Genomic DNA, 55,830 nt, shown 5'->3' with positions numbered 1-55,830 from the left:
CCCTCGAGCGGGCCGCGCGGCGGCGCGTCCGCGCCGGGTCGCGAATCCGTTGTCATTACTTGCCTCCTCGAAACGGCAGGGGGTGGGAGCTGTCGTAGCGAACGAGGCGTCGGGTCGGACGGGGAGATCCCACCAGGAGGCCGGGTTCGTGCGGTACGACGCGTCTGTGCCGGTCAGGGCGCTCGGTCGAGATGGAGTGCGCCGACGCACATCTGATCGAGGGTCGCGAGCAGTGCCTCCTCGTCGGCGTCCTCGCCCTGGATCAGCCACAGGTACAGGGTGTGGTCCACCATGGCGGACATGGCGCGGGCGGCCAGCTCGGGGTCGAGGCCGGTGGGGACCAGGCCTTCGGACTGCCAGCGGGAGATCGCGCGGGCCGTGCGATCGATCAGCTGGCGGCGGTGCTCGTGCCGGAGCAGCCGGAACTCCTCGTTGAAGGTCGCGACCTGTTCGATGATCGCCATCAGGGGCGCGTTACGCCGGTAGGCCTGGTAGTAGGACCGGTTCGAGGCGATCAGCCGCTCGGCGGGGGAGAGATCGGCCGCCGCGGGCTCGCGCCGGTGCATATCCTCGAAGAGCCGGTTGCTCAGTTCCCCGAAGACATCGTCCTTCGATTCGAAGTACCGGTAGAAGGTGCCGTAGGAGACCCCGGCCTCCTGGGCGATCAGTTCCACCCGCGCATCCAGGAATCCCACCGTCTCGAAGACGCGGCGGGCCGCGTCCAGCAGAGCGTCACGCGTCTTGCGTCCCCGCGGGGTCAGGGTGTCGACCGAGGCGGGGGAACTGTTGACAGATGACTTCGCCACGGGACAGACTATTCCCGAAGCTGACATGACTGTCAAGTCATGTTTTGCTCCTGCGGCGACCGCCGGAACGGCCGCTCACGCGACATTGTCGCCCATAGGAAGGATTGCGATGAACGCCCCCAACCCGAGGTACGAGCTACGCGGGATCAACCATCTGGCGCTGGTCTGCTCCGATATGCGCCGGACCATCGATTTCTATACGGGTGTACTCGGTATGCCACTGATCAAAACCATCGAACTGCCCGGAGATCTGGGGCAGCACTTCTTCTTCGACTGCGGTAACGGCAATACGCTCGCCTTCTTCTGGCTCGCCGACGCACCCGACGCGGCGCCGGGCGTGGCGGCACCCAAGGGTCTGCCCGACGCCGGCGAACTCGTGAGCGCGGTGGGTTCGATGAACCACGTCGCCTTCGCCGTACCACCGGAGAAGTTCGACGAGTACTACGAGCGGTTGCGGGCCGAGGGGATCGAGGTCAGTCGCGTGCTCAATCACGACGACAGCCGCGCCGGAGTCTCCCGGGAGGTGCACCCGGGCACCTTCGTGCGCTCGTTCTACTTCCAGGACCCCGACGGCGTACTGCTCGAATTCGCCTGCTGGACCAGGACCTTCACCGAAGCCGATATCTCGCACGAACCGAAGACCGCCGCCGACCGCCGCGTCCCCGCGGCGCACTGAGCCGAAAGGAGCGCCACCGTGCCCAGGTTGCGTGAAGTACCCCGTGCCGAAGTCACCGACGAGCGAATCCTGTTCTATTACGACCGGCTCTTCGGCCCGGACAAAGATCCGGCCGTCGACCACGGCACCGTCCATGCCACCCCCGGCGACTGGTGGACGGTCTTCGCCCAGTCACCCGAGGTGTTCCGGCACGCGGTACGGGGTTTCGCCGTCTACCGCAACGCAACCCTGGACCCGGCCCTGCGCGAACTCGGTCAGAGCCGGGCCGGTTTCGCCCGCGGCAGTCAGTTCGTCTTCTCCCAGCACTGCAAGCAGATGCGTTCGCTGGGGGTGCCCGAGGCGAAGATCACGGCCATCCCGCACTGGCAGGTCAGCGATGTCTTCTCCCCGCTCGAGCGGGCTGTGCTGGCCTACACCGACGGGCTCGTCTACGACGGCGGCCGAGTCCCCGACGAGGTTTTCGAGGTGCTGCGCGGTGCGCTGAGCGATCAGGAGATCCTCGAACTCACCTACATCACCACGCTGTACGACATGCACGCGACGATCTGCCGGGCCCTGCGGCTCGAGTACGACGATCGGCCGGAGCCGATCGAGGAGGTTCAACTGCCGGAGGGTGTCGAGGCCAGGGATCTGTCGGCGGATCTTTCCGGGGCCTGAACGACGGTACCGGGGCGCGGCGGGGTTTCGGCCCGAGCTGCGGCCAACCGGGGGACCGCGGCCGCCGCGGCGGGGGACGATGGCAGCATTCCCGGTGGTCGGTCTGATGGTGGGCCGGCCGGCACCCCGTCCGTGCGGCCGGATCGAACAGTGCGGTGATCGCCGGGCGTTCTGTCCGCGTGTCGGAGGTCGATCACGGTGGCCGGTGCGAGGATCGACGCGGAACTCGTGCGCGCCGCCGCCCCGGTGCCGCACCCCGCTGTCGTCCCAGGAGGTCCTCGTGCCCACGTCGTCCGATCGCATCGCCCTGGTCACCGGCGGTTCCGGTGGTATCGGACGGGCGGTGGCCGAGCGTCTCGCCGCAGACGGGACGACGGTGGTGGTCCACTACGCCGGAAACGCCGGCCGGGCCCGGGAGGTCGTCTCCGCCATCACCGGTGGCGGCGGGACCGCCGTCGCGATGGGCGGGGATGTGGCCGACCCCGCCCGGATGCAGCAGCTGTTCACCGAGATCACCGACCGCTTCGGCGGGATCGACGTGGTGGTCAACACCGCGGGCATCATGCTGCTCGGACCGGTGGCCGAATTCGATCTCGACGCATTCGACCGGATGCACCGCACCAATGTCCGTGGCACCTTCGTCGTCTCGCAACTGGCCGCCCGCACACTGAACCCCGGCGGCGCGCTGATCAATTTCTCCAGTTCGGTGATCCGGCTCCAGCAGCCCGGCTACGCCGCCTACGCGGCCAGCAAGGGGGCGGTGGAGGCGATGACCCTGGTCCTGGCGCGGGAATTGCGCGGTCGCGATGTGACGGTCAATGTGGTCGCCCCGGGCCCCACCGCGACTCCGCTGTTCCTCGACGGCAAGGACGATGCCGCCATCGAACGACTCGCGCAGATGTCACCCCTGGAACGCCTCGGTGAACCGGCCGATATCGCCGAGACGGTGGCCTTCCTGGCGGGTCCGGCCCGCTGGGTCGACGGACAGGTTCTCTACGTCAACGGCGGCGTGGCCTGAGCCACTGCCGTGCTGCCCGCGAGTGGTCGGCCACCTCGAGCGGAGATTTCGATCAGGGTGAGCCGACCCGTCGCACCCGGGGCGGCGTGGGTGATCAACTGTCCGGATGAGCTACGGCCCCTACGACCTGACCTATACCGCCGCCGAGCAGCGTTACGAGAAAGTTCCCTACCGGCGCAGCGGCAACTCCGGCCTCGACCTGCCCGCGTTCTCGTTCGGACTGTGGCAGAAGTTCGGTACCGACTACCCGTTCGCGACCCAGCGTGAGATCATCCTGCACGCCTTCGACCTGGGTATCACCCATTTCGACAATGCCGATCGCTACGGACCGCCGCATCGGTCCGCGCAGCAGAACTTCGGCCGAGTGCTCGCCAAGGATCTCGCGCCCTACCGGGACGAACTCATCCTGTCGACCAAGGCCGGGAATCCGATCGGGCCGAGCCCCTATCTGCAGGGTGGCTCCCGCAAATCGCTGCTCACCTCGCTCGACCACAGTCTGCGTGATCTCGGCACCGACTACGTCGATATCTTCTACCACCACAGCCCCGACCCCGGGACCCCGCTGGAAGAAACGGTGGGTGCACTGGTCAGCGCGGTACAGCAGGGCAAGGCGCTCTATATCGGCATCTCCAACTATCTGCCCGACCGCGCCCACGAGGCCGCCGAACTGCTCCGGGCCGCGGGCGTGCCGTTGCTCATTCATCAGGCCCGGTACTCCATCTACGACCGCCGTCCCGAACAGAACGGTCTGCTGGATACCGCGCGGCGCGACGGGTTCGGTGCCATCGTCTATTCCCCGCTGGCACAGGGGTTGCTGACCGACAAGTACCTCGAGCGCATCCCCGAGGGTGCCCGGGCGGCCGACAGCACCTTCCTGTCACCGGAGGCCATCGACGAAACCTATCGGCGGCGCACCGCCGAACTGAACAAGATCGCCGCGTCCCGGGGCCAGTCGTTGGCCCAGCTCGCGCTCCAGTGGGTGCTGCGGCGGCCCGAGGTCACCTCGGCGCTGATCGGGGCGAGCAGCACGGCGCAGCTCGACCACAACCTCGCCGCGCTCGAGTTCCCGGAACTCACGGATGCCGAGCTCGCCCTCATCGACGAGCACGGCATCCACGGAACCGGGCTGAATCCCTGATTCCGGTGTGCCCGGCTCAGTCGCGCAGCAGCGGCAGGAGCTGGGCGCCCTGGCGCCGGATCTCGGGCAGGTAGGGAGTATCGGAGAGCACGAAATGGGTGATGCCGAGATCCTGGTAGCGGCGCAGTGATTTCGCGACGTCCTCGGCGGAGCCGACCAGCCAGGTGGTGCCCGCGCCTCCGCCACCGACGGTGCCCGGGGTGGTGTAGAGATTGTCGTCGAGCACTTCGCCGCGCGCCGCCAGGTCGAGCAGACGCTGCTGTCCGACCGCCGCACGCCGGGGTGCGCTCCGATCGTGCGTTTTCGCCATCTCGGCAACTTTGGCCTCGGCATCGGCCCACGCCTGTTCGGTGGTATCGCGCACGAAGGTGGTGATCCGCAGCCCGAACTGCAGCGGCGGCAGGGCACGGCCGAGCTCGTCACCGAGCGTGCGCAATCGTTCGATGCGTTCCCGGACGCCGGCCAGCGGCTCACCCCAGAAGAGCTGGACATCGGCTTCGGTCGCGGCGACTCGTTCGGCCGCCGCCGACGCGCCACCGAAGTAGAGCAGCGGGTGCGGGCGGCCCTCGCACCGTGATTCGCGGCGTGACGGTGGAATCGGTCACCCGGTAGTGCTCACCCCGGTAGGTGACGTTCTCCTCGGTCCACAGCCGCCGGACCAGCCGGAGGAACTCCCGGGTGCGGGCGTACCGATCGGCTTGGTCCTCCTCGGCCTCGCCGTAGGCCGCGAGATCGTCCTTGCCGGAGACGATGTTGATTCGCAGCCGACCGCCGGTGAGATGATCCAGACTCGCGGCGGCGGAGGCGAAATGGGCCGGCCGCCAATAACCGGGCCGGACCGCGACGAGCGGCTCGAAGGTCGTGGTCCGGGCCGCGAGCGCGGTGGCGACGGTGAACGTATCCGGGCGCCCCCAGCCGGTGCCGATCAGCGCCCCCTGCCACCCGTATTCTTCGAGTGCGCGCGCCTGCGCGGTCAGCGTCTCGAGGCTGTTGTGGTCGGCGGTGACGGCGTCACCGCGATGCCCGGGAATCACCTGGTTGGGGATGTACCAGAGGTATTCGGCCGTCGGGGCGGCGACTCCTGTTCGGTCTGGCATCGCGAATCTCCGTTCGGGGCCGGGTGGATCGGGACAGGCGCGCACCGGATGGGTCGGGGGTGATCACCCGGACAAACACAGTGCGCCGCTATCCGTTTCCGGGCTACGGACCGGATCATGGTGATTCGAAATGACCGACGCGAGTAGTCTTCGATTCGAGACCAGCGACTCCGCGGACCGCGACGGACAGGTGGTTTCCGAGGACGCGCGCCGAACCGGCGGGCGTGGACCCGGATGGGTCGAGTTGACAAGCCGGTGGCCGTCTGCCAACCTCACACCAGGTCATGAGTGCCAGCGTGAAGCCCCGGCTTGCTGGCCGGCAACCCTCCTCCGCGGTGGGGTGCCCCGGGTGACGACCTGGCCGCTGCTCGACCGAGCGTGGCAAGCGCGGACTCCGCCGAATCGGAACCCGGAGTCCCTCGATCGACGGGATTGCGTGATGACCGCTGTACTCGACCCCACCCGTGCCCCGGCCCGCGTCTCCGGCGACGACCTGCGGGTTCCGCTGGTGCAGGGCGGTACCTGTACCTACGCCAACTTCGACTACGCGGCCAGCGCACCGGCCCTCGCGCAGGTCACCGCACGGGTGGCCGATCTGCTGCCCTACTACGCGAGCGTGCACCGCGGCGCCGGGTATGCCTCGCGGATCTCCACCCGGTGCTACGAGGTGGCCCGCGAAACGGTCCGCGAGTTCCTGGGCTGCGCCGCCGACCAGGAGGTCGTGTTCACCCGGAACACCACCGACGCGCTCAACCTGCTCGCCACCTGCGTTCCCGGCGATACCGTGGTTCTCGATATCGAACACCACGCCAACTTCCTGCCCTGGGCCGGACGCGGACGCCGGGTGGTGCCCGCCGCCGGCACGCTCACCGGGACCGTCGACCGTCTGGCCGCCGAACTCGCCGCGAAACCCGCTGCCCTGCTTGCGATCACCGGCGCGTCCAATGTCACCGGGGAGGTCCTGCCGCTGACCGAGCTGGCCGCGCTCGCCCATCGCCACGGTGCGCGGATCCTGGTGGACGCGGCCCAACTGGCTCCCCATCGGCGTATCGACCTGTGCGCCACCGATATCGACTATGTGGTCTGCTCCGGGCACAAGCTGTACGCACCGTACGGCGCCGGGGTGCTGGCCGGTCGCCGCGACTGGCTCGACGCCGCACCGCCGTACCTGGCCGGTGGGGGCGCGGTCACCGAGGTGACCTCGGACACCGCGGCCTGGGCGGCCGCCCCGCATCGGCACGAGGCCGGTTCACCCAATGTGCTGGGCGCCGCGGCGCTGGCGGCCGCCTGCGAGGCGCTCACCGAACTCGCCGCTCCCGCCGAGGTGCACGAACGGGCGCTCACCGACCGGCTGCGCACCGGGCTGGCGGACATCGCCGGTGTCCGATGCCTCCGGATCTTCGGCGACAGCACCGACTGCGTGGGAATCGTCGCCTTCACCGTGGACGGTTTCGAACCGGGCCGGGTCGCGGCCTATCTGTCCGCCGAACATGCGATCGGCGTGCGTGACGGCCGCTTCTGCGCCCACCCGCTGCTGGCCCGGTTCGGGCTCGACGCCGCCCTGCGCGCCAGTATCGGCCTCGGCACCACCGCCGATGACGTGGATCGGCTACTCGACGCCGTGCGTATTCTGGTCGCGGCCGGACCGCAGTGGGATTACGCCTGTTCAAACGGCCGCTGGGACCCGGTTCCGGAGACCCGTCCCGGCCTGACCACGGGGCCGGACACCGGCTCCGCGCCGTGCTCGGTGTGACGTACCGCGCGTCATGTGAGAGAAACTAACGGTATCCCGTGGCGCCCTGCGGCTTCGCCGGATTCCCGCACCGATCCCGAACCTCCGGAGTGAGCCGAGATGACCGTCGACATCGATATAGTGACCGACGCGGCAGATGCGCGTGCCGCGCAACAGGTATTCCGTACCGCGATGGTCGGGGGTCCACCGATCTCGGCCGAGGCCGCGGACGGATTGAACGAACCCGGCCGCACCCTCGGCGCCCGGGTCGGCGGTGAACTGGTCGGGACGGTGAATTCCTACACCAGCTGGCTGATCGCGCCGGGTGGCGCGCGTCTGCCGCACGCCGCGGTGACGCACGTCGGTGTCCTGCCCACCCACGCGCGGCAGGGGATCGCGGCCGCGCTGCTGCACCGGCAGCTCACCGAGATCGCCGCACGCGGGGAGGTCGTCGCCTCGCTGCGCGCGACCCAGGGCGGAATCTATGAGCGTTTCGGGTACGGCGTCGCCGGTTCGTCGGCGCGCTGTGAAATCGATGTGCACCGGGCCCGCTTCCGCGAAACCGTACCGGCCGCCGGCCCGGTCCGGTTGCTCGCGCCCGCGGACGGTTGGGAGATACCGGCCAAGATCTACGCGACAGCGGATGTGACGTGGACCGCGGCGATCGATCGCCCCTCGTACTGGTGGCGGTTACAGGGGCTGTTGCGGCCCCAGGGCCATGTCGCCGTGCACGGGGAGCCCGGCTCGGAGGACGGGTTCGTGCGCTATCGTGCCGCCGAATCCGTGGAATGGGTGCGCGGCCCGCGCCGGACCGTGGTCGTCGACGATCTCGTCGCCACGACTCCCGCCGCCTTCGTCGGTCTCATCCGTCATCTGCTCAGCGCCGATATCGTCGACGTGGTCGTGCTGTCCGCGATCTCGCCCGACTCCCCGCTGCGGCATCTGCTGACCGACGAGCGGGCGGTCCGGGTCACCGATATCCACGACGAGACCTGGTTGCGGCTGGTCGATGTCCCGGCCGCGCTGGCCCGCCGCGCCTATCGTCCCGGCCGGCCGCTGGTCCTCGCCGTCACCGATCCGATGCTGTCCGCCAACACCGGCAATTACCGGATCGAGGACGGCGGGGTCACCCGGGTGGACGAGCCCGCGGACCTAGGCGCCGACGTGGCGGCCCTGGCGGCCGCCTACCTCGGCGGTACCCGCTGGCGTCACCTGGCGCTCGCGGGCCGCGTCACCGAGCACCGGCCCGGCGCCGCGGCGACCGCGGACGCGCTGTTCGAGGTGGACGAGCATCCGTTCAGCGGGACGTACTTCTGACCGCCGCCCCGGTCCGGGTGGCCGCGTAGTGCGCCGCGATCTCGTCGCTGGTGGTGACCCATACGCCGGGATGCTCGACGATAGAGGCCAGTGCCTCGTCGAGGTACCGGGCCCGGAACGCCTGCCCGGTGACGAAGGGGTGCAGGGCCAGGGCGAGGACGCGTCCGCTCGTTTCGGAGTCCGCCCACAGCCGGTCGAGCTGGTCCCGCACGATCCGGACGAAATCGGGGCCGGTGAGCCCGGTGCCGAGGAACAGGGTGTTGTCGTTCAACTCCACCGAGTACGGCACGCTGAACAGCCCGGGGACGCGCAACGGGTAGGGCTGGTCGTCGTTGGTCCAGTCCAGGACGTAGTCGACGCCCAGTTCGCGCAACAACTCCGGAGTGCGGAAACTCTCGGAGAGGGCGGGGCCCATCCAGCCGCGCGGTCGCTTCCCGGTGCCGCGTTCGATGGTGCCGAGCACGTCCGCGAGGTAGGCGCGCTCGTCCGCGGCGGCGATCTCGGCCTGCAGGACGGAGTTGTTCCGGCCGTGTGCCAGCCAGGCCCAGTCGCGTTCCCGGCCGGCTTCGATGAGGCGTGGGTAATGCTCGACCACCTCGGAGTTGAGCAGTGCGCTGGCCCGGATGCCGTGCCGGTCCAGCGATTCCAGGATCCGCCAGAACCCCACCCGGGGGCCGTAATCGCGCCAGCCGTAGTTGAGCGGGTCCGGCACCTGCCCGGCGGTACCGGCGAAGATACTGGTGGAGGGGCGATCCACCTGGTAGTGCTCGATATTGAGTCCCACGTAGAACGCCACGCGTGCCCCGCCCGGCCACCGGATCGGCTCGCGGTCGACGATGGCGCTGTAGTCGAACAGTTCGTTGTCCATTCGGCTATGGTCGAAGCTTCACACAGATGTGAAGGTCAAATCGTTCGGACGAGGTCGATGGAATGCGGATCGGGGAACTGTCACGGCGCACCGGCACCTCACGCCGGTTGCTGCGCTACTACGAGGAACAAGGCCTGATCGCCGCCCAGCGGTGCGCAAACGGCTACCGCAGCTACGACGAGCGGTTCGTCGATCGCGTACTGCAGATCCGGGGACTCCTCGATGCCGGGCTGCCGACCCGGATCATCAAACAGATTCTCCCGTGCCTGGACAAACCGCGTTCCATCTACTTCCCGGACGCGACGCCCGAGATGCTCGCGACCCTCGAAGGTGAACGGGACCGGATGACCGAACGGATCCGCTGTCTGGAACGGAACCGGGACGCCATCACCGAATACCTCGGCGCGGTACGCGAATACGGCGAGCAGGGGGTGTAAGCGGCCGCGCAGCGTAACCGACCGTGCCGGGATCGTAGCTCTGGTGTATCGCGGAACAGCCGCGCGTACGGGTACGCTCCGATGCCCGTGAGGACGTCACGGATACTGCTCGTCGCCGGTGTCGCCGTACTGGCCTGGGGAGAGTGGGTGAACTGGCGGTCGTCGCGGCGGCTCGTCGGGTCCGCGACCGGCGCGAGCGAAGCGGTCGTCGTACTCGGGTTCCGCAACGCGGCGGCGACGGCCAACGCGCTGAACAGATGGCGGGTGCGCGCCGCACTGCGCTCCTGCGATCCCCGGCTCGATACCCGGATGGTCTTCTGTGGCGGCGCGGTCGGGGGCGCGCGGTCGGAAGCCGAACTGATGGCCGCCTATGCGCGGGAACGCGGCTGGTCCGGTCCGGTCGCGCTGGATACCGCCTCGCGGAGCACCTGGGAGAACATCGAGAACGCCCTAGCGCTGATCGAAGCGGCCGACCGGATCAAAATCGTCTCGAATCCGCTGCACGCGGAGCAGGCCCGGCGCTACCTGGCGGTTATGCGCCCCGATCTCGCGAACCGGCTGGTGCGCGGCGCGGAATACCGCTTCGGCGAGTGGACCTTTCTCAAACCGCTGTTCGCCGTCCTCGGCTACGCGAAGCGGGGCCGGGTATCGGCGCCGCTCACCCGGTAGACCCGGAGTCGCTGGCGGGATCACTCGGCGAGGCGGCGTTCGACCGACTCGACCTCGGTGTGCAGCGTATCCGTCCGGCCGGGCCGGATATCGGCCTTGATGACGATGCTGCACCGATCGGATTCGGCCAGTACCGCATCGGTCGCGGTCTTGATGACACCCATGACCTGGTCCCATTCGCCCTCGATCTCGGTGAAACTCGCGGTGGTCCGATGCGCGAGTCCGCTGTCCCGGATGACCCGGACCGCGGTGGCGACCTGATCCCCGACGCTCTCGCCGGCGCCGATGGGGGTGATCGAGAAGGCGGCAAGCATAGGGCACTCTCCTTGGTCGTCGTGGAGGATGACTGCGCTGATCTCTTCACCGTACGCAGGACTGTGCGAACCACCCCGCTACCGCGCGGCGGGTCGGCGCGTGAGCGCCACCGGGACGGTCCGCTTACCGCCTTTCGGCCGTCATACCGGATCCCGCGTCGAGGTCGCGGTCGGGTCGTGCGGCCGGACCACGGCGTGCACGCGGTCGCCACCGGGTGATCGCGACTCCCACCAGGCACAGAGCTCCGCCGGCCGATGCCACCGTGCCGGGCACCTCGCCGAGGAGGAGCCAGGACATCACGACAACGAGCGCCGGTACCGCGTAGGTGGTGGCGCCCACCTGCCCCGCGCTCATCCGGGCCAGGGCGTATGCCCAGGTGGTGAAGGCGACGGCGGTCGGGAAGACGCCGAGATAGACCAGGCCGAGGGTGGCGGACAGCGGTGCGGTGGCCACCTCTCCGATCAGCTGCCCCGTGAACGGCAGGCACGCGACCGTGCCCACTACACATCCGCCGGTGGTCACCTGCAGGGCCGAGGCGTGCGCCAGCGCGGGTTTCTGGACGAGCACCGCCACCGCCCAGGCGGCGGCCGCCACCACACACAGCACGACGCCGAGCGCGGTTGCCGCGCCCTCGGAACTGGACAACCCCACCACGGCCGCTCCGGCGAACGCCACCGCGATACCGGTCATGAGCCGTTTCGGAAAACCCTCGCCGAGAAACAGTCCGCCGAGCAGAGCGATCATGACCGGCCCGGTATTGATCACCAGCGCGGCGGTGCCGGCGTCGACGTATTGTTCGGCCCAGTTCAGGGCCACCATATAGATCCCGAACCACAGCACTCCGGATACGATGATCCCGCGCAGTGCCGAACGCGGGGGCAGGCCGGTGCCGGTCAGTAGCAGCAGCGTCACCAAAACCACCGAACCCGAGGCCAATCGGCCCAGCGCCAGCGCTCCCGGCGAGAAGTCCGCTCCGGCGGTGCGGATGACGACGAACGCCGAGGCCCACAGTACGACGGTGACGGCCGCGGCGAGCAGTGCGCGCCCCCGTCCGGGCGACAACTCGGTCATATGTCGAACGTAGTTCGCCCGCCGCCGCTCGATCCAGACAATTTCTCGTATGCGAGCGCAAGTTTGAGAAAACATCGATAGCCGGTCCGGGGTCCGGGCGTAGGCTGCCAACCGTGCTGCCGTGCTGGGCATCTCATATGCAGGTGCGGCACCGTTTCGGATCCGGACGACCCGGGTATCCGATCAGGTCTTGCGTTCAGTCGGCGGCGAACGCCTGGTATGTGTAGTGTCTCCAGAGATCTGAAACACGCATGAACGGGCAGGGGCGCATGAGCGGAATCGATGGATGTCTGGAACGGATCATGGACATCCCCGGTGCGCGCAGTGTGACATTGGTGGACGGGGCGAGTGGGCTGGCGGTGGCCGCGGCCGGCCGGCACGATGTGGTCGATCAGCACGAGGACGCGGCGACCACCACCGATGTGGTGCGCGCGGTGCTCGACTGTCCGGCGCTGACCACGGGCCCGACCGGGGACGACGTCGACGAGATCATCGTCTGCGGGACCGGGGGATACCACCTGCTCAATCTGGTGGACGGGGATTTCGGCGGCCGCCTCTTCGTCCATGTCCTGTTCGACGAGGAGTCCGGCAATCTGGCGATGGCCCGGTTCCGGCTACGCGGCATTCTCGCCGAACTGGCCGAGGACGGTCATGCGCGTTGAGCTCGCGGACGAGTTGCAGCGATTGGAAGACGAAGGCCGGACCGGTGTCCTGCGCGTAGGCGACGGGGAGTTCCATCTCGCCGACGGCGCCATCGCCTCCGCCACCTGCTCGCGCACCACCGGGCTGGACCGGTTGGTGGTCGAGGCCGGGGTGGCCAGTGCCGAGGACTGGGAGCGGGCGGGTACCGGCGATCCGGGCCCGCTGCTGGGCCGGCCGCTGCTGGAAACCCTGGCGCTGCTCGCCGTTTTCGACGCGGCCTACTTTCTGCTGCCCACGCCGGTGGTGCCGGAGTTCCGGCCGGCCCCGGCGCACTGGCTGTCGGCCGTCTGCACCATCCGGCCGCGGGCGCTGGTCCGCGAATGTGCGCGCCGCGGTGACCCGGACTCGGGGCCGTGGCCGGCGCAACTGGTCGACCGTGCCGCGGTGGTCCCGGTGCGCCGGATCCGGCGGCGCCGGGTACTGCTCACCGGCAGCCAGGCCGAGGTACTGGCCGCCGCCGACAACCGCCGCAGTGTCACCGGAATCGCCCGGGACCTGGGCCGCACCGCCTACGGCTGTCTGGAGGCGGTACGGGATCTGACCGTGGCCGGGTTGATCGAACCCCCGGTGGGCGCACCGGCTTCCGACGCCGGCCCGCCTGCCGCCGATCCGGCCGCCGCAGCGGAGCCGCCGCTGCGGCGCCGGGTCCGAAACGCCACCCCGGTTCCCGACGGCGACGAGTGGGAACCGGTGGATCACGAACTGCTCACCCGGCTTCGAGCGGCTCTGGAGGACCTCGCGTGACGGCGCGCAAAAATCTGCTCGGTGAACTGATGGGAAGGCTTACCAAGGTGCCGATGACCGTTTCCGATCCCCACGCCGCGGTGACGGCGGAACTCCGGGCGCTGCGCGAACGCGTCCCCCGGCTGACCGGGGCGCTCGTGGCGTCCAGCGACGGCCTGCTGGTGACCCATGATCTGCCCGCGCATATCGAACCGACCGGGATGGCCGCGCTGGCGGCGGCTCAGCTGTCGCTGTCGGATCGGCTCGCCCAGACGGCGCAGGGCGGTGGGTTCCAGGAGGTCGTGGTGGACGGCACCGGGGGGCACGTGGTGATCTACGCGGCCGGCTGGGCGTCGTTGACCGTGCTCGCCGCCCCCGAGGTGAACATCGGCCGGTTGCACCTGGAGTCCCGGCCGGTGGCACGCCGGATCGCCGAACATCTCTCCGCCGTGGCGAAGGACGCCGGCGGTAACGGAAGAACGCAGTAAACGAAAATTATCGAGAGGAACGACCTGTGTCCGATATGGATTTGGCACTCAAGGACATGATGTCGATCGACGGCGCCCTCGGCGCGGCCGTCGTGGACTACAACAGCGGTATGGCGCTGGGCATGCTCGGGAGCTCGAAGGCGCTGGACCTGAACGTGGCCGCGGCCGGCAACACCGAGGTGGTGCGTGCGAAGCTGCGCACGATCGAACAGCTGGGCCTGCAGGAGGATATCGAGGACATCCTCATCTCGCTCAGCAGCCAGTACCACCTCATCCGGCCCATGACCGGCCGTAAGTCGAGGGGTCTGTTCCTGTATCTGGCCCTCGACCGCGGCCGGGCCAACCTCGCGCTGGCCCGGCACCGGCTGCGCGGGATCGAGGAGGAGCTCGAGGTCTGAGCCGGGCCGGGCGCCGGCGTCAGGTCGTCGAGGCGGACTGCGGTCCGTCGGCGGGTTCGCGGATATCGCCGGCCGGCGGCTCCCGGTAGAGATCGGCGATCCGCGCCGCGTACTTCTCCGCGACGACCTTGCGCTTGAGTTTCATGGTGAGCGTGACCTCGTCGCCGCCCGCCTCCCAGAAGACCGGCAGTACGAGGAAGCGTTTCACCTGTTCCACCCGGGACAGGTGCGCGTTGCCGGCGGCCACGCCGGCCCGGATCGCTTCGATGACCGACGGGTCGGCGGCCAGGGCGGCGGCCGAATCGTCGGCCAGCCCGTGCTGTTTCGCGTACGGGCCGGCGGTTTCGGCGTCGAGCACGATGAGCGCGGTGTTGTACGGGCGGCCGTCCCCGATCACCGACATGGCACCGATGAGCGGGGTCGCCGCCTTGATGGTGTTCTCGATATGCGTCGGCGACATGTTCTTGCCGGAGGCATTGATGATGATCTCTTTCTTGCGGTCGACGACCCTGAGGTATCCGTCCTCGTCGACCGTCACGATATCGCCGGTGTGCAGCCAGCCCTCGGCGTCGATCGCCTCGCCGGTCTTGTCCGGCTGTCCCCGGTAACTTTTCATCACCAGCGGACCCCGGACGAGAAACTCCCCGTCGGGCGCGGTGCGGTACTCCATTCCCGGCAGCAACTTCCCGACGGTGCCCAGTCGCACCTCGGCCGGCGGGCTGACGCTGCAGATGCACGACAGTTCCGACATACCCCAGATCTCGGTGATCGGGACACCGAGTCCGGCGAAGAACCCCAGGGTCGCGGGAGGTATGGGCGCGGCGCCCGAGAGCGCCCAGCGCATCCGGTCGAACCCCAGCGCCGCGCGCAGACCGCGCAGCACCAGTTCGTCGGCGCGCCGCCACTCGGCGGCGAGGGCGTCGGGCAGCGGAGTACCGGCCAGTGTGTGCTCGCCCCGGGCGGTGGCGACCGACAGCGCCCACCGCAGCGCCGCCCGCCGCTCGGCATCGGGTTCCGCGGCGGCCTTGTACTCGATGGCGGCACGGAGTTTCTCCCAGACCCGGGGAACCGCGCCCCACAGGGTCGGGCGCAGATCCGCCAGCGCCGGCGCGATGAGCTTGGGGTCGGCGACACAGGTGACCTGGATGCCGAGTACCTCCTGCACGTACAGGGCGGTCAGCCGGTCGGCGATATGGGCGCTGGGCATGAACGAGGTGATGGTGTCGCCGAATTCGATCCCGAGCACCTCGGCGATCCCGTAGACCTGGAACAGCAGGTTGGCGTGGGTCGTCTCCACACCTTTGGGGCTGCCGGTGGTGCCGGAGGTGTAGATGAGCGTGGCCACATCGTCGCCGCGCACCCCACGCCAGGCAGCGTCGAAGTCGAAATCGGCACGTGCCGCGGCGATCACGCCGGATACCGAAAGAGTTCCCGAGGGGGCCTCGTCCAGACAGATGATGTGGTCGAGTTCCACCCCGCAGGACCGTAACCGCGTGACGTACTGCGGTTCGCAGATCACCACCCGTGCCCCGGCATTATCGAGCACATGGTTCAGCTGATCGGTGGGCAGGGTGTTGTAGACCGAGAAGGACGTCGCGCCGAGATGCTGTGCGGCCACCTCGAGCGGGTAGAACTCGATCCGGTTGCCCATCATCAGGGCGACGGTGTCGCCTCGGCGCACACCGAGCCCGTCGAGGCCTGCGGCGAACTCGCGGACCTGGGTGGCGTACTCGGACCAGGTCAGGGTCTGCGCGTCACCCGGGGTCCGCAGCGCGACCGCGGCGGGGTCCACAGTGGCGATGTGCTGGAACGCGGCAGGGAGGGTGGGGAAGCGAGCTGTGCTCACAGCTGGGCCTTTCCGGATCAGACCGCGGCGGCGGTGGTGTCGAGGACCGAGGAGACGAAGCGGGCCGCCTCCCGGTAGGCGAGGCGTGATTCGGGCACGAGGGCGGGCAGCACCTGGAAGGCGTGCATCTGGTCGCGCCACACCCGCAATTCGCAGCCGGCGCCGGCGCCGGTCCAGCGTTCGGCGAGGGTGACGCCGTCGCCGCCGAAGAATTCGGTATCGCTGGTGTGGATCAGGGCCGGGGGCAGCGGCATTCCGCGCACGGGGCGCAGATCGTAGGGAGCCGGGGTGAAATGCGCGACCGCACGTCGCGACAGCCCCGGCGACAGCAGTCCCTCGTCCGCCGCCCCCGGGAATCCGGCGGCGAGCGCGAGACTCAGATCCGTCATCGGCGAGAAGAGAACGAGGCCCGCGGGCGGGGCGGACCCGTCGCGCGCGTGGGAGATGGCGAAATCGGCGGCGAGGAAGCCGCCCGCCGAATCGCCCGCGATCACGATCCGGCCGGGGCGGTGCCCTCGTGACATCAGCCACGCGAAGGCGGCGGCGACATCCTGGGGCGCCGCCGGATACGGATGTTCTGGTGCGAGCCGGTAGTCGAGCGTGAACACCGGCAACCGCGTCGCGGTGGACAGCCGCGCGGCCACCCCGCGGTACCCGGCGGCGGATCCGGCGACGAATCCGCCGCCGTGGAGGTAGAGGATCACGGCATCGGTCCGGGTCGCCCGCGGTCCACGAACCCATTCACCCGTGATCGTGCCGTGACGCACCCGATCGGCCGTTGTGCCGCGCAGCGTGGGTGCGGCCGCGCGCAGGGCCTGGTCGATCAGGGCCCGGGAAGCGGGCAAGGTGTAGGTGTTGACCGGCGTGAACTGCGCCAGACGGCGCGCGGTGAGCGCGGACAGTCGCCGGACGTACCGGGCCCGCAGTGATCCGCGCGCCGGTTCGCTCATCGGCGCCGCTCGATCGCGCGGACCAGTTCGTGCACTGTCGAATCGGCGGCGAGCCGCCGGTCCAGCACGGTATTGATCGCCCCGCGCAGCAGGGCGTAGGGCTGCCAGCCACTGGGGGCGATGGTCCGCGCGGCGCGGCGCGCGATCCCGTCGGCGATGGTCCGGGCGGCCTCTGCGGCGGTGATGCGTACGTTGAGCGGCCACGGCAGCAGATCGTTGATGCGGCGGCCCAGATCGTCGGCGTCGAGCATGTCATGGGTCATCGCGGTCTCCACGACCCCGAAGTAGGCGATCCCGGCGGTGGCGCCGGAGGCGCCGAGCTCCACCCGCAGTGCCCGTCCCAGCTGCTCCACCGCGGCCTTGCTGACCATATAGGGTGAGCCGCCCATACCCGGTGCGAAAGCGGCGCAGGAGGAGACGACGACCACGTGGCCCCGGGACCGCACGATATGGTCGAGCGCCGGATGCACGGTGTTGAACACCCCGGTGAGGTTGATGCTCATGACCCGGTCGAAATCGGCCGGATCCATGCTCCGGATGGTCGCGGGTATTGGGGTGACCCCGGCATTGGCGACCACCACATCGAGACCACCGAACTGCTCGGCGACCTCGGCGATCACCTCTTCCATCCGGCCGCGGTCGGCGACATCCCCGGCCAGACCGACCGCGCGCGAACCCAGGTCGCGCGCCGTGCGCCGGGCGGCCGCCTCGTCGATATCGACCACGACCACCACCGCGCCGCGCCGGTGCAGGAGGGTGACGAGTTCGCGTCCGATGCCCTGGCCCGCGCCGGTGACCAGCACCGTCTTACCCTTCACGTCGAAGGTCGCGGAAGGCGAGAGCCAGCCCAGCGGGTCGGGGAGCGTGGGTCTCATCGGGTCACCTCGTAGGATTCGGCGTCGAACTGCTTGGTGCGCCGCCGGTATTCGAAACTCCAGTTCGGGTAGAGACCCGCATTGCCGCCGTCGGGAGTGGTGTAGTAGCTCTGGCAGCCGCCGGTCAGCCAGACCGTGTCCGCGCTGCGCCGGGCCATCTCCTCGACGAACGCATCCTGGGTCTCCTGCCGCACCTCCACCCGGCGGGCGCCGCGGGCGCGCAGGGTCTGTAGCGCGTCGACGATGTAGGCGATCTGCGATTCGAGCATGAAGATGGCGGATTGGTTGCCGGCGGCGCCGAAGGGGCCGAGCGTGCAGAAGAAGTTCGGGAAACCGGCCATCGCCGCACCCAGATAGGTCTGCGGCCGCCTGTGGTACAGGTCGGCGATCGAGATATCGTCGCGGCCGACGATCCGCTCGAAAGCGGTCGGAATGGAAGTGAACCCGGTGCCGTAGATGATGGTGTCGACCGGGATCTCCACACCGGCGCGGGTGAGGACGGAGTGCGGGCGCACCTCGGCGATACCGTCGGTGACCACCTCGACGTTCTCCCGGTCCAGCGCCGGCAGGTAGGCGTCGGAGAAGATCGCGCGTTTACAGCCGATGATGTAATCGGGGGTGGCCTTGCGGCGCAGCTCCGGATCGCGGATCTGGCGCAGCAATTGGAGCCGGCCGAGCATCTCGTACGGGTGACGGAAGCGATTGTCGACGAACCCGACCAGGCCGAACCCTTCGATCAGGGTGTACCAGGTACCGCGGATCGCCTTCTGCGCGAGCGGGAGACGGCGCAGCAGGGAGCGCTCGACACCCAGTGTCGGGCGGTCCATCCGCGGCACGATCCACGGCGCGGACCGCTGGAACACCGTCAGCGCGGCCACCCGTGGCGCGATCTCGGGAACGAACTGGACCGCGGAGGCGCCGGTCCCGATCACCGCCACCCGCTCATCGGTGAGGTCGTGGTCGTGGTCCCAGTGCAGCGAATGGAACGCGGTGCCCTCGAAGGTGTCGATACCGGGGAGTTCGGGGTATTTGGCCTCGGCGAAGACACCGGCGGCGGAGATGAAGAAGTCGGCCGTGAGCGGACCGCGCGAGGTCTGGATCCGCCACAGGTGGGCCGCCTCGTCCCAGCGGGCCTCGGTCAGTTCGGTGCCCAGCCGGATATGGCGCACCACATCGTGGTCGGTGGCGACCCGGCGTAGGTACTCCAGGATCTCGCGCTGTTGGCCGTAGGTGCGGGACCAATCCGGGTTGGGCGCGAACGAGTAGCTGTAGAGCTGGGACGGGACATCGCAGGCGCAGCCGGGATAGGTGTTGGCCTGCCAGGTGCCGCCGAGATCGTCGGCGCGTTCGAGCAGCACCAGGTCGTCGAAACCGGCCTCGCGTAATTTGATCGCCAGCCCGATTCCGCCGAATCCGGCGCCGAGTACGACGATGCTGTGGTGTTCCGGTGCGCGGTCGTTCATCATGCCCCCACCGTCTCGGTGCGGACCCGGCGGCCGGTGCCGGCGGCGATGGTCTTGGTGACGAAACGGTTCACCGGGCTCGCCGCGGCCAGCAGCGGACGCAGTACCGCGCTGCCCTCGAGGGCGAAGGTCCAGATGATCCGGGTCCCCGTGGCCAGCGGGAGCAGGGTGATGTCCTCGGCGAACCGGTGCAGCCCGGGCACCGAGGCGGCGTCCACGGTGAAGGTCATCCGGGAACCCTCGTCCCACCGGTAGAAACGTTCCGCCAGCCGGATCAGGCCACCGAGGGTGACATCCCGGGTGGTGCCGACACCGAAAGGCCGCGGTGAGGTCCACTTCGCCGCCGTGACGACTGCCGACCACGACACCAGCGCGTCGTCGGCGATCAGCGTGTCCCACACCTGCGGCGGTGGGGCCGGGATATCGACGATATGGGTGTAGCGGTGGGCGGCGGTGTCCAGGAAGGCGTCGTCGGAGGGGGACAGGGCGAATCGAGCGCTCATAGGGCTGAGGGCCTTTCGGATCAGAGATCGAGTACCAGCGGTCCGCCGGCCGACCGGGAGACACAGGTGAGCATGTGGCCGGCGCGTTCGCTGTCGCTCAGCAGACGGTCGCGGTGGTCGACCGAACCGGCCGCGACGCCGATCTTGCAGGTGCCGCAGAAACCCTGGCGGCAGGAGTAGACGACATCGGGCTCGACTCGGCGGATGGCGTCGAGTGTCGTCTCGGTGGCGCCGACCCGGACCTGGCGCCCGGATCTGGCGAGGGTGAGGTCGAATTCGTGGCCGTCGCGCACCGGTGGCGCCGAGAACCGTTCGGTATGCAGCGATCCGGCCGGGTTCAGTGCGAACAGGGAACGCTGGGCGGCCTCGAGGACCGGTGGCGGTCCGCAGACGTACACCGCGGCGCCGGGCCGGGTGGTCGCCAGGAGCGCCGGGATATCGGGTGCACCGGCCTCGTCGTCGGGACGGATATCGCTGCCGGCCGGCAGTTCGCCGAGAAACGGCATGGTTTCCCGGGAGCGGCCGAGATAGATCAGTCGCCCGCGATCCCCGGCCGCATGCGCCATCGGCAGGATGGGGGTGATGCCGATGCCGGCGGCGACGAAGAGGTAGGACGGCGCGGAATCGACGAAGGTGAACGCGTTGCGCGGGCCGCGGATCCGCAATGCGTCACCGGGGCGCAGGTCGTGGACCTCGAGCGAGCCCCCGCCGCCGTCCGGTATCCGGCGGACCGCGATCCGGTAGCGGTGGCGGTCGGCGGGGTCGCCGCACAGCGAGTACTGGCGTTGCCGCCCCGACGGCAGGAAGACGTCGATATGGGAGCCGGGCCGCCACGCCGGCAGCTGCTCGCCGTCTGCCCGGAGCAGGGTCAGCGAGACCACGTCGCGGGCCTCCTCCCGTACCGCGCCCACGACGACGTCGAGGTCGAAGCCGCTGCGGCGCACCGGGTTCGGGGGCGAGAGCGCGGGATTGGTGAACACCTTCTTGTACACATCCACCGCCAGGGCGAGCATCCGCAGGCTCGGGGGCGCGGGGTGCGTGGTGGTCATGAGCGCGCGGCGGGGGAGTGCGCCAGATAGCGCAGGGCGTTGTCCATGGAGCCGAGCTGGGAGGGATGGAAGCTCGGCCGCAGGTAGCGCGGCATCTCGGTGAAGAACGTGGTGAAGCTGGGGATCACACCGCGCATCGTGGCGCTGACGAACTGCTGACCCCAGAACCGGCCCTTGGCCGGGCTCGGATCCTTGCGGTACAGGTAGGCGGTGGAGATCACGAACAGCGGCAGCAGCAGCCCGCTGGCGAGCAGACCCGTGCGTACGCGCCGGGCGTACCCGCCGTCGACGTGCATATAGGCGTCGAAGACCACGCTGCGGTGCTCGACCTCTTCCGCGCCGTGCCATCGCACCAGATCGAGCATCGTCGGATGCATGCCGAGTTCCTCGAGCATCTCCGATTCGAGCAGCCACTCGCCGATCACCGCGGTGAAGTGTTCCATTCCCGCGAACAGCCCCAGGCGTTCCTTGAGCCATTCCTCCTTGGCGCGGCCGCTCAGTCCGTGCTCGCCCAGTACCCGGTCGACCAGCCAGGCGATCTTCTCGACGTAGGAGTCGACGTCGAGCCCGATGGACTGCAGGTGTTTGCGGGCGCCCTCGTGGCTGCTCGCGTGCATCGACTCCTGGCCGATGAACCCCGTCACCTCTTCGCGCAGGCGTTCGTCGTCGATCGCGGGGAGCGCTTCGGCCAGGCACGCGGCCATCGCCCGCTCGCCTTCCGGCAGTACCAGGTGCATCACATTGGTCACGTGGGTCGCCAGCACTTCTCCGGGGATGTAGTGCATGGGAACCGTCGAGAAGTCGAAGCTCACATCGCGGGCGTGGATCGCGTGGGCTTCTTCCCGGTAGGTGCTCGTGGTGGCACTGTCGTCAGCCATACGTCGACCGTACAATGCAACAGATTGCCTTGCAATGTTGTCGCAACAAATTCTTTCTGATTGTTGCAGAAATGCTGATCGCTGCTAGCGTGGTCCCGTGTCCGCCCCCACCCCTACCTCGCAAGACCGGTCCTCCGCCGACGGCATCGAAACCCGCATCCTCGATGCCGCGCTCGTGCAGTTCGAGACGTTCGGGGTGAAGAAGACGACCATCGGCGATATCGCCCGGCAGGCGGCGGTCGACCGCGGCACCATCTATCGGCGGATCGGTTCGCGCGACGATCTCGTCCGCGCGGTGAGCGCGCGCGAGGTGGGCACCCTGCTCGCCGAACTCGAGGACATTCCCGCGCGACACGCCGGTCCGGAGGCCATCGTCGCCGACGTGTTCGTCACGGTGATCACGCGCTGGCGAACCCACGGCATGATCAAGCGGGTGTTGGCGCTCGAACCCGGCCGGTTACTGCCCCAGGTGACCACCGAGGGTGGGCCCTTCTTCACCATGGCCGTCGGTGTGGCCACCACTCTCCTCGCCGAGGCGATACGCCGGCGGGGGCTCCCCGAGATCCCCGATCTCACGACCCGGGTCGAGATCGCGAGCCGGGTGGTCCACTCGCTGATCCTGCAACCCGTCAGCGCGCTGAACCTCGAAACCGAGGACCAGCTCGCGGAATTCGCGCGGACCTATATCGCGCCGTTGATCGTCGGCTGAATATCCGCCCGCTGTCGGGGACTTCGCACAGGAGGCGGGTACGCCGATCACGGCGACAGGCCACGGTCATCGGACCTGTGCACCGCCGGGCCGAGCCCGTACACCGCGAGTTTGACCCGATTGTCGGCGCCGGTCTTGGACAGCAAGTTGGCGATATGAGTTTTCACCGTGGTGACGCCGATGTGCAGGCGCTGGGCGATCTCGGTATTCGACAGTCCGTCGGCCACCAATCGCAGCACTTCGGCCTCCCGTCCGGTCAGCGTCACCTCCGGTGCGGCGGACCGCGACGGTTGCGCGCGGGCGGCGACGGCGGTGTCCACCAACCGGCGCAGCACCTCCGGTGAGAACGGCCGGTCCCCGGCCGCGGCACGCCGGATACCGTCGAGCAGGTCGCCGGGCGACGCGTCCTTGACCAGGAAACCGCACATACCGGCTGCCAGTGCGGGATACAGGTGATCGTCGTCGTCGAACGTGGTGAGTGCGAGGACCCGGGCCCCGGGCCGGGCGGCCAGGATCGCGGTGGTGGCGCGGATACCGTCCATCCCCGGCATCCGCAGATCCATCAGGATCACATCCGGTGCGGTCCGTTCGGCCAGGCGCACCGCCTCCGCACCACCCGGCGCCTCGGCGACCACCTCGAGGTCGGCCGCGGTCTCGCACAGCATGCGCAGTCCGGCCCGCACGAGGTGCTGATCGTCCACGAGCATCACCCTGATGGTCACGCGGCACCGTCCGGCTCGCCCGGGAGGCTTGCGGCGAGCAGCCAGCCCGATCCCGCCGGCGCCGCGACGAGGGTACCGCCGAGCAGTCCGACCCGCTCGCGTAGCCCGATCAGGCCCACACCCGGCCCGGATGTGACGGATGGCGCCGTGCCCGCCGCCGGGCCGCTGTCGGACAGCCGGAATTCCACCGGACCCGGTCCGGCGGTGATCGAGAGCCGGGCAGTGGTCTCCGGACCGGCGTGCTTCACCACATTGGCGGTACCTTCCTGCGCCAGGCGCAACAGAGTGAGCCCCGTCAACGCGTCCACCGCCGAGATATCAGGGTCCAACTCCAGATCGATTCGCGGCACCACGAGCCGCGTCCGCTCCACGACCGCGGTGATGGCGACCGGGAGTCCGGCCGGATCGACGAACGACACCGCGCCGGCGCCCGGATCCCGCAGCACTGTCACCAGAGTGCGCAGATCGTGGAGAGTTTCCTTGCCGCTGCGATGGATATCGTCGAGAACTTCCAGGACGTCCGGCGGCGCGGAGGTCAGCGCGTGCCGGGCCACGCCGACCCGCAGCACCGTCGAGGAGATGTGACGTCGCGCTACTGCGCTACACACCATCGAAGGAGAACCGGTGACCGAGCTCGACCACCACCACTGGATGAACCGCGCGATCACGCTCGCCGGCCTGTGCCCCGTCGTCGAGGGCGCGTTCTCGGTCGGAGCGGTGATCGTCGCCGACGGTGAAGAGATCGCCACCGGCTACTCCCGCGAAACAGACCCCAAGATCCACGCCGAGGAAGCCGCCCTCGACAAACTCGACCCCGCCGATCCCCGGCTGTCCCGCGCCACGATCTACAGCACCCTGGAGCCGTGCTCGGAACGCGCGACCAAGTCCCGGCTGCCGTGCACCGATCGAATCCTGGCCGCGCGCATCCCTGAGGTCGTCATCGCCTGGCGCGAGCCCTCCACCTTCGTCGAGGACTGTGTCGGCGTCGAAAAACTACAACAGCAAGGGGTCAAGGTCGTCGAGCTGCCGGAACTCGCTGAGGCCGCCATGGCCATGAACCAGCATCTGGACCTGTCCTAGCTGCCACGTGGCACTGTGGCCTGCCGACTTGCTCCGCTCGATACTTCCGACACGGTGATGGGTGAGGCGTTGCGGTAGCTGAGTACCGGGGCCAGGAACGGGTGTTGTGTCCAGCGATGCAGCGCGCCGAGGGCGTCCGTGTCGGTGCGCGGCGCCCGGCCGCACGATATGCCCCTCATTGGCATGGGCGTCGCGCACCCTCTGCGCGACCCGCGCGGCCGGCTCCGTCGGTGTTCGCGCACCGATTGCCTCCCGGCATTTGTTCGCCGGGGATACCAGGGCCCATGGACGTTGCGTCGGCGCTGGAGCTGCGCCCGTGGGACGCCTGTGATTCCGAGGTCCATCGGGTGGTTTTCGGGTGGGGTGAGCACCCGGCGGTGCCAGCGCATGCGTCGCGGGCAATGGTGGCCGCGATGGTTTTCCGCTGCCCAGGCCCGACCACGGCGGGTGGTCGCCGCCTCCTGTCGGTCCACAACTGGATCGCCTACCGGGCTGATGAGCCGGTGGCGTACCTCGGTGCCGATGTCATTGCTGCATGGGCCGAGCCCGAGGATTTCCGTCCGGCCACACCGCAGGTAGAGGTCCCGAGCCCGGTGATGTCGATATCGACGCTCGTCGATCCTGCCCGGTGGGGCCAGGGCATATCGGTGGCGACCAAGACCGCAGTAACAAGGCATCCCGAGGCCGCGGCCGTCGAGAGCTTTCACACGAGCATCCGCGCCGACAACGCCCGCAGCGTGAAGGCGATTCTGAAGGTCCCGGGGATCCAGTATGTCGGGACAGGAGCCGAGGATGGGCATCTGTGGCGGCACTACCGCTGGCCACGCTGATGCACTCGCGTCCACCGGGCCCGGGTAAATCCCGTGCTGGCGCCGGGCTCACGGCTCAACAGGCGCCGCATCGACGACAATGCCGCACACGATTCGCGCCGCGTGCTCGAGGTAGGCATCGACTGCCGAGGCGGCCACGGTGTCCAGGTCCAGATCGGCGGGAAGCGCGTCGATGATGCTCTGGATCACCTCGATGACATCGTCGACGGTGGGTGTGTGGCCGGGTTCGCGGCAGAGCTCTTCCAGCCAGTCCAGCCCGGCCTCGAATTCGGCGTCGATAGCGGCCAACAGTTGGGGGTCTTCGACTGCCTGGACGAGATCGCGCAGTACCAGGTCGTCGTCGAGCCTCAGCAGCGTGAGCGTATACCCGACGTCCGTACCCCAGTGTGCCGCCAGATAGGGAACAGCGGCCACATCGGGTTCAGGTGGGTATAGGGCGGCGCTCTTCGGCAGTATCGGTGCCACCACGAACATCTCGGGGTGGCCGTGGTTGGCTACTGCTCGGGAAACAGGGAAAGGGTGCGGCGCAGGACTTCGTCGACTACCGCAGGATCGGTGCCGGAAACGGCGAGTGTTGGGCTGACCGGGCCCAGCACACTGCTGGGGTCGGAATTCGCCATCGGAGGGCCGAGTTCGGCGAAGTAGACCACTTCGTCGCCGACACGGTCGTGAAAAACGGGATGCGTTCCTATGCTGTCGATTTGCTGTTCCGGTCTCGCGCCTTTGGCCTGGTGCCTGTAGCTGAGGTTTATCGTGACGTCGCGATACACGAACTCGCAGGCCCAGAGGTACTGGTCGCCGGCGGGTGTGGTGACCCCGAGCAACGGCAGGACCGCGCAGGGGTCGGCGCCGGTCACCACCGTCAGTTCGGTATCAGGTGAGCTGCCCTGCGCCGGTTCACGGTTCCACTCCGACATCGTCGCCCACAGGAGATCCTTGCCGCGGGCACAGGGATCGGTACCGGCGGGCGTGGTGGTGTGCAAGCTGAAAATCAGCTTCGAGGGCAGAACGGCGTGCATCCAGCAGCGACGGACCGTGAAATGTTGTTCCTGACCGCCAGTGACGTCCACATCGCGCTGGGTCATGAGTGTGATGCCGTCGACTTCGGCCACGGTGGCATTGGGGCCATAGACGGGATCGGAGTCCCCGCCGACGAGAGCAGCGATTCGATACGTGCTCTGTGCGCCGGATCCCGCAGTGCCCACGGTGGCGTTGCATCCGGTGGCGCCGGGATTGTGGATGCTCAGAACCGTCCCGAGTTCAGACAGAACCTCGTGCGGTACCACGGCACAGGGATCGATGTTCCGCACCCGTCGTAGCAGTGCCAGCCGGTCGGCGTCGGCGGCGGGTTCGGTGAGCCAGTAGTCGTCGATCGGAGAGTTCTGGCCTTTGATCAGCGATGCCCCGGCCTCGCACGCGGTGAGGCATCCCAACAGCAGACAGACAACGACGAGACGTCGGAGCACTTTCCCCCCTGGTGATTCCCGGGCCGGCACCCTGCCGCGGCCGCCTGGGCCAGATTAATCATGCCTCCGCTCGTTGGACCAATTCACAAACGCCGGGCCGCTGGTGAATGGTTGACGGGAGGCCACACCGTCCGGTGGCGAGACCGGGGCATCGACCGGTGTAATCGGTGGTCATGCGATCCAGTGGCGGCCGGCGCGGCTGAAGCAGTGCGGTACCGTCACTCCGTTCGGATAGTGACAGAAGGAGCAGCAATGCTGGGGGCGGGCACGACCTTCGCCGGATACCGGATCGAAGGAGTACTGGGCCAGGGCGGAATGGGCACGGTATACCTCGCCCGACATCCCCGCTTACCCCGCACCGTCGCGTTGAAGTTGCTGAACCGGGAAGTAACCACCGACCCCGAACTCGTCCGCCGATTCGAACGAGAGGCCGACGTCGTCGCGCAACTCGAGCACCCGGGGATCGTCGGTGTCCTGGACCGTGGCGCGAACGATGGTCATCTGTGGATCGCGATGCAATACATTCGCGGCACCGATGCCGCGTCCTGGGATGCTGCCAGGCAGCCACCCGCGACCGTGACGCGTCTGCTCAGCGAGACTGCGTTGGCGCTGGATTACGCGCACAGCCGCGGCATCCTGCACCGTGACGTCAAGCCGGCCAATATCGTGATCGCCCACGGGGACGGCTTTCGCGACTCGCACGCGGTCCTCACCGATTTCGGCATCGCCGGGCTCATCGACTCCACCGACACCAAGATCACCGCCACCGGCACTTTCACCGCCACCCTGGCCTACGCCTCGCCCGAGCAACTGTCCGGCGAGGTGGTCGATCCCCGCTCCGACCAATACTCCCTGGCCTGCACACTCTTTGCACTACTGGCAGGGCGACCGCCGTATGCGGCGACAAATCCGGGACAGGTCGTGATGGGCCACATCTCCAAGCCCGTTCCCCGGCTCACCACCCTCCGCCCGGACCTCCCCGCAGCGCTCGACACAGTGCTGGAACGGGCGATGGCCAAACACCGTGACGACCGATTCCCCACCTGCATCGCGTTCATCACCGCGGCCCACGACGCGCTCGAAAGCCAGCCCGTCGCCGACACGGTCAATATCGCCCGCATGGCACCGACCGTGCACAATTCCTCACCGATCGGAACCGGTCAGACCGCCGAACCGACACACCAGTTGAGCCCCGCCCATCCTCGCCCGGGCTGGGCGCCGACCCTTTCCCTGCCCGACCCGATACCTCATGCCCCGACGGCACCGTACCCGGCTCAGGACGACCCGATCGGGCACCACGGCCCGGGCCCGCGACGCAGATTCCCGGTTGTTCCAGTAGTGGTTGCAGGGCTCGTCGTGGTGCTGGTCGGCGTCGGCATGGCAGCCCTGTCCCTGTCCGGCTCGGAGGGCGGGGAGAGCCCCAGCACGCCGGCTTGGGGCGCTCATCAGTACATCAGGGATGACTTTCCCGGCCTTGTTCCCGAGCGAGACATGCTGCGGGGATGGAAGCAGGCGTCCTGTTACACCGGCAAGAACGCCCGGGGGTACGAGATCAAATGCAACCATTTCGACAACTCGGGTATCAGCTTCACCATCGAGGATCATTCGACTCTCAGCGCTGTTGAGGAGCGACTGGATTCCTACGAGTTCGTCTATTCGGAACCCGTTCAGGGCCCGGACATCGTGCACTCGGCCGAGACGAAGTCGGCGCCCCACTCCAGGCTGGGCACGCCAGCGCAGGTGACTGTGCCACCGCCGAACTCGGCGGCTTCGGTCTTCGCCGCCGCCTATTTTTCTTTCCCGGCCGACCCGGTCCGCGGACGCTACCTCATCACAGTCAAATGGCCGGGCCATACCGCCGACGACATCCTCCGAGACTGGTGGGCCCAAGCTCCCCTCAGCCACTGAACTCACCGAGCTAACTGACGATCGCGACGCCGGCAGTCGTCATGCCGACGTCCAACCCGGCACCCCTACGGCGCCGGAGTTAGCGAAAATGCCCGACGGACGACATCTTCAACCGTCGCGGGGTCCTTGCCCATCACTGTGATCGTGGGCAAGGCAGGACCCATGTAGCTCACCTTGTCGGCGTTCTCGATCGGTGGGCCGATTCGTCCCCAGTAGTGCACGAAGTCGTCGCCGGGCTCGTCGACGCGGTAGGCCTCGTGTGCGCCTACCGTGAATGTCGGTGGCCCGGCGGTCTGCTTCTCCGCGAGGTACCCATAGTCCAGCGAAATCTGATCGCCGCGGTAGTCGAATTCGCACGACCACATCGACTGCCGGTCCGCCGGCACCGCCACTCCGAGGGCAGCGGCCGGGGCACAAGGATCGACCCCGTCGATCACCGTGCGCGCGGTGTCGGGCGAGGAGCCCAGAGGCGGCTCGTCCTTCCACGCCTCGAGCGCGGCAGCCATCATCTGTTCACCGGCCGGGCAGGGCTCGGTGCCGACGGGATTCGAATTCTGGATCTGGAGCAACAGCTGTGATCCGAATCCGGCGGTGACAGCGCAGCTTCGCTCGAGTAGCTGGTCTTCGTAGTCTTCGCCGAGCTGGTCCAGTTCGCGGACAGTCGTCACCTCCACCCCGTCGACCATCCGGGTCGGCACGCCGGGCTCATGAGAGGGGACACCGGGGTCCCGCACGAGGAAGGAGACGCGGAACTGGGTGCGTTCACTCAGCTCGTCGGAGTTGAGGGTGGCGGTGCACGAACTGGGTGCGTTGTTGAATACGCGCAGCACCGTGCCGTAATCGGCGAGCTTGTCCCGCGGAAGCAGCGCGCACGGGTCGATCTGGCGGGCTCGTCGCAGCAACTCCAGCCGGTCGGCGTCGGTGGCCGATTCGGCGAGCCAGAAGTCATCGATGTTTCGGTCGTCGCCGGTTCCGGTGCCGCATGCGGTCAGGCATCCGAGAAGCAGACACGATGCGACGAGACGTCTGAGCATATTTCCCCCTGGCTTCCGGCTGGCCCACGATCGAGACCCGGTTCAGGCTAACCGGTGTCGGTCAAGGTTGCTGTACGTGCCTCTGCGTTGGTCGATGAACTCCAGTGCCACTGGTGCGCCGATCGTCTCGAAATAACCGACGCTGACAGTCCGCGGACAGCACCGGCGGTGATCGCGAGGGTCGAGCCCGGAGCGCCAACCGCGAGGTGATGATGTTGGTGCTCGGGGTGATCACTCGTCGAACGACATGGGTTCGTGTGGGGTGCGGTCGTGGTTGTTGAGCAAGGCATGTCGGTTGAGCTGCTTCGTCAGCCAGGTCGCGAAGTACGGATCGATGCGCTTGGTGACTTGTCGCCGGTCGGCCGGCGTGGGACCGGTGCCCGCTGGTTCATTCTCGCGGGTGATGGCACGAGAAGTCGCGGTCGGGGCGAGCAGCACCTGCCCCGCTTCACCGATCGCTGTCCGGCGGCGGTTGAAGGTCACCACGGGCATGCGCAGCCCTGCGGCGGCGGCGATCACCGGCGCGGCGGAGCTCGGTCCACAACGAGCGTGTTCTTCCAGGATCGTGGCGCAGTCCCCCGTGCAGGCAGCCGCCAGGTCGGCGGGGACCACGGTGTGGGCGGCCACCGTCTCCGACAACACGATCTGCAGGTCTGTGCTGGCGATGACGCGTTCAGCCTGGCGGCGATACTGCGGGAACTGCGTGTCGACCTGGGTAACGGCTAACCGTTCGCCCAGATCCGGTGCCGATCGCAGACACCGGTCGAGGACGACCGGTGACCCGGTCCCGATCCATCGGATCGGCCGCCACGCCGGCGCGGACGCGCAGAACGTGGCGACCGTCTCCCCGATCCCGTCAAGTAGCGAATCCCTGGACGCCTGGCCCCCGTCGTGGTCTCGATCGTAGCCGGTGACCACAGTGGTATCCCGGCAGCCGATCATGTCGAGAACACGGCGGGCATAGTCGCCGTCACCACCGGGCCTGGTGATGACCATGGCGAGATCCTGGGACGCGGCGAGACACAGCAGCGCCACCACATGCGCAGGGCTATCCCCCAGCGGCAGTTCGGCGATGATCGGCGCCCCGGCCAGACTCGGCCGCGGCGGCCCACCGGCCCGGATCTTGGCAGCTACCAGCGGTAGCCGGCGCTCGGCCCATTCCAACCGGGCTGTATATCCGGCCAGCTCCTCACGGTATCGAGCCTCGGCGCTTTGCTCGACTTCGTCGTGACCCACGAGTGTCCCCTTCCTTGATGCATTCCTGCGTGGTCTCAGGATGACCGATTACACCGGTGAAAGATGGTGGCAATCTGGGTGGGTTGGTAGTGCTGTCGAGCGCGAAGCCGGTTCCTCGCGAATCTCTTCGGGCTCGGCACCGCCGCGGTCTACCGACCCGCCAGATGCCCCTGCCGGGTCTGAACGTGGAACTGCGCACTTCGAGCGCTCCACCATTCACCTGGCCGCACCGGACTACGGAATGGCTTCCCACCCGCCCCAGGGCCGCGGCCCGCGGCGGCGACGCAGGGAGTCCACGCGCAGACGCGCCTGGTCCAGGCGGGCCGGTTCGCTCGCGGCTGCATGCTGACCGAACATATCGGCGCCAAGATATTGGTCAGCGTCGCCGCCCTACGTTCTGCGCTGTATCGCGCGGCCCGGCGTCGAGCCGGCCCGAGGTTTCGCTGGGTATTCAGGCATTTCCCGTCTTGGTAGCTGTCCGAGATCCAACCTTTGACGGAAGCGGGATTTCAGCACTCGCTTCCTGCCGAGTTGCCCCACCATGCGCCGGAACGGGGTCGAGCCGAAGTTCACGGCGTACCGAGATGATGAAGTTCGCGAATGCCTTTCAGTTCAGCCGTGGCCGGGCGTGCCCAGTTCGGCAGGTCAGTGTGTGGGGTTGGGGATGTGGGCGACTTCCCAGCGGATGCCGTCGGGGTCCTCGAGGAAGGTCGCGTAGTAGCCCGGCGCGTAGTCGGGGTATTCGCGCGGCTCGTGCAGGGGGTCCGGGAACATCTACGAGAAAAGTCACGCTAAGGAGTTACCGCAGATAGGGGCGCACTATGTGCGGCAATTCTGCCTCCACGCTGACGCAACTGCCCGAGCCCCACGGTCGACCCCCGAAACTATGTGCGGTAGCGCCCCAGTTCGGCCCGGTTCCCGGCCTCTCGGAGGGCCTATAGGGGGGCTCGATCATGAATGCACCCACCAGCCCGGCGTCCACGGCCGGATGACCGAACTCGCCCCGATCCATGAAGTGAAGAACGTGGTCACCGGCGATCATTTCGTCGTCTACGGACCCGCCGAGGGCGACCGCCGGGCCCTGTTCACCACGGTCCAGGTTGTCCGGCACCCGCCCCGGTGCGGTCATCGCCACCCTCGACATCCACGTAGTGTCTTTGGGCGATCTCGCCGCCCACGCCGCTGTCGCAGTGAACGGTATGCGTGAAAAGTACGCCGGGCACGCTGCCCGTGTATGCGCCGATCGCGCTACCGGAGTCCTGCGCACACAACTGCCCACATGACCGACAGCGACCACTGGACGAAAGCCCAGCGCATGACGACCACACCCCGACCACACTCCGCGTAGGTGACCGGGTCCGCATCACCGGCCTGCTCCCCGGCGACCCTGACCCCCTCGACCTCGGCACCGCCGTAACCGTCATGATCGGCGGCCGGGCAGGACGAACACAAGGTGATGAGCGAGGATGGCACACGAACTCCTGGTACTCGGTGACTTCAGCACTCACTTCGGTACCAGGAGTTCACCCCAAATCTCGAGCGCGACGAAAACCGGTCGGCCCCAGAGTTCCCAGACGCGCATTGAAGCTTTTACGCGCTGCCGTGCGGGTCACGTCGGTCGCAACGCCGTGGCCACTTTGCATGTCGATGACTCGCAGGCGCAGGTTGTACCATCACGTCTGCTCTACCCACTATCGACTGTCCGCGACTGGTCCGGGCTTGCCGCAAACAGTGGCTCGCCAGCGCACTCGGAGAACGGAAGACATCGATGAAGAGTTGGGGTTACAGATCAACGGCCGCGGCGGCGACTGCGGTGGCGGCCCTCGTCATTTTCAGCGGGCCAGGGGTCGCGCAGAGTGGAGGCAGTTCCACACCCTCGTTCATTCCCCCGGGATTCCCGTGTGTGCACACAAATGTCACGCCTCTTTTCACCTGGGGTTGGTTCCCCCTCGGCGGCGACGCACCGCGCTTCGCGGAAGGCGGCGGGGCGTCGGGCGCGGGCTGGCTCGACATGACCGCCCCTCCGGGCGGGCGGATCACCTACTTCCATCCCGGCATCAATACGGCGTTGCGCGACCTGGCTGCCTCCCCGGCGAGCCTGTCTTTCCGGCATCGGGGCCGATTTACGAGTTTCCAGCTCCGGTTGCGCGGTGCCGACCGGCCCGGCGAATCCAGCGGATTCACCACTTTGGTCTGGTGGCCACCTGCGAACGGCAACGTCGGCGAGAATGACTGGGCAACGACAGCTCTCACGGAAGGGCAGTGGTGGTCGACGAATCCGATCGGTGGGCTTGCCGGCGGACAGGGTTCCACCGCTACGCTCAGGCAGATCGCCGATGCGAACCCTCGCGCGTTCGTGACCGAGTACGGCGTCCTCAATGACAGTGGAGCCGGTGCCGCCGACGACATCACGTACGGATGCGCGAGCTGGGACTTCGAACCGATGCCCAGCGGAAGCTGACTCGATCCCGGTGTACCTCCGTCCGGCTCGGACGTTCACACCGCAGGTCGCCCCGGCCGAACCACTGAACGATCAGCATCGCAGCGTCAGTGGGCGGCCTGTCTCGAGGCCTCCGTGGACCGAGGGGCAAGCAGGCATCAGCCGCTGCTCGACCAACCGTTACCCGGTAAGTAGGCGTATTCGTCGGCGGCTAACCGTGACCACCTGCGCCGACGCGGGATCAAGGCGACGATCCCCATAAAGAAGGACCAAGCCGCCCACCGAAAGAAGAAGGGTTCCGCCGGTGGTCGTCCGCACGCGTTCGCCGCCGAGGACTACAAGCTGCGCCATGCCGTGGAGTGCGGGATCGCCCAACTCAAGGAGAACCGGTCCGTGGCAACACCATTCGACAAACTCGCGGTCCGTTACCTGGCCACTGTCCGCGTCGGCGCCATCAACCAGTGGCTACGACACGGGTCAGGCAGGCACTGCCGGCCTCACTCACTTTTGAAACACGGCGTAGTGGGGTGCTACCGGAACATTTCGCGCGGATGCTCCTCGACCCCCGTGCACGACGGTCCAGCCGCCGTCGAGGACCGCGGTGTGCACGGCGTCAACGGTGGCGCGGTCGTCGACGGAGAAAGCGCCGTGCTGCCAGCCGGGACGGCCGTGGGTGTGCGGGGCGGCGTCGTCGCCCTCGACGATGTAGAGCAGCAGTTCCGGGCCCGGCCCGCCCCAGGTGCACAGCCGGTCGGAGGTGTAGCCGCGCGAGTACCCCAGTATCCCGAACACGGCATCGTAGAACGGGGCGGCTTTTGCCTGATCGGCGGTGGTGAGGGCGAGGTGGTGCAGGGTGAGCACAGGTGTCCTTTCATTGGGCGACAACAACTTCGTGTCGTCGCGGGTCTGGGTGGTGAAGTCGAACGGCTCGACGAGCGACCGTAGCCGGGCCAGCGCGGTGGGCCTGTCGGGCGCGCCGATCCCGACCGAGATACCGGCGTCGGGCCGGTACAACCTGTCGTCGGTTTCGGCGGCGTTGAGGTGCCAGCCGAGAACGTCGTCGGATCCGTAGAGCTGGTCGGCGAGTTCGCTGTGGCGCAGCAGCGTGATGTCAGTGCGCCGCTGCGGGGCGACGTAGCAGCAGGCGATGCAGGTCGCGGCGTGGCGGCCGCGCGCGGCGGTGACCGCAGCCGGGTGCAGGGGCCGGCCGATGCTGGCGGCCAGGTGCACCATGCGCGGGTCGACCCCGGTATGGGCCGCCGCGGCGTGGGCGACCAGGCCGGAGCCGGGGCGTACACCGATGTCGAGGATGTGCCAGCGGCGCATGTGCAGGCGCAGCTCGATGTGCAGGGCCGCATCCGTCAGCCCGATCGCCGCGACGATCCCCGACAGGATGTGCGGGAGCTGCGGCAGCTCGGCGCCGATACGCGGGTCGGTCGGTGGGCAGGTCATCAGGCCCCCTCCAGGACGGACTCCTCGGGCTCATGAGGATCCACGCCGTTCGATCGATCTCACCGTGCGGGGCCGTCGACCGCGTGGTCCTCGCGTGACCGCTGCGTGAACCAGCTCCGCAAGTAGCGACCACCGCCCAGGCCCTCGCCGCCGTGACCGTGCCGGTCGGGATCCGATGAGCGCGCGGGCCCATTGCTCGGGGTCGAACAACTGGGCCTCGGTCAGGCCGGTGGCGTGGTGCAGGGCTCGCGGGTATACCCGGTCGTAGGCCCGGTTCAGCGCGGCGGCCTTCTCGGGGCTCATCAGCATCCACTCCGCGCACATCCCTGTCGGTGTCCACGAGGCCATGCCGGGCCCTGGGTGCTCGGAGACTTCGAGCAGGCCGCGCTTCTGTAGGCCGCGCCAGAGCGAGGCCCACTGTCCGAACGGTGCGCCCTCGAAGTGGGGGCGGTCGATTGCCCTGAGTGGTCGGGGCAGGTTGCTGGTGCGGACCACTGCCAGCAGCGGAAGGCCGAAGATGCGGGCGAAGTGGGCACGGTGGGTGCCGTCGCCCCGGCCGTCCTTAGTGGACAGAACCTCCAATCTTGTCGCTCTTGCGCAGGTAGAACAGTCGTGAACTTGTTCGCGACATAACGCAGAGCACGGACCTGGGCGATTCCGTCGGGATCTGGTGAGAGAATTTTGCTATGCCCGATCCATCGGAGGACGCGCTCAAGGAGATCGCCGAGACCGAGGCGTCCATCGACCGCCTGGTCTTCACCGATGAGCCGGTGCCCGACGAGCTGGTGCGGCCGCAGATTACTCGGGAGAACGCCGAGGATCTGCGACGACAGGTTGGAGAATGGCGCCGCGTTCAAGCCGAGAAGCAAGACGACAGCGACGGGTAACGGTTGCCGATGCGGCGGCGACCTTAGTGTCGTGACCATAGTGGTTGTCGACACCAACATCCTCGCCGACTCACCGAAGCTCAAGAGCGAGGAGTGGCGGTCCCTGATCCAGAACCGGGACCGCTGGGAGCTTCAGTTCGTAGTGCCCGAGGTCGTCCTGATGGAGACGATAGATGTCGTCAGGCGAGGCTGGCGCAAGCGCCGTCAAGAAGTATCAGTGCTGAAGGTCGGTGAGTTCGGCCTCAACGATATGCAGGAGTCGATGCTCGCCGAGATCGACAAGTGCTCAGCAGAATACGAGCAGTGGCTTCGTGACTATCTGGAGTCCATCGACGCAGCTATCGTGCCTCCGCCACCCACCGATCTGATGGTCCTGGCGAGGCGGGCATCTGAAACGCGTCCTCCGTATAGTCCTCGGGGAAAGGACGGCAAGGTCGTCAAAGACGGTCTCCGTGACACCCTGATCTGGCTGACCGTGATGGCGATCGCGGAGGACAACGCCGATGAGGAAGTGTGGTTCATCAGCGACAATCACCTCGACTTCGGCCCGAAGGCGGATAGCTGGACCGGCGATGGAACCGGTGAACGCGATGATTGCCCGATCCTGTTTCATCGAGCCTTGATCGCTGAGCTGGAGAGTCGTGGGCTGGCCGGCAGGGTGCGCTATGTGCTCAGCGCGAGACGGCTGGAGCAGTACTTCGCAGCCATGTTTTCGCCGATATCAGATGCCGACCTGACGCAGCTGGTCGATCACCTCGACAAGAGCGTGCTCGCGGAACGGCTCGTGGAGGCGGCCCGCTGGCTCATCTTGGATCCCGAGCAGACGGCGCTTCCTTTGCCGACCCGGGCCGCTCATCTCGTCGGAGCGCGAGAACCACTGGAGGGATGGGAGTTCAGCGAGGGCGCTGGCCGCGGCGAAGCTGGATGGACCGCGCGGTTTGCCGTCGACACGGAAGTAGATGTCGATCTCCTGCGGGAGGACCAGGATGCCCTGGTCGGGGGCGAGGAAACCAAGGTTCTGCGGCTATTCGGCGACATCACCGTCTCGAAGGAAGGAGACATCCGAGATATCGAGGTGACGTCCGCCGAGGCACTGCCTGATGACCCCATGCGGGCGCGGTGGACCCGACGGGCCAGCCGTGCGCAAGTGGAAGCGGACACGATGTCGTTCCTGGCCGACTATCAGTTCCCCAACGTCGCGGAGACCATGGCCAAGCAGGTCCAGATGCCCAATATCGCAGAGTTGGTCACCCGTCAGTTCCCGCCGCCGGCGGGGATCGCGGAGCTCGCCGCGCGGCAGTTCCAGCTTCCTGCGGGAATCGCCGATCTCGCTGCGCAGCAGCTTCGCATTCCCGAGATCGCGAAGATCGTTGACGAAGCCAATAAGGCGCATTACTCCGTCGTCGCGGAAGCCCTGGAGCAGGCGCGGAAGGTCCAGGCCTCCGGAATAGCGGATATCGTCGCCCAAGCGCAGAGGGCCCAATCCAGGGGGGCGCAACGGGGGAAGGCAAGCGAGGAAACCGACCCCTCTGACCGAGGCGACGAAGACGAAGCCCCCGGCAAGGCGGAAGCTGACGAGTAGCTCTGCCAAGAGCTATTTCTGGCCGAAGATCTGGGTGACATTGCGTTCGCGTTCGCGTTTGACGTTGGCGCGGGCGCCGTCGAGGGATCGGCGGAGGGTGCGGTTCTCGGTGGTGGCTTTGATGAGGTTCTGGTTCAGGGTCCCGAGAAGGGTTCTGAGCTTTGTGTTTTCGTCGATGAGGTGGTTGCCTTCGGGATCGTAGAGCTGTCCTGTGAGGTCGGTTATGCGGGCGTCGCGGTCCTTGATCGCAGCGCGCAGCGACGCGACGAGCGCTTCTGCGTTGAGAGCGCGTTCGCGCCAAGAGGTGGTGTCGGCGTCGAATGCCTGGGCGGCGCGTTCGGTGCTGGTGGCTTGGGATGAGTCTCGGGCGGTCAGGACAGCTCGGGTGAGGTCCGGGTGGCGCTTGTCGTAGATGAATGTCCTTCCGACACCTGCGAGGTCACAGACGTTGTCGATGGTGAACGGTGCGCCGGTCTTGGCCAGTTTGGTCAAGGCTCTGCGGACGCGTCTTTCGCAGTCAGCACTGGTGCGGGACCGTTGGTCGATCGCCTCGACAGGTCGGCGACGCGTATTGGGTGCCAAGAAGCTGGATCTCCTGTTTGCTGGTGGGTGGTCAGGTCTTGCTGTCGGGTGAATCCAGATGTCCCAGGCGGAATCCGGTGGAGAACAGCGGGTCGAAGTAGTCGTGGACCGGGGTGCGTAGGTCGAGTTTTTCGGCGGTTTCTAGCAGGCCGAGTTCGTCCAAGGCTTCGCGTAACCGGGTGAGCACGAGTTCCCAGGGTTCCCATTGGCTCAGGATGTAGTCGCGGGCTTCGTCGGTGGGTGCGCCTTCGGCGAAGTGGACCGCGGCGTCGCGTTTGCGTTCCCAGTAGGCCAGATCGGCGCCGGTGAGCACGAAATGCTCGCATGTGCCCTTCGGGCCGTCGCTGCAGTTCTTCTCCCAGGGGCATTGCGCGCCGCCAACCACTGGGCCGTAGCGGCAGAGGCCGTGCTCGACCGGCACGACGGCCAGGTCGATCCGGGCCGCCGCTGCGGCCGGGTTTTCGGTCTTCAGATCGGCGGGGCGCAGCAGGATGGTGCCTGGCTTGTCCATGCCGGGGCTGGCGGCCCAAACCTGCTGCAGGTGTCGGGCCATGATGTCGTTGCTGTAATTGGCGTAGAACGCGAGCGCTTCTTCGGAAAAATGCCCGAGCAACTGTCGGACCAGCGCTGGTGGTGCGCCGTTGTTCAACAGTGAGGTGGCGAGCGTTGCTCGTGTTTGGTGTGTGGTGATCCCGACCAGTCCCAGGCTTTCGAACCAACCGCTCCAGACCTCCCGGAACCAGCTCGACGAAACCGCGATAGACAGGTCAGGATTGGCCATCAGTCCGGGGAACAGTGGCATTTCCCGGTCCCACTGCGCTTCGAATCTGGCCCGCTCGCGGTCATCGAGACCGGCGAGATCGACGAAGTGTCGTTTGCGCAGGCGTGAGAGGGTGATCTCCCGGCGCCGGAGCAGTCGTTCATAGACGGGCAGGTAGCACGGCATCCCGTAGTCGCCGATGCCGACCTTGGTGATGTCGCGCCAGAGGTAGGGTTGCGCCGCGCCGATCAGTCCGATGCAGCCAAGCCGGAGGTTGATCGTTTCGCCGATCCGCCCGCCTTGGAATGCCTGGGTCAGCCAGATGTCGGCGAAGCCGATGTCGTCGTTGTCGAGCCCCTCAAGAGCGTGGATGTTGTTCGCGTCGACGAGCCGCTGGAAGTCGTCATAGCGCAACGGTCGAGGACGAGGAGCCGAACGCGCAGGTGGGTATTCCGGCATGCTAAGGATGAAACTATCCAGTTGCGCAGGCGTTCTGTGCCTCTCCCGACTCCGCAGCAGAACGGTCCGCATACTGAACATGTAGAGGTAGCGCGTGTATTCCTTGAGCGCTGCCGGCCGAACGGACGGCGAGACGACCCTGGCCGGAAGAGGGATCTGTTCCCGAAACCATAGGTCCCAGGTATCTTTCAAAGCCTGCGCATCAGCAACACCCAGCAGTTCGGGGAACTCTCCGTGGTCCGAGCGATTCTGGTGCAAAATGCGCGAGAGCAGAACAGTTCCGCCGATTCGCTGGCTGATCGTCGCCCCGGATACCTTCCTTCCCTCTGGAGCAAGAGCCTCGTCACTGAGGTAGTTCCAGAGCAAGTCACGAAGCCAACGTTGCGACACCTCGCCAAGATCCCAAACCTTGCGCCGATGCAGGCCGTTCTGGCTGTCGCGAAACGGACTGGCGCCCACAACCGCTGGATCGAACCACCCGGCTTCCATGGCCATATCGCGAGTCAGGATAAGACTGCGGGCCGCGATCGGGAGATCGGCAAGGATCCGTCTTTCGCCCGAGTTGGGCCCCTGGGACTTGACGAGATCGGCCAAGATCGCATCGTTGAGCGACAGCACCGCAGCGGCCGCGAGGATGTCGATAGCCTTCTGAAGAGCAGAGGGCCGCCACTGAGTGCGCCGCGGGGTATTGGCGTGTCGGTGAAGCGCGAAGCGGATCTCGCACTGCAGTTTCGGCGGCAGATGCTTCAGCGTGAGCGTTCCGCGACCGATCGTTGTCGATGTCACTGACTCGTCGGCGACGCTGCCGAGGAAATCGGTCCATGCCTCTCGATCCGGTTCTCGTCCAGTGGATTTTCTCCACCACCGCCACTGGTTGTAGTGGCTAAGGCAGGCGCGGAACTTCTCGGATTCAACACGAGCGTAGAGGCCACCATCGTGCACGCACCGTTCAACTACGCAGCCTTCGACTGGTGGGAGGGGCTTCTGGGCCCGCCGCCAATCGGCCTCGCTGAGGCCGCGCCGCAGAGCGATCCAGCGCGAATGGGAGTGACGACGGCAGAAGCCGTGGGCATAGCTTTCCCTCGCCGGGCCGCAGATCTGGCAGTCGGGCTTGCGAGACAGGCCCCAGCCCAGACGTAGTGCCGACGAGGGCGCCGCCGTGCGGACGAAGTCGCTGAGATCGACGGTATCCCTCAGGGGAATGTATTCCTTGGCATGCACCGCGCAGAGCAGTCGAGTATCGGCGGACGGCAGGCCACCTTCGCAGCCGGCGACACGACACATCCACCCGTAGGTGTCGTGGTGTGGCGGAAACTCGATCGGCTCGGCCAACAGCCAGGCCGGAAACTGTTGACTGACGATCTCGTAGCGCTGTTCTGGGGTCAGCCCCGAGAATGTCGGCGCTGCGGTAGGAACAGGCGCCGCAAACGCGTCCGGGGCCGTCATCCGTCGGCCCCGGGCATCCGCCCCGGCGCCAGGTAGGGCTCGGCCGGTGGGCGCGCGGTGGCGTCCCATGCCTGCTGCAGGAACTTCATCGCATGCCGATTGGCGGACTTGCCGTAGACCTCGGTGACCATAGTCGGGCCGGACCAGCCGAACTCCTGTGCGACCAGCTCGGCGTTGAAGTCCGACTCGGCATAGAGCGCTGCCGCCGACTTGTGCCGGAACGCGTGAGGCAGGACCCGAACGTCCAGGCCCGCCCGTGTGCAGGCGCGGCCCAGCATCTTGCGGACCCCGCCAGTATGCAGGGCCGTGCCGGCGGTAGCACCGCCGACATGTATCAGGATCTGTTCGTGGTCGACCAAGTGTTGGACTGGGGCGAACTCGTCCAATAGATAAGCGTAGAAAGTGCTGATCATGTCGTCGCTCACCGCGCGGATCACCCCATCCACGGTGTAGCCATCCCGGCTCGGGGGCGCCGGAACATATGCCTTGGCCCGTGCATTATTGGGATTGTCGTCGCGACCGACGACATGAACGTGCGGGTCAGCTCGCTGCCCGCAGGGATGATGCTTGACCAAGTGCAGGTCACAGAATCGCAGCCCGCACAAACCTCCAACGCGCAGGCCACCGTCATGCAGCCAGGTGACGATCATGACATCCCGTGCCGTGGTCAGCGCACCGGGCGCGAACAAGGCTTCCACGACCTCGTCAGGCAAGAACCGCGGCCGCCGCGCACCCTTGCGCGGAGCAAGCGGGTTCGACTCGACCGTTCGCTTCGACCGGCCATACCGCCAGACACCGCGTCCCGACGTCAATGCCTCGATCAGATCCGGCCGGATCTCGCTGGTCGCCCGCAGCGACAGATAGTAGGCCTTTACCACCGTCGCGACGTTCCCCGCCGCCGAGGCGCCGAGCGGCTTCTGGTCCGGACGCCGCCAGGCCAGCCCGTAGATACCGTCGGCCCGGCCGGTGAGGCCGTTCATATATCGGCGCAGGTCATCGAAGGTGATGGCGCTGGGGCTGCGGTTGTTCACGCGCAGCCAATTCAGGTGGTCCACCAGGCTATAGGCGTAGGTCTCCTGGGTCGAGGTTCCGTACCGGGTCAACACCGCCAACGACGGGCGATGCACCTGACCGGACGGTGTGAAAATCCAGTGCGACAACCGGCCGTCGCGATGGCGAACCTTCCGCACGACAAACCGATCAACATCCACAGCCGACCGCCATCGATCTGCCCCCCGCATGTAGCGAATGTAGTCATCGATTCTTGTTCGCCACAGACGGATTCAGGGATGGGTACGGATGTAACGAACACTCGATTCGTGGGCAGTAAGCACGGCATACAGCGGCCCGGCCGGGCCTTCGACCCGTTCCAGTGGCACCGGCAGCCGCATATCACCCATCACCAGCCGATCGATCCACGCCTCCAACTCCTCCGGGGTCGTAGCCGCGTGCAGTGTCACGCAGAACCCGGCGAGTGACCGCCGAGCCGGCTCGGAGCGATCGAACTCGCCCCACTGCTCGGGATCCGGAGTGCTCACGATCCGGATCGGATCCACCCACTCCAGGTCATATGCTCGCGCGGCAGGCCCCTCACGCTCCTGCGGCACCGCCCCGGACCCGAAGACCGCGAGCTGTCTCACCTGCGGTGCCACCGCGTTCACCCGAGCCACCCGCTCACCCAGCCATGCCAACAGTTCAGCGCCCGGATCGGGATCGCGAACCCAGAACATTTCGGAGGCGCGAGGGCCCGGCGCCGGCATATCGTCTTGCAGCGCCACCAGGGCTTCGCGCAACACTGCACGCTCCGGCCGGTCGGCCGCCGCACGCAGCCGCGGCATCCATTCGTCGTAGGGGTGGTCGAGCCGGGCATCTCGGATCCGATCGGCATCCTCATCGGCAACCGCCGGCGACACCGCAGGACCGGAGGCACCGGCACCGTCGAAACCGAGACGACCCAGGATCGCCTCCATCTCATCCACGGTCGCCGACCAGCCGCGCAGATCACGCTCGCCGAACCGTGCAGTGAACACGCCCGAATCTGCTCGCTGGATCACTGGAACACCCACCCCTGCATCGCCATTCGCCCGAACAATGTCGAGTATTGCCTACGCCGGTGACAACTACAGGCGAAGCAGAGCAGCACGGCCGTCAGCGGGCGCGTATCCCATCCAGTGGCGCGGTCACCAGCCCTCACCGCGGCGCCGCCTCGGGCGGCACACCTCGGGCAACGACTGCCCGACTCCGAAGCACATGAGGAGCCGGGCGAACGCTGATCGGCGGCCCCGACAGTACACTCAGTGGAAGAAACCCACGAGGTCAGAGTTGATTTTCGCGCAGTACTGAATCCAACCTTGCATTTCTGCGATGGATTCCCTGATCTGGCGGTCCGCAACCGCAGACAGGTCGGCGGCCCCCAGCACCTGCGCGAGCGGCTTCACCTCGACATTCGTGAGGTGGCCGATACCAGGGAAGTCCACGATGTCCGGCAGCAGCACGGGAGAGCGCGAGTAGACGAGGTCACTGGGATCGAACTGCACACCGACCTCGCCCAGGGCCCGGCGCACCGTGTCGAGCCAGGACAGGCCGACCGGGTACCAGTGTGCATTCTTCAGAGGCGAGCCGAACCGTTCACACAGCCATTCCAGCGCATAGCCGTACACCGAGCCCTCGTCGCCGGTGAACGGCCGGGAGAAGAACAGCTCTGCCAGTGCCTCGTCGAAACCCTCCGGCGTATCGGTGGGCCTGCGCAGGTTCATCATCCGGGCGAAGTAATCCTGCGGATCGGCCAAGTACTTCGACGGGGCCCGCACCATTTCGATCTCCACCGCATACACCATGACCCCGTAGCCCATAGCTACTCCCCGTGCTCGTCGCTGTCCGGTCGACCGGCATCGGGCGTGCGCGATCTGCCGACACCGTACGCGGGTGCGGTGACCGAAATCGTTGACACTGTGGCCGATATGGTCCGCGGCCGGGGTCTGGACCGGAGGAGACGCCTGCCGGTGCGAGCGTGTCGGTGCGGGTCGATATGCTGGGCGCGGTCCTACGCCAGCCGGTCCGAACTCGCCCGCCCGCGCCGGGTTGAGTGCTCGACGGACGAAGATGTCTCAGACTCAGGCTCCCAATCACTGTGTCGTGGTGTGTATCCGGCTGTGGTGGGATCGGCGTGGGCGTATTCCACCGGGAAGCGAGCACAACCATGCCACGCGATTCCAGGGCACTGACCCGCGCCGCCCGCCGGCGCGCGGACGCCCACGAGGACCTGCCATATCAGAAGGCTCGCGAGCAGGTGATCGTCATCCGCCAGCTCGCGACCGAGGAAGAGATCACCTTCGAACAGGCGCAGGCCATCTACGACGACCCGCTCAACCAGCTGCTGTGCGAGACGTGCCAGTGGACGGTCGGGATGATATGCCCGGAATGCCCGGGGTGCGGCTGCTACAACGGCAGGTGCAGCGGGTGGCGGCACAGGGAGTACATGCACGACGACGAGCGAGACGATCTGTATGCCTGCGACGAGTGCGGCGGCGACACCCGCACCGGCTATGACTGCCAGTGCTGAGGTGACCGATATGCCGACAACGAAGCGGCCCGACCCGATCGAGGCGCTGTCGCGCGGGCTGGCGGTGTTCCCGCTCCCGCCCGGTGAAAAGGCCGCGCCGAAGGGCTGGCAGCACACCATCGCCACCGGCGACATCCAGGAGATCCGCGCCCGCTGGCGGATCGGGGCGAATATCGGCATCGCGTGCCGTGCGTCCGGGATCGTAGGGGTCGACCTGGACCGGCACACCACCGGCGGCGCCAACGCCGGCGCCGACGGCGTGCGGCAGTTCAGCGAGGTGTGCCGGCGGTGGGGCCAGGAGCGGCCGGTCACGCTTGAGGTCGCCACCCCGCACGACGGCCGGCATCTGCTGTTCCGGGTACCCGCCGGTCTGACCGTTCCGTCGGTGTCCGGTGGCACCTCACGACTGGGGCCGGGGATCGATATCCGCGGGCCCGGCCGCACGCTCGGCGCCTACCTCGCGGGCCCCGGCTCGGTGGTGGACGGCCGCGAGTACACGATCGAGGTCGACGCGCCCATCGCGATACTGCCCGGCTGGCTCGCAGCGCTGATCGGGCGGAGAGCGCGGTGAAGATCCGATTGACCGGCACCCCGACCGAACTACGCGCGGCCACGGCCCTGCTTGGCGAGGTATTCGAGCTGCGGGAGGTGTCGGCGCCCTACCCGAATCGCGGCACCAGCACACTCCACCGGCTCTACATCGACGTCGGCATCCCCACCGCGCCGAAGGAAAGCGCCGGACCGGGCAACTGAGGCGAGAATCGTCAACAACTCATGCGCGCGAGGTCATCCGGCACGCTGGAAAGGACTGCCGCGGCTGTGCCGGGTCTTGATACGCGCGCGTCCGGATGCTTCGGAGCGGGGTCGGACCGAAACCGACCATCGTTGCCCCTTCACCTCGCATTTCCCATTCAGGGAGCGCATTTCGGTTCCCATTTCCCATTTCGTTCCCAACTGAGTCCCATTTGCCGGTGGTCATCGACCTGCTTGCGCTGATCTCCGCTGGCAAGATGGAGACGCCGGGTGGGGTTGGGAGTCCGGGAACATCGACGAGAAAGTCACGGTCTCGATCGTGAGGTCGTCGCGATTATAGGCAGCCATGGCACTGCGTCGGCTTTGAAGGACTGGTGCTCGGGGGTCAGGGTGGTGTGGTCGTCGAGTGACATGATGGTCACGCCAACCTCGCCGGGCACATCGCCTTTGGAGGCCAGCGTGGAACCGCAAGTGGGACAGAACCCGCGTCCGATGTCGGGGAAGGTGTAGAACCAGGTCGGTTCGCCGCCTTCGCCGGTCCAGGAGAACGCGTCGGCAGGGAACCCGACCCAGGCCATGACGGGTCCGCCGCTCAGGCGCTGGCAGTCCTGGCATGAGCACAGATGCGGCCAGATCCCGGCTGCTTCCGCTCGGTAGCGGATCTTGCCGCACCGGCAGCCGCCTTCGTACATGGCCCGTGTCCTTTCCACCCATGTTGCGGTCTCAGATAACTCGTCGGCGCTCGCTGACTAGCCTGGCCGGGTGCCGCCGATGCCGGCCAGGCTACAGCCGCACGCTCTGCGAGGCCGAGCATCGCGAACAGTTTCGCGATACCGCCCACGCCGGGTTTGACGAGGTGAAGCGGGTGCGGGAGGACGCCGATATTGCCTGGGTCGCCTCGCGCGGAGATCACTGGGCGCTGGCTGGCCCGACGGGGCAGCCAGCGCCCGGTGCGCCGTCATTGATTGACAGTTAGGTGGTCAGGGCGGTGTAGGTGGTGTGAATGCCGTCGGCCACGGTGGTTGTTGCGTGCCAGTTGAGTTCGGTGGCGGCCAGGGTCGAGTCGATGGCGCCGTACCGCCATTCACCGTCTCGCGGTGAGTCGAATCGGGGAGCGATAGAAGTCCCGGCCGCGGTGTTGACTGCGTCGAGCAGTTCGAGGACCGAGGTGCCGAAACCGGTCCCGATATTGAACACTGCCACCGATCCGGTGTAGGTGCTTGCGGCGAGAAAAGCGTCGATGATGTCGCTGATGTAGACGTAGTCGCGGGTTTGTTTGCCGTCGCCGAAGATCGTGGGCGTGGTGTTCGCGGCGATGTGGCCGCAGAATATGGCGACTACTCCGGCCTCGCCGTGGGGGTCTTGGCGCGGGCCGAAGACGTTGCCCAGCCGCAGTGCGATGTGGTGTGCGCCGTGGAGCCGGTTGTGCAGGGTCAGGTACTGCTCGGCGCAGTACTTCGAGATCCCGTAGGGCGCTTGGGTTTGCGGCAGCACTGTTTCCGGGGTCGGCATCGGGACGCCGTCGCCATACATCGCGCCGCCGGTCGATGCCATGATCACTCGAGCGCCGACGGTCGTGGCGGCGGTCAGGACGTTAAGGGTGCCGATCACGTTGACCTGGGCGTCGCGCTGGGGGTCGGTGACCGAGTGTCGCACGCTGATTTGCGCGGCGAGGTGATAGATCAGTTCGGGCTGGGATTGTTCGATGATGCTGGTGACAGTTGCGGCGTCGGCGACGTCGGCTTCGTGGAAGGCGACGGTGTCGGGGATGCGGGTGCGGTCACCGCTGGACAGGTCGTCGATGACGGTGACGGTGTGGCCGTCGGCGAGCAGCCGGTCGAGCAGGTGGGACCCGATGAACCCGGCGCCGCCGGTGATGAGTGCACGCATGGCAGCAGACCTTATCTGGTGGTGGGGCAGTGGGATGTGGCGGATTGGGGTAGATCGCGGGCGCAGCGAAACCCGAGGTCGGGGGCGGAGTAGCTGGGGGTGCAGGCGATGCGTTCGCTGGTGCGGGCCTGCCATCGAAACGATTTCCAACTGCCGCCGCGCACCGCGATGTGCCCGTGGTCGGCGGCGGCGTGGTATCCGGGGTCGTAGCGGCGGTCGGGGGCGTAGAGCAGATACGGGGAGGCGGTCCACTCGGTGACGTTTCCGGCCATGTCGAGGACCCCGAATGGTGAGGTGCCGTCGGTGAGGGTGCCGACGACGGTGGTGGCGGGGGTGATGTTGTGGTGGGTGTAGTGCTCGCGCCACCAGGTTTTCCATGTGTCGAGGTCGTGGATCGGGTGTCCCGCCCAGTATTCGGCGGTGTTGGCGCGGTGGCGGTCCCACTCGTTTCCCCACGGCCATGGGATCCATTGATGGCCGTGGGCCGCGTATTCCCATTCGGCCTCGGTAGGCAGGCGTTTGCCGGCCCACACGGCGTAGGCGGTGGCGTCGGTGTGGTCGACGTGCACCACGGGGTGATCCGAGCGATCTCCGACTGCGTCCAGGTCCGGGTGCGGGTGGCGCCAGTTGACACCGGGCACGGTTGTCCAGTAACCGCGTCCGTAGGCCAGGCCGTATCCGCGTCGCTCGGCGGCAGTGACGTGCCCGGTCGCGTCGGTGAATGCGGCGTAGGCGGCGTTGGTCACCGGCACGGAGTCGATGGAGAATGCGTCGATAGTGGCCGTGTGTTGCGGGGTTTCGTCCTCGAACCACGCCCGGGGATAGTGCTGGGAGGCCGCGACTGTGTCCAGGTGTTGTTCTGGGGACCCGATGGTGGCCGTGGAGGCGGGGATCGTGATCATCTCCTGCACGCTCAGCCTCCCATCAGGGCAGGAATGATCTGGAGTTCATGGTCTCCGGGGGGTATGGAAGTGGACGGATCGAGGATGTGGTGGTGGTCGAGGCACACGATCGTCCACGGAGCCAGGTCGTGTTCTGTATAGATTCGTTCGGCGAACACGGGATGCTGTTCGATCAGCCACTTCAGACCTTCGTCCACCGTGGTGGCCTCACACGACAAGCCCGACAGGTCGGCCTCGGCGATGCGGGACCAGCTAGGCGGTAGGACGAATCGAATGGTCATGACTGTGTCACCTGCCGCATCCACGCGAGGGTGTCGGTAACGCCGGCGCGCAGCGGTGTAGTTGCGGCCCAGTCGAGGAGTTTGCGGGCTCGGCTGGTGTCGGGTCGGCGCACCGTGACCACCTCGTCGCGGCCGGGTGTGAGTTCGACTGCTCCGGTGCCGGCCACATCGATGACGAGCCGGGCCAGGTCGGCGATGGTGATCTCGTCGTCGGAACCGAGGTTGATCGGCCCGAACTCGTCGCTGTCGAGCATCGCGACCATCCCGTCCACGAAATCGGTGATGTAGATCAGGGACCGGGTTTGGGTTCCGCCGTTGTGGAGCTGCAAAGTCTTGCCGGCAAGGGCATCCGCGCAGAACGAGGACACCACCCTGCCGTCCTCGGGCCACATGTTCGGGCCGTAGACGTTGAAGGGGCGCACGACGCCGACGTTGGTGCCCATCCGGTGATGCGCCGCTGCTGCGGCTTCGGTGAGGCGTTTGCCTTCGGTGTAGGCACTGTAGGGTCCGACCGGATTGGAGTTGCCGCGGTAGTCCTCGGGCTGCGGATGGATCTGGGGATCACCGTAGATCTCCGATGATGAGGCGATCACCGCGCGAGCGCTGTTGCGTTGGGCGAGTTCCAGCGTGTTCAGGGTGCCCAGGGACGCGGCACGGATGGTCTCCAGCGGCATCGCGGAGTTGGCTTTCGGTGAGGCGGGGCAGGCGAGGTGGACCACGTGGGTGACCTCGGCAAGTCCGGCGAACACCGACACGGTGGTGACATCTCCGACGATGAGGCCGAACTGTGGGTGCGGCAGGAGATCGGTCAGGTTCTCCCGATGTCCGGTACTGAGGTTGTCGATCGCGGTGACGCGATCGCCGCGCTCGACCAGTGCCCGGCACAGGTGAGAGCCGATGAAGCCTGCGCCGCCGGTGACGACGACATGGTTGGTTGTGGACACAGCATGTCCTTTCGAATCGAGTGATGGGTGTGGAGATTCAGAGGCGTTCGATGTTGGGTGCCGCCGGGAGCACGCCGCAGGCGTCGAATACGTACTTGCTGCCGGCGATGAGTGCGTAGTCGAGGTCGCGGTGGGCGACCAGTAGCGCGACCACCGCCGCGTCCGCGACATGCTCGACAGTCAGTTCCGATGCCACGGCGAGATCTGGGTCTGCGTGGACGAGGGGATCGACGACGACCACGTGCATGCCGAGTCCGCGCAGGGCTTCGACGACCTTGAGTGCGGCCGATTCGCGAAGGTCAGGGATATCGGCCTTGTAGGTGGCGCCTACGACGACAGCTCGTGCGCCTGCGAGGAAGGGCTGCCGTCGCCGGATCCCGGCGACTATCCGGTTCGCGACGTAGGCGGGCATGTCGTCGTTGATCCGGGCTGCGGTCTCGATCAGCGGGGCTGCCGCGCCGGCGGTTTCGCGGATCCGCCATACCAGGTAGCGGGTATCGGAGGGCAGACAATGCCCACCCGCCCCGGCGCTGGGGTGAAACGGCATGTACCCGAATGGTTTCGTCGCCGCCAGCGCGAGCGCCTGCCAGATGTCGACACCCAATGCGTGTGCGTTGCGGGTGAGCTCGTTGACCAGCGAGATATTGGTCAGACGGAAGGTGTTTTCGACGAGCTTGGCCAACTCCGCGGTGCCGATGTCGGGAGCGAGCACGACCTCGTCCACAAGACCTGACCAGAACCCGGCGACCGCGGCACGGGATTCGTCGTCTATTCCGGCAACGATCTTGGGCACCGATCGCAGCTCTGCGATCGACGTTCCGGGATTGATCCGCTCGGGGGCGTACCCCACCCGGAACTCTCGCCCGGCCTGAAGACCGCTGGTCTCCAGGATCGGCACCACGATGTGCTCGGTGGTGCCCGGATAGGTGGTGGATTCCAGGATGACGGTCGCGCCCAGGCTGAGATGGGTCGCGGCGGTCTTGCTGGCGGCCTCGATATAGCTGAGGTCCGGGTGATCGTCTGTCGTCGGTGTAGGCACGGCGATCAGCGCGACATCGAAACCGGCGAGCGCGTCCGGGTTGCCGGTCGGGATCAGCCGCCCGGTCGCCAACGCTCGGTCCAGATCGTGGTCCGATACATCGGGGAGGTAGGAGTGGCCGTGGTGGAGCTGTTCGATGCGGTCGGGGTCGGTGTCGAACGCGATCACGGTGTGGCCGGCACCGACAGCCAGCACAGCGGCGGGCAGACCGATGAAACCGCAGCCGATCACCGCGACCCGCATCGAAACGGTCGGCGCCTTCATGCCCGCCACCGCAAGCAATGGAACGCCTCGGCATACCGCGTCCCGCTCTGTGCGCCACGAACCGCCGCCAGACCCCGCAACGCTGCCTCCGACCGCGTGTGCGGGTGGTCCCGCCATTGGCTTTCGTGCAGCCGCAGCGCCGCGATCTTGCGATCCACGTCGGAGGCAGACAATTCGACGAAGAAGTTCCGAGGATGCGGCGCCGTCGACGCTCCACTCCAAAAGTCCGCAACCTGCTCATAGGCCAGTACCAGCCGCGGCTGATGCCGCCACCGATCCGGGCCGGGACGCAGCGCGGTCAACACCGCCTGTCCGACCGCTCGATGGTCCTGGTTGTAGCTTGTGACCTCGGGCGCCACCACCACTGTCGGCCGCAGCACCGGCAACGCCGCCCCATGTTCGGGGCGGCCCTCAAGCAAATCGACGAGCTCGCAACGAGGCAGCGCATCCAGACGCGGGGTGCGCCGCTCACCGATGCAGGCCGCGTGCCAACTGTCCAGGGAAAGAAACTCCGCCACGCGCTCGATCTCGGCCATCCGCTGCTCGGCGGTCGAGCCGCCCGCAGGTGAGTATTCGATCAGGTCATCGACAGCCATATAAAGCACGTGCACCTGCCCGCCCTCCCGTTTGACTCGGCTGAGCAGTCCACCGCAGCCGATTACTTCGTCGTCAGGATGGGCAGCGATCACCAGCACCCGCTGTTGTCTCCAGTCGATCTGCACGCTGCTCACCCCCGACTCCGGTAGCCCGGCAGCGGATACCTCGGACCGAATCTGGCTACCTGCGCGACCGGTTCGACCCAGGTGCGGTACGGCGCGATATGGGCAAAGCCGGAAGGCCGAGTCATCGCGGCTGATTCACCCACGGGCACTCCTGTTCCACGAGTGAGGTTCGGATGCAGTTCGACGAGGATCTGCATCGGCAACCGGAATCCCATAGCGCCCTCCACATGTTCGAGACGATCGGATCGACTGTCCGGCAACCAGTTCGACGGCCGCCGGGTTCCCATCAGAACACCGCACAGGTGGTGGGCGGCGGTAGTGGTGCGCTCGGTGCGTTTGGTGCATTTGGTGCGGTTAGTGCGCTTCCGGTGCGCTTAGTGCACTTGGTGCGTTTGGTGAAATCCGGTGCAAAGCGCACCGCGGCCGGTTATCCTCGCCGGATCGGCACCGACAATCGGTTCAGGGGCGAGGTGGGTGAACGCGCAGCTGGCAACAGTGTTGACCGAGCTGGGATGGCGGCCGGAAACTTTTGCCCACCGGCTGAGCGAGCACGCCGCATCGCAGGGGCTCAGCGACCATGTCCACGCCAAAACCCCGTACAGATGGCTCGCCGGCTCCCGCCCCCGCGCCCCCTGGCCGGTCCTGGCCGCGGCGTTGTTCAGTGCCGAACTCAACCGCCCGCTCACACCCGCCGACCTCGGATGGGCCAAGACCTCGACCGAGGCGCTGCTTCCCGCCGATTCGGAGCTGGAAGGACCGTGGACGGCAGCAGGGGCCTTGCGCGCCATCGCGGCGGTCACCGAGGCTGATTCCATGCAGCGACGGCGTTTCCTCACCCTGGCGGGTACCGCGATCACCGCCCCCGCTCACCAATGGCTGCTCGCCGCCAAAGTCGGCAGCCTCGCCCACACCTCCGGCACCCGGATCCGGCCGACCACCGTCGACGAAATCGACAGCATGACCGCCAGCCTGCGGCGCATGGACGACCAGCTCGGTGGCGGCACCCTCCTGACCATGGTGCGCGCCCACCTCAGCCACGTCCTGCGCTTGCTCCGTGACGGCAGCTACGACGACAGCACCGGCCGCCGCCTACACGCCTCGGCCGCCGAACTGCTCCGGCTCGCCGGCTGGCTCTGTTTCGACACCAGCCAACATGCCCACGCCCAACGCTACTGGGTCGCCGCCCTGCGGACCGCCCACGCCGCCGGAGACCGAGCCCTCGCCGCGAACGTCCTGGGTTTCATGTCCTGCCAGGCCAAAGACCTCGGGCAGGCGCGCGAAGCCACGCTGCTGGCCGACACCGCGATAGCAGGGTATCCCGGTGCCAGTCCCCGGGTTTCGGCGATCCTGCACCTACGCGCCGCCGAAGCACACGCCGTGACGGGCTCGACGACCGATACCCGCCGCGCGATCGACGCCGCCTTCACCCACCTCGACAGCCCGACCAGCGCGGCGCCGGACTGGAGCTATTGGCTGGACCTCACACACGCCCACGGCCAGGCCGGATACTGCTACCTGCGCCTCGGCGAACACGCCGACGCCCGCCGCCACCTCCGGGCCGCCCTGCACAGCGGCGACCAGAACGGCTCCCGGGAAGGCGCACTACGCTACACCCTCCTCGCCACCACCTACGCCCGCCAACCCGAACCCGACCTCGATCAAGCCCTGCACCTCGCCGGGCACGCGGTCGACCTGCTCACCGACCAGGTCACCTCCACCCGGGTCACAGGGCATCTCACCACCCTGCTCGGCGATCTCACCCCCTACCGCCGCCGGCCCGCGGTCCGCGAACTCGGCGACCGCGTGCGCTCCCTCGAGGCGACCACCAGCAGCAGAAGCAGCTGATTTGTGGTGATGTCGGCTCGAGTACGCAGGCTGACTGGCGGGAGACGCCGGGGATTCGTTGGAGGACACTGGCTGGAGGCGTGCATCCTCGGGCCGGCAGGCATGGTGGGCTGCGACCTGCTGGCCAGCAGGTCCCGCCCGAGAACCGCCCGGGCGCAGCCGAGACGTACTGCGGGCCTGCGTGCCCACGTCGGCACCGGGTATTCCGGACCCCCATGACACCGGACTGCCGCCGCCGATAGGGCCGTGGGCACGACGGAGGATCGGAGCGGACACGATGAGTAACGATCAGCTGGTGATGGCGTTGCAGGCCGAAGTATTGGCCTACGAGACCCACCGCAGCGCCGAGCGGATGCAGGCGCTTCAGAAGGCCGCTGCCGCGTGCCGAGCCGCCAAGATCGACGTCGGGTCGATACTCACGTTCACCGTTGTCGACATCCACGACCCCGACGAAATGGCGCGTCGTATCCGTGCAGCCATCGCCGGCTTGCCGCTTACGCCGGCGCCGGGACTCACCACGCGCATGCCGCGCTGGACGCGGCAGCGCCATAACCTGCCGTAGGAGTTCACTGTCCCTCCCGGCGAGCAGTTCGTCCGGCAAGCCCGGGCCGGCCGACAGGTCCGGGATCCTGGGGGTCGGGCATCGGCGCCCGTCCGGGCCGGGAGACGACACCTGCTGAGCACGAATACCGTTGAGGTTCCCTCCCCCGGGCCAACACCCCATTTGAACTGCGACGTGCCCGGTGATCGCGAACCGGGACCGATCCGTCGGCGTCTTTCGGTATCGTTGAGCAGCAACGCATTTCGCCGGTTCACGCAGGGGGTCTCGTGTCGGAATCCAGAGTGGGGCGGTGGCTCGACTGCCGAGAACGCAGTACGAGAGCGCGGTCACCGGAAGCAGGGCAGCAGCAATGACCGGCCCCGACGTGGTGATGGGGCAGTTCGCCGCCCGGAACCGATACGCGACCGAATGCGGGCACTGCTCGGTACTGGTGCGCCCCGACCACGGGATCGTGTGCGAGGACCGCACCGTCGGACCGCTCGTGCTCTGCGTAACTTGTGTGACCCTACGGGACAACCCCCACGCTGTAATCGGGCAGGAGACTGCCGGGGCCGGCCGCTGGGTGACGATCCAGCTGCTGGGCTTCGCGCGCGACTGCTGGCAATGCGGCACCCAGGTGGCGTGTATCGCGGGGATGTATCCGCACCGGCCGGGCCGGGCCGCGCACCGGATCATCCTGGCCCACGACGATGCCGGATACGGGATGGGCATCGCCGAGGCCTTGTTGAAGCGGATCGGGCGCCGCGATATCGCCTCCACCATTCAATGGAGACACAGCCAGACCCGCGACGCCGAGACGTTGGCAGTCGTGTGCGGGGACTGCGGGGAGATCCAGGGGAATTTCTTCGTCTGCCAGGAGACCCAGCAGCGATATCTGTCCCACGGCCTGCCCGGATTCGATGTACTCGGGCTCGTGCCGTGCCGAAGCGCGGAATGGCAGAAGATCGTGCACGACCCGGACCTGTCGTGGATGCTACTCGGGGGGTGAACCCTCGGCCTGACCTGTCGGGGTGCGCAGCCAGCACGCTGTAGGTCGGCATGATTGTTCCGCGCCTCCGGTGACGTCGGGACACTACGAGGGCCGGGGCAGGAGTGCCTTCCATCGGTCCCACAGGTCGGTGGTGACCGGGTTGTCCTCGCGTCCGATCCCGTCCACCGCACGCTCCAGCGCTGGCGGTGTAGGACCACGGAAGGTCAACGCCTCCAGGAGACGGCGACCGGCGCCGGGAGCCTTGGCCAAGGTGGGCAGGATGGCTTCGAGGTCGTGTGCGCACACCGTCGCGTTCTCTACGGTGTGCGGTGCGCGGACGTAAGGTCCGGTGTGGTTGATCAGGGTGAAGCGCGGTGCAGACCTTCCAGCCGCATCCTGCGGTCATGTTTTGACCATATCGACCAGCCGGGCAAGGTGCAGTTGGTGCGCGACGGTGGTGGTGAAGGCGGGCCCGTATCTGCTCTTGGCGACGGTCAGGTCCACCTCACCGCCTCGGTCGCTGTCGTGTTCGTACATGTCGGGTCGATCGAGGAGGATCACTGTGTCGGCGACGTGGGCGATGACACCGGAGTCGCGCAGGTCGGCCAAGGTCGGCGGGCGCGGCACCGCCTGGCGGGGGCCGGGGTTGTTGGTCAGGTGGGAGGTGACCACGATCGCGATGTCGAGATCGAGAGCCAGCGATTTCAAGCGTCGGACGATCTCGGACACTTCGCGTTCACGGTTCTCATACGGCAGGTCCCGCCGTGCGACGGCCATGTGCAATGGGTCGATGACGACCAGCAGCGTTCCCGTCGATGCCAGCTCGCTGATGTGTTCGGCCAACGCGGTGATGTCACGGTCTTTCGGCCGGCCGAGGACCAAGGGCGCGTCAGCGATTTCCGACATTCGCCGCGCGAATCGCGTCCAGTCGTCGTCGATCATCTGTCCGGATCGCAAACTGTTGAGTTCGACTTTCGCCTCGGCGGACAACAGGCGCAGAACCACGTCGCTGGGGTGGGAATCCAACGTCAGGTACGCGGCGCCGAAACCGTGCCTGATGCTCGCATTTCGAGCGAAACCGAGTGCGAGAGTGCTGGAACCGGCTCCGGGAAATCCGCCGATCACGGTGAGCGATCCCGGGCCCAGACATCCGCAGTGCTCGTCGAGGTCGGTGAAACCTGTCGGTAGCCACGGCGGTTTTCCGGACGAAGCGGAGGCATCGACCTCGTCCATCGCTGGTTGTAGGTATTCGACCAGAGCGAGCAGGCTCGGTGCGTCGGCATCGCTGTCGGAACCGGTGTCAGCGGCACCGGCCTCCGGACCGGAGACCTCGATGGCGTTCACGACGTCCTCGCCTACCTCGGTGATGATCTTCTCCAGCAGGGTGGGGTGCAAGGCCCGCAGCTGGACAGCCCCGGTCAGGGAGTTGGCGACGACATGCAGGACTTGATCATGCAGCGAGACCGTGCGGGTGTGGCCTGCGACCTCGTCACCGACAATCGCGGTCCAACGATCCAAATCCACGAGATCCGTATCTCTTCCTGTGCGCTCCCAGCAGGTTTCATGGCGTCCACCCCTGGCACAGCTCTCGGGCGTAGGGCCAGCCTTTCCGAGCGCGCCATGTTCAGGCCGACTACTCGAAACACTAAGCCACAGAACGATACTGGGTGCGCGGAGTTCCTTCACCAGTGCCTCAACCCGGGTAACGACCTCCACCAACCTGCTCCTCAACGTGGATCCGCGATCGTCCAGCACAGTACGTGACGGCAATGACACGGTCTGCGTCATCGCAGAGCCAGGCCCGCACGAGCATCGGAGTGTGTCCCT

61 protein-coding genes, 1 pseudogene and 1 riboswitch (1 of these 63 only partly in view) are annotated in these 55,830 nt (G+C 67.3%); of the genes and pseudogenes, 25 read left to right on the top strand and 37 right to left on the bottom strand.

Annotated features, from left to right (window positions below; all coding sequences use genetic code 11):
* Together NF4_RS19190 and NF4_RS19185 are read right to left on the bottom strand one after the other, a co-directional pair.
* A protein-coding gene (locus NF4_RS19190; RefSeq protein ID WP_063128728.1) for a CaiB/BaiF CoA transferase family protein crosses the window boundary here: on the bottom strand, positions 1-56 show its start. The gene continues 1,204 nt to the left of window position 1, outside the view; 56 of the gene's 1,260 nt are visible here — the first part of the coding sequence; the start codon lies at positions 54-56; its stop codon lies off the left edge, out of view.
* A 117-nt stretch (positions 57-173) separates the two neighbouring features.
* Entirely contained in the window at positions 174-806 is a 633-nt protein-coding gene (locus NF4_RS19185; protein ID WP_063128727.1) for a TetR/AcrR family transcriptional regulator, read from the bottom strand.
* 109 nt (positions 807-915) lie between these two features.
* On the opposite strand from NF4_RS19185, the gene NF4_RS19180 reads away from it, so the two are divergent.
* From NF4_RS19180 to NF4_RS19165, 4 genes are all read left to right on the top strand, one after another.
* Complete coding sequence (locus NF4_RS19180; protein ID WP_063128726.1) at positions 916-1,482, top strand: VOC family protein; 567 nt, start codon at positions 916-918, stop codon at positions 1,480-1,482.
* A gap of 18 nt (positions 1,483-1,500) precedes the next feature.
* Positions 1,501-2,139, top strand: a complete 639-nt coding sequence (locus tag NF4_RS19175; RefSeq protein WP_063128725.1) for a carboxymuconolactone decarboxylase family protein — start codon at positions 1,501-1,503, stop codon at positions 2,137-2,139.
* Between the two features lie 280 nt (positions 2,140-2,419).
* The gene (locus NF4_RS19170) at positions 2,420-3,157 is read left to right on the top strand and encodes an SDR family oxidoreductase (protein WP_063128724.1); all 738 of its coding nucleotides are present in this window, start codon (positions 2,420-2,422) and stop codon (positions 3,155-3,157) included.
* A 106-nt stretch (positions 3,158-3,263) separates the two neighbouring features.
* Positions 3,264-4,295 (top strand): aldo/keto reductase, encoded by a 1,032-nt coding sequence (locus NF4_RS19165; protein ID WP_063128723.1) that lies wholly within the window; start codon positions 3,264-3,266, stop codon positions 4,293-4,295.
* Between the two features lie 16 nt (positions 4,296-4,311).
* Here NF4_RS19165 and NF4_RS19160 read toward each other — a convergent pair.
* Positions 4,312-5,392, bottom strand: a pseudogene (locus NF4_RS19160) (LLM class flavin-dependent oxidoreductase).
* A 280-nt stretch (positions 5,393-5,672) separates the two neighbouring features.
* Positions 5,673-5,786: riboswitch (SAM riboswitch) on the top strand.
* A 45-nt stretch (positions 5,787-5,831) separates the two neighbouring features.
* Here NF4_RS19160 and NF4_RS19155 point away from each other — a divergent pair.
* Both NF4_RS19155 and NF4_RS19150 read left to right on the top strand, forming a co-directional pair.
* Positions 5,832-7,145, top strand: a complete 1,314-nt coding sequence (locus tag NF4_RS19155) for an aminotransferase class V-fold PLP-dependent enzyme (RefSeq protein ID WP_063128722.1) — start codon at positions 5,832-5,834, stop codon at positions 7,143-7,145.
* Positions 7,146-7,244: 99 nt separating this feature from the next.
* On the top strand, positions 7,245-8,441 hold the full coding sequence (locus NF4_RS19150; RefSeq protein WP_063128721.1) for a GNAT family N-acetyltransferase: 1,197 nt from the start codon (positions 7,245-7,247) through the stop codon (positions 8,439-8,441).
* On the opposite strand, the gene NF4_RS19145 is transcribed toward NF4_RS19150, so the two are convergent.
* Positions 8,422-9,309: a polysaccharide deacetylase family protein gene (locus NF4_RS19145; protein ID WP_063128720.1), complete on the bottom strand. Its 888-nt coding sequence runs from the start codon at positions 9,307-9,309 to the stop codon at positions 8,422-8,424. The genes NF4_RS19150 and NF4_RS19145 overlap by 20 nt on opposite strands.
* A gap of 62 nt (positions 9,310-9,371) precedes the next feature.
* Between NF4_RS19145 and NF4_RS19140 the strand changes: the two genes are divergently transcribed.
* A complete protein-coding gene (locus tag NF4_RS19140) occupies positions 9,372-9,746 on the top strand; it encodes a MerR family transcriptional regulator (protein WP_063128719.1) in 375 nt (124 codons plus the stop codon).
* Positions 9,747-9,827: 81 nt separating this feature from the next.
* Positions 9,828-10,415 carry a YdcF family protein gene (locus NF4_RS19135; protein WP_063128718.1) on the top strand — a complete coding sequence of 196 codons (588 nt, stop codon included), beginning with the start codon at positions 9,828-9,830 and terminating at the stop codon, positions 10,413-10,415.
* 20 nt (positions 10,416-10,435) lie between these two features.
* On the opposite strand, the gene NF4_RS19130 is transcribed toward NF4_RS19135, so the two are convergent.
* Both NF4_RS19130 and NF4_RS19125 read right to left on the bottom strand, forming a co-directional pair.
* Positions 10,436-10,729, bottom strand: coding sequence for an MTH1187 family thiamine-binding protein (locus tag NF4_RS19130; RefSeq protein ID WP_063128717.1), 294 nt, complete (start codon positions 10,727-10,729; stop codon positions 10,436-10,438).
* 124 nt (positions 10,730-10,853) lie between these two features.
* Positions 10,854-11,801 carry a DMT family transporter gene (locus NF4_RS19125; RefSeq protein ID WP_063128716.1) on the bottom strand — a complete coding sequence of 316 codons (948 nt, stop codon included), beginning with the start codon at positions 11,799-11,801 and terminating at the stop codon, positions 10,854-10,856.
* Between the two features lie 269 nt (positions 11,802-12,070).
* On the opposite strand from NF4_RS19125, the gene NF4_RS19120 reads away from it, so the two are divergent.
* The 4 genes from NF4_RS19120 to NF4_RS19105 are packed head-to-tail and all read left to right on the top strand — an operon-like array spanning position 12,071 to position 14,112.
* Positions 12,071-12,463 (top strand): hypothetical protein, encoded by a 393-nt coding sequence (locus NF4_RS19120; RefSeq protein WP_030519775.1) that lies wholly within the window; start codon positions 12,071-12,073, stop codon positions 12,461-12,463.
* On the top strand, positions 12,453-13,247 hold the full coding sequence (locus NF4_RS19115) for a hypothetical protein (RefSeq protein WP_063128715.1): 795 nt from the start codon (positions 12,453-12,455) through the stop codon (positions 13,245-13,247). The genes NF4_RS19120 and NF4_RS19115 overlap by 11 nt, the downstream gene beginning before the upstream one ends.
* A complete protein-coding gene (locus NF4_RS19110) occupies positions 13,244-13,714 on the top strand; it encodes a roadblock/LC7 domain-containing protein (protein ID WP_232330557.1) in 471 nt (156 codons plus the stop codon). Before NF4_RS19115 ends, NF4_RS19110 begins: the two co-directional genes overlap by 4 nt.
* Positions 13,715-13,740: 26 nt before the next feature.
* Positions 13,741-14,112, top strand: coding sequence for a hypothetical protein (locus NF4_RS19105; protein ID WP_063128714.1), 372 nt, complete (start codon positions 13,741-13,743; stop codon positions 14,110-14,112).
* 19 nt (positions 14,113-14,131) lie between these two features.
* Here the strand turns inward: NF4_RS19105 and fadD11 are convergent, their stop codons facing one another.
* From fadD11 to NF4_RS19070, 7 genes are read right to left on the bottom strand one after another with little or no spacing between them, the layout of a single operon-like run.
* The gene (gene fadD11, locus NF4_RS19100) at positions 14,132-15,958 is read right to left on the bottom strand and encodes a fatty acid--CoA ligase FadD11 (protein WP_063128713.1); all 1,827 of its coding nucleotides are present in this window, start codon (positions 15,956-15,958) and stop codon (positions 14,132-14,134) included.
* 17 nt (positions 15,959-15,975) lie between these two features.
* A complete protein-coding gene (locus NF4_RS19095) occupies positions 15,976-16,908 on the bottom strand; it encodes an alpha/beta hydrolase (RefSeq protein WP_063128712.1) in 933 nt (310 codons plus the stop codon).
* Positions 16,905-17,783: a short-chain dehydrogenase/reductase gene (locus tag NF4_RS19090; protein ID WP_084533252.1), complete on the bottom strand. Its 879-nt coding sequence runs from the start codon at positions 17,781-17,783 to the stop codon at positions 16,905-16,907. Before NF4_RS19090 ends, NF4_RS19095 begins: the two co-directional genes overlap by 4 nt.
* Positions 17,780-19,246 (bottom strand): flavin-containing monooxygenase, encoded by a 1,467-nt coding sequence (locus NF4_RS19085; RefSeq protein ID WP_063128711.1) that lies wholly within the window; start codon positions 19,244-19,246, stop codon positions 17,780-17,782. Before NF4_RS19085 ends, NF4_RS19090 begins: the two co-directional genes overlap by 4 nt.
* Positions 19,246-19,749, bottom strand: a complete 504-nt coding sequence (locus tag NF4_RS19080; protein ID WP_063128710.1) for an SRPBCC family protein — start codon at positions 19,747-19,749, stop codon at positions 19,246-19,248. Before NF4_RS19080 ends, NF4_RS19085 begins: the two co-directional genes overlap by 1 nt.
* A gap of 20 nt (positions 19,750-19,769) precedes the next feature.
* Positions 19,770-20,798, bottom strand: coding sequence for a PDR/VanB family oxidoreductase (locus NF4_RS19075; protein ID WP_063128709.1), 1,029 nt, complete (start codon positions 20,796-20,798; stop codon positions 19,770-19,772).
* A complete protein-coding gene (locus NF4_RS19070; RefSeq protein ID WP_063128708.1) occupies positions 20,795-21,676 on the bottom strand; it encodes a metal-dependent hydrolase in 882 nt (293 codons plus the stop codon). Before NF4_RS19070 ends, NF4_RS19075 begins: the two co-directional genes overlap by 4 nt.
* A gap of 97 nt (positions 21,677-21,773) precedes the next feature.
* Between NF4_RS19070 and NF4_RS19065 the strand changes: the two genes are divergently transcribed.
* Positions 21,774-22,385, top strand: coding sequence for a TetR/AcrR family transcriptional regulator (locus tag NF4_RS19065; RefSeq protein WP_063128707.1), 612 nt, complete (start codon positions 21,774-21,776; stop codon positions 22,383-22,385).
* A gap of 47 nt (positions 22,386-22,432) precedes the next feature.
* Here the strand turns inward: NF4_RS19065 and NF4_RS19060 are convergent, their stop codons facing one another.
* Positions 22,433-23,092, bottom strand: coding sequence for a response regulator (locus NF4_RS19060; protein ID WP_063128934.1), 660 nt, complete (start codon positions 23,090-23,092; stop codon positions 22,433-22,435).
* An 11-nt stretch (positions 23,093-23,103) separates the two neighbouring features.
* Positions 23,104-23,715, bottom strand: a complete 612-nt coding sequence (locus NF4_RS19055; protein WP_198165384.1) for a sensor histidine kinase — start codon at positions 23,713-23,715, stop codon at positions 23,104-23,106.
* Between the two features lie 16 nt (positions 23,716-23,731).
* Between NF4_RS19055 and NF4_RS19050 the strand changes: the two genes are divergently transcribed.
* Together NF4_RS19050 and NF4_RS19045 are read left to right on the top strand one after the other, a co-directional pair.
* Entirely contained in the window at positions 23,732-24,187 is a 456-nt protein-coding gene (locus NF4_RS19050) for a deaminase (RefSeq protein WP_063128705.1), read from the top strand.
* A 284-nt stretch (positions 24,188-24,471) separates the two neighbouring features.
* Complete coding sequence (locus NF4_RS19045; protein ID WP_063128704.1) at positions 24,472-25,017, top strand: hypothetical protein; 546 nt, start codon at positions 24,472-24,474, stop codon at positions 25,015-25,017.
* Positions 25,018-25,065: 48 nt separating this feature from the next.
* On the opposite strand, the gene NF4_RS19040 is transcribed toward NF4_RS19045, so the two are convergent.
* Both NF4_RS19040 and NF4_RS19035 read right to left on the bottom strand, forming a co-directional pair.
* Positions 25,066-25,482, bottom strand: coding sequence for a hypothetical protein (locus NF4_RS19040; protein ID WP_157120449.1), 417 nt, complete (start codon positions 25,480-25,482; stop codon positions 25,066-25,068).
* 29 nt (positions 25,483-25,511) lie between these two features.
* Complete coding sequence (locus NF4_RS19035) at positions 25,512-26,129, bottom strand: hypothetical protein (RefSeq protein WP_157120448.1); 618 nt, start codon at positions 26,127-26,129, stop codon at positions 25,512-25,514.
* A 606-nt stretch (positions 26,130-26,735) separates the two neighbouring features.
* Here NF4_RS19035 and NF4_RS19030 point away from each other — a divergent pair.
* Positions 26,736-28,391: a serine/threonine-protein kinase gene (locus NF4_RS19030; RefSeq protein ID WP_063128701.1), complete on the top strand. Its 1,656-nt coding sequence runs from the start codon at positions 26,736-26,738 to the stop codon at positions 28,389-28,391.
* A 65-nt stretch (positions 28,392-28,456) separates the two neighbouring features.
* On the opposite strand, the gene NF4_RS19025 is transcribed toward NF4_RS19030, so the two are convergent.
* From NF4_RS19025 to NF4_RS19010, 5 genes are all read right to left on the bottom strand, one after another.
* A complete protein-coding gene (locus NF4_RS19025) occupies positions 28,457-29,425 on the bottom strand; it encodes a hypothetical protein (RefSeq protein WP_063128700.1) in 969 nt (322 codons plus the stop codon).
* Positions 29,426-29,656: 231 nt separating this feature from the next.
* A complete protein-coding gene (locus NF4_RS19020; protein ID WP_157120447.1) occupies positions 29,657-30,661 on the bottom strand; it encodes a hypothetical protein in 1,005 nt (334 codons plus the stop codon).
* Positions 30,662-31,306: 645 nt separating this feature from the next.
* Positions 31,307-31,435: a hypothetical protein gene (locus NF4_RS39805; protein ID WP_269749642.1), complete on the bottom strand. Its 129-nt coding sequence runs from the start codon at positions 31,433-31,435 to the stop codon at positions 31,307-31,309.
* Positions 31,436-31,460: 25 nt separating this feature from the next.
* Positions 31,461-31,805, bottom strand: coding sequence for a hypothetical protein (locus NF4_RS19015; RefSeq protein ID WP_063128698.1), 345 nt, complete (start codon positions 31,803-31,805; stop codon positions 31,461-31,463).
* A 104-nt stretch (positions 31,806-31,909) separates the two neighbouring features.
* Positions 31,910-32,134, bottom strand: a complete 225-nt coding sequence (locus tag NF4_RS19010) for a hypothetical protein (protein WP_063128697.1) — start codon at positions 32,132-32,134, stop codon at positions 31,910-31,912.
* Between the two features lie 430 nt (positions 32,135-32,564).
* Here NF4_RS19010 and NF4_RS19005 point away from each other — a divergent pair, with 430 nt between their 5' ends.
* On the top strand, positions 32,565-33,122 hold the full coding sequence (locus NF4_RS19005; RefSeq protein ID WP_232330556.1) for a hypothetical protein: 558 nt from the start codon (positions 32,565-32,567) through the stop codon (positions 33,120-33,122).
* A 480-nt stretch (positions 33,123-33,602) separates the two neighbouring features.
* On the opposite strand, the gene NF4_RS39335 is transcribed toward NF4_RS19005, so the two are convergent.
* Entirely contained in the window at positions 33,603-34,553 is a 951-nt protein-coding gene (locus NF4_RS39335) for a VOC family protein (protein WP_063128695.1), read from the bottom strand.
* A gap of 686 nt (positions 34,554-35,239) precedes the next feature.
* Here NF4_RS39335 and NF4_RS18995 point away from each other — a divergent pair.
* Together NF4_RS18995 and NF4_RS18990 are read left to right on the top strand one after the other, a co-directional pair.
* Positions 35,240-35,440, top strand: a complete 201-nt coding sequence (locus NF4_RS18995) for a hypothetical protein (RefSeq protein ID WP_063128694.1) — start codon at positions 35,240-35,242, stop codon at positions 35,438-35,440.
* A gap of 31 nt (positions 35,441-35,471) precedes the next feature.
* A complete protein-coding gene (locus NF4_RS18990; protein ID WP_063128693.1) occupies positions 35,472-37,022 on the top strand; it encodes a PIN domain-containing protein in 1,551 nt (516 codons plus the stop codon).
* Between the two features lie 12 nt (positions 37,023-37,034).
* On the opposite strand, the gene NF4_RS18985 is transcribed toward NF4_RS18990, so the two are convergent.
* From NF4_RS18985 to NF4_RS18965, 5 genes are all read right to left on the bottom strand, one after another.
* Positions 37,035-37,514 (bottom strand): hypothetical protein, encoded by a 480-nt coding sequence (locus NF4_RS18985; protein WP_232330555.1) that lies wholly within the window; start codon positions 37,512-37,514, stop codon positions 37,035-37,037.
* A gap of 121 nt (positions 37,515-37,635) precedes the next feature.
* Complete coding sequence (locus NF4_RS18980) at positions 37,636-40,269, bottom strand: tyrosine-type recombinase/integrase (protein ID WP_063128933.1); 2,634 nt, start codon at positions 40,267-40,269, stop codon at positions 37,636-37,638.
* Positions 40,266-41,480, bottom strand: a complete 1,215-nt coding sequence (locus NF4_RS18975) for a tyrosine-type recombinase/integrase (protein ID WP_232330554.1) — start codon at positions 41,478-41,480, stop codon at positions 40,266-40,268. The genes NF4_RS18980 and NF4_RS18975 overlap by 4 nt, the downstream gene beginning before the upstream one ends.
* A gap of 72 nt (positions 41,481-41,552) precedes the next feature.
* On the bottom strand, positions 41,553-42,299 hold the full coding sequence (locus NF4_RS18970) for a hypothetical protein (protein WP_063128690.1): 747 nt from the start codon (positions 42,297-42,299) through the stop codon (positions 41,553-41,555).
* A 264-nt stretch (positions 42,300-42,563) separates the two neighbouring features.
* Positions 42,564-43,121: a DUF7691 family protein gene (locus NF4_RS18965; RefSeq protein ID WP_063128689.1), complete on the bottom strand. Its 558-nt coding sequence runs from the start codon at positions 43,119-43,121 to the stop codon at positions 42,564-42,566.
* A gap of 347 nt (positions 43,122-43,468) precedes the next feature.
* Here NF4_RS18965 and NF4_RS18960 point away from each other — a divergent pair, with 347 nt between their 5' ends.
* From NF4_RS18960 to NF4_RS18950, 3 genes are read left to right on the top strand one after another with little or no spacing between them, the layout of a single operon-like run.
* Positions 43,469-43,831, top strand: a complete 363-nt coding sequence (locus NF4_RS18960; protein ID WP_063128688.1) for a hypothetical protein — start codon at positions 43,469-43,471, stop codon at positions 43,829-43,831.
* A 10-nt stretch (positions 43,832-43,841) separates the two neighbouring features.
* Entirely contained in the window at positions 43,842-44,402 is a 561-nt protein-coding gene (locus tag NF4_RS18955; RefSeq protein ID WP_198165383.1) for a bifunctional DNA primase/polymerase, read from the top strand.
* Positions 44,399-44,584, top strand: coding sequence for a hypothetical protein (locus NF4_RS18950; RefSeq protein ID WP_063128686.1), 186 nt, complete (start codon positions 44,399-44,401; stop codon positions 44,582-44,584). Before NF4_RS18955 ends, NF4_RS18950 begins: the two co-directional genes overlap by 4 nt.
* Before the next feature lie 305 nt (positions 44,585-44,889).
* Here the strand turns inward: NF4_RS18950 and NF4_RS18945 are convergent, their stop codons facing one another.
* From NF4_RS18945 to NF4_RS18915, 7 genes are all read right to left on the bottom strand, one after another.
* On the bottom strand, positions 44,890-45,276 hold the full coding sequence (locus tag NF4_RS18945) for a GFA family protein (RefSeq protein ID WP_063128685.1): 387 nt from the start codon (positions 45,274-45,276) through the stop codon (positions 44,890-44,892).
* 280 nt (positions 45,277-45,556) lie between these two features.
* Positions 45,557-46,474, bottom strand: a complete 918-nt coding sequence (locus NF4_RS18940) for an NAD-dependent epimerase/dehydratase family protein (RefSeq protein WP_063128684.1) — start codon at positions 46,472-46,474, stop codon at positions 45,557-45,559.
* Between the two features lie 11 nt (positions 46,475-46,485).
* Positions 46,486-47,376 (bottom strand): formylglycine-generating enzyme family protein, encoded by an 891-nt coding sequence (locus tag NF4_RS18935; protein ID WP_198165382.1) that lies wholly within the window; start codon positions 47,374-47,376, stop codon positions 46,486-46,488.
* 11 nt (positions 47,377-47,387) lie between these two features.
* Positions 47,388-47,657: a MoaD/ThiS family protein gene (locus NF4_RS18930; protein ID WP_063128682.1), complete on the bottom strand. Its 270-nt coding sequence runs from the start codon at positions 47,655-47,657 to the stop codon at positions 47,388-47,390.
* Positions 47,654-48,601, bottom strand: a complete 948-nt coding sequence (locus NF4_RS18925) for an NAD-dependent epimerase/dehydratase family protein (protein ID WP_063128681.1) — start codon at positions 48,599-48,601, stop codon at positions 47,654-47,656. The genes NF4_RS18930 and NF4_RS18925 overlap by 4 nt, the downstream gene beginning before the upstream one ends.
* Before the next feature lie 37 nt (positions 48,602-48,638).
* The gene (locus NF4_RS18920; RefSeq protein ID WP_198165381.1) at positions 48,639-49,904 is read right to left on the bottom strand and encodes a nucleotide sugar dehydrogenase; all 1,266 of its coding nucleotides are present in this window, start codon (positions 49,902-49,904) and stop codon (positions 48,639-48,641) included.
* Positions 49,901-50,635 carry a PIG-L deacetylase family protein gene (locus tag NF4_RS18915; protein ID WP_198165380.1) on the bottom strand — a complete coding sequence of 245 codons (735 nt, stop codon included), beginning with the start codon at positions 50,633-50,635 and terminating at the stop codon, positions 49,901-49,903. The genes NF4_RS18920 and NF4_RS18915 overlap by 4 nt, the downstream gene beginning before the upstream one ends.
* Before the next feature lie 465 nt (positions 50,636-51,100).
* Here NF4_RS18915 and NF4_RS37865 point away from each other — a divergent pair, with 465 nt between their 5' ends.
* The 3 genes from NF4_RS37865 to NF4_RS18895 all read left to right on the top strand — a co-directional run bounded on the left by NF4_RS37865 (position 51,101) and on the right by NF4_RS18895 (position 54,021).
* Entirely contained in the window at positions 51,101-52,471 is a 1,371-nt protein-coding gene (locus NF4_RS37865; protein ID WP_063128678.1) for an NsdA family TPR-like regulatory protein, read from the top strand.
* 277 nt (positions 52,472-52,748) lie between these two features.
* Complete coding sequence (locus NF4_RS18900) at positions 52,749-53,033, top strand: hypothetical protein (RefSeq protein ID WP_063128677.1); 285 nt, start codon at positions 52,749-52,751, stop codon at positions 53,031-53,033.
* Between the two features lie 289 nt (positions 53,034-53,322).
* A complete protein-coding gene (locus NF4_RS18895; RefSeq protein WP_232330553.1) occupies positions 53,323-54,021 on the top strand; it encodes a hypothetical protein in 699 nt (232 codons plus the stop codon).
* 84 nt (positions 54,022-54,105) lie between these two features.
* Here the strand turns inward: NF4_RS18895 and NF4_RS18890 are convergent, their stop codons facing one another.
* A complete protein-coding gene (locus NF4_RS18890; protein ID WP_063128675.1) occupies positions 54,106-54,309 on the bottom strand; it encodes a hypothetical protein in 204 nt (67 codons plus the stop codon).
* A gap of 96 nt (positions 54,310-54,405) precedes the next feature.
* Positions 54,406-55,527: a DciA family protein gene (locus NF4_RS18885; protein ID WP_063128674.1), complete on the bottom strand. Its 1,122-nt coding sequence runs from the start codon at positions 55,525-55,527 to the stop codon at positions 54,406-54,408.
* Positions 55,528-55,830 lie beyond the last annotated feature (303 nt).

The organism is Nocardia fusca NBRC 14340, from assembly GCF_001618425.1.
GTDB classification, from domain to species: domain Bacteria; phylum Actinomycetota; class Actinomycetes; order Mycobacteriales; family Mycobacteriaceae; genus Nocardia; species Nocardia fusca.
This window is presented reverse-complemented; position numbering and strand designations above follow the sequence as displayed.

Bases quoted from the DNA above. Each gene is read 5' to 3' on its own strand.
- NF4_RS19080 (WP_063128710.1), bottom strand. From the start codon at position 19,749: ATGAGCGCTCGATTCGCCCTGTCCCCCTCCGACGACGCCTTCCTGGAC.
- NF4_RS39335 (WP_063128695.1), bottom strand. From the start codon at position 34,553: ATGACCTGCCCACCGACCGACCCGCGTATCGGCGCCGAGCTGCCGCAG.
- NF4_RS19120 (WP_030519775.1), top strand. From the start codon at position 12,071: ATGAGCGGAATCGATGGATGTCTGGAACGGATCATGGACATCCCCGGT.
- NF4_RS19045 (WP_063128704.1), top strand. From the start codon at position 24,472: ATGGACGTTGCGTCGGCGCTGGAGCTGCGCCCGTGGGACGCCTGTGAT.
- NF4_RS18920 (WP_198165381.1), bottom strand. From the start codon at position 49,904: ATGAAGGCGCCGACCGTTTCGATGCGGGTCGCGGTGATCGGCTGCGGT.
- NF4_RS19150 (WP_063128721.1), top strand. From the start codon at position 7,245: ATGACCGTCGACATCGATATAGTGACCGACGCGGCAGATGCGCGTGCC.
- NF4_RS18900 (WP_063128677.1), top strand. From the start codon at position 52,749: ATGAGTAACGATCAGCTGGTGATGGCGTTGCAGGCCGAAGTATTGGCC.
- NF4_RS18955 (WP_198165383.1), top strand. From the start codon at position 43,842: ATGCCGACAACGAAGCGGCCCGACCCGATCGAGGCGCTGTCGCGCGGG.
- NF4_RS18940 (WP_063128684.1), bottom strand. From the start codon at position 46,474: ATGCGTGCACTCATCACCGGCGGCGCCGGGTTCATCGGGTCCCACCTG.
- NF4_RS19165 (WP_063128723.1), top strand. From the start codon at position 3,264: ATGAGCTACGGCCCCTACGACCTGACCTATACCGCCGCCGAGCAGCGT.
- NF4_RS19155 (WP_063128722.1), top strand. From the start codon at position 5,832: ATGACCGCTGTACTCGACCCCACCCGTGCCCCGGCCCGCGTCTCCGGC.
- NF4_RS19115 (WP_063128715.1), top strand. From the start codon at position 12,453: ATGCGCGTTGAGCTCGCGGACGAGTTGCAGCGATTGGAAGACGAAGGC.
- NF4_RS39805 (WP_269749642.1), bottom strand. From the start codon at position 31,435: ATGTTCCCGGACCCCCTGCACGAGCCGCGCGAATACCCCGACTACGCG.
- NF4_RS19025 (WP_063128700.1), bottom strand. From the start codon at position 29,425: ATGCTCAGACGTCTCGTCGCATCGTGTCTGCTTCTCGGATGCCTGACC.
- NF4_RS18960 (WP_063128688.1), top strand. From the start codon at position 43,469: ATGCCACGCGATTCCAGGGCACTGACCCGCGCCGCCCGCCGGCGCGCG.
- NF4_RS19130 (WP_063128717.1), bottom strand. From the start codon at position 10,729: ATGCTTGCCGCCTTCTCGATCACCCCCATCGGCGCCGGCGAGAGCGTC.
- NF4_RS18930 (WP_063128682.1), bottom strand. From the start codon at position 47,657: ATGACCATTCGATTCGTCCTACCGCCTAGCTGGTCCCGCATCGCCGAG.
- NF4_RS19085 (WP_063128711.1), bottom strand. From the start codon at position 19,246: ATGAACGACCGCGCACCGGAACACCACAGCATCGTCGTACTCGGCGCC.
- NF4_RS19095 (WP_063128712.1), bottom strand. From the start codon at position 16,908: ATGAGCGAACCGGCGCGCGGATCACTGCGGGCCCGGTACGTCCGGCGA.
- NF4_RS18965 (WP_063128689.1), bottom strand. From the start codon at position 43,121: ATGGGCTACGGGGTCATGGTGTATGCGGTGGAGATCGAAATGGTGCGG.
- NF4_RS19075 (WP_063128709.1), bottom strand. From the start codon at position 20,798: ATGACCACCACGCACCCCGCGCCCCCGAGCCTGCGGATGCTCGCCCTG.
- NF4_RS19145 (WP_063128720.1), bottom strand. From the start codon at position 9,309: ATGGACAACGAACTGTTCGACTACAGCGCCATCGTCGACCGCGAGCCG.
- NF4_RS18995 (WP_063128694.1), top strand. From the start codon at position 35,240: ATGCCCGATCCATCGGAGGACGCGCTCAAGGAGATCGCCGAGACCGAG.
- NF4_RS19015 (WP_063128698.1), bottom strand. From the start codon at position 31,805: ATGTCGAGGGTGGCGATGACCGCACCGGGGCGGGTGCCGGACAACCTG.
- NF4_RS19140 (WP_063128719.1), top strand. From the start codon at position 9,372: ATGCGGATCGGGGAACTGTCACGGCGCACCGGCACCTCACGCCGGTTG.
- NF4_RS19060 (WP_063128934.1), bottom strand. From the start codon at position 23,092: ATGCTCGTGGACGATCAGCACCTCGTGCGGGCCGGACTGCGCATGCTG.
- NF4_RS19070 (WP_063128708.1), bottom strand. From the start codon at position 21,676: ATGGCTGACGACAGTGCCACCACGAGCACCTACCGGGAAGAAGCCCAC.
- NF4_RS19135 (WP_063128718.1), top strand. From the start codon at position 9,828: ATGCCCGTGAGGACGTCACGGATACTGCTCGTCGCCGGTGTCGCCGTA.
- NF4_RS19180 (WP_063128726.1), top strand. From the start codon at position 916: ATGAACGCCCCCAACCCGAGGTACGAGCTACGCGGGATCAACCATCTG.
- NF4_RS18945 (WP_063128685.1), bottom strand. From the start codon at position 45,276: ATGTACGAAGGCGGCTGCCGGTGCGGCAAGATCCGCTACCGAGCGGAA.
- NF4_RS19090 (WP_084533252.1), bottom strand. From the start codon at position 17,783: ATGAGACCCACGCTCCCCGACCCGCTGGGCTGGCTCTCGCCTTCCGCG.
- NF4_RS19125 (WP_063128716.1), bottom strand. From the start codon at position 11,801: ATGACCGAGTTGTCGCCCGGACGGGGGCGCGCACTGCTCGCCGCGGCC.
- NF4_RS18980 (WP_063128933.1), bottom strand. From the start codon at position 40,269: ATGACGGCCCCGGACGCGTTTGCGGCGCCTGTTCCTACCGCAGCGCCG.
- NF4_RS18935 (WP_198165382.1), bottom strand. From the start codon at position 47,376: ATGATCACGATCCCCGCCTCCACGGCCACCATCGGGTCCCCAGAACAA.
- NF4_RS19030 (WP_063128701.1), top strand. From the start codon at position 26,736: ATGCTGGGGGCGGGCACGACCTTCGCCGGATACCGGATCGAAGGAGTA.